Source organism: Pseudomonas sp. RL_15y_Pfl2_60 (assembly GCF_963970595.1).
Taxonomy (GTDB): domain Bacteria; phylum Pseudomonadota; class Gammaproteobacteria; order Pseudomonadales; family Pseudomonadaceae; genus Aquipseudomonas.
Window position 1 is genome coordinate 57,672 of the sequence record NZ_CAXAOE010000003.1, and the last position, 55,926, is coordinate 113,597.

Consider the following 55,926-nt stretch of genomic DNA (forward strand, 5'->3'; position numbering starts at 1 on the left):
GCAGGGACGAGCGCGCGGCGCTGCGGCGCTGCTCAAGCAGCAAGGGCTGGATGTGTACATGGGCGGGGTTGAGGCTTATTCGACATTGGGCTGGTTTGATGACCCGCTACTCAACACCATGCTGCGCTGGAGTGACGAGCGCTTGGTCTCGGTGATTTTTCACGAGCTGGCCCATCAACAGTTCTATGTCGCGGGCGACACTGAGTTTAATGAGTCCTTCGCCACCTTTGTCGAACAACAGGGGCTGCGCCAGTGGCGAGCCGAGCATGACCAGCCTGCAGCAGATCCGCCAGCCGACCAGCAACGCGAGCAGTTTACCCAGCTTGTGCTAAAGACTCGTGCGCGTCTGGAAACGCTGTACGCCAGTGGTAAATCGGCCGAGCAAATGCGCCAAGGCAAGCAGGCTGAATTTGAGCTCTTGCGCGCCGAGTATCACGACCTGCGCCAGCGCAGTTGGGGCGGTGTCGGCCGCTATGATGGCTGGATCAACTCACCGATCAATAACGCCAAGCTGCTGCCCTTCGGCCTCTACGATCAGTGGGTGCCTGCATTTGCCAAGCTGTTCGCCGAAGCCGGCGGCGACTGGCCAAGGTTCTATCAAAAGGTTGCTCAACTTGGAAAATTACCGACGGAGCAGCGCAAGGCAGCGCTTGAATTGCGGTTAATGGCAAATTAACAGTACAGGTGACGAACTAGTCTCAGCTGATTGCGTCTAAATTATTCCTACTCAAAGCGAATGCTCCCAAGGCGGTGCGTCATGTTAAGCACGATCAAACCCCACACAGTTGTTGCCCTCGTTGCGCTTGGCGCTGCTCTGGGTAGCCTAAGTGCGCAGGCAGCGGTTAAACCTTGCGAAGAGCTCAAGCAAGAGATTGAGGTCAAGATCCAGGCCTCGGGCGTGCAGAGCTACACCTTGGAAATCGTCCCCAACGCTGAGGTTGAAGATGAAAACATGGTGGTCGGCAGTTGCGATGGCGGCACCAAGAAGATCATCTACCAACGTAACGACGGCTAAACCCACACTTGCGTCGACTCAGCCCGCAAAGGCCTGATGCAGTTCGTGCAGCGTCTGGAAGTGATAACGTGGCTGCTCGTCGCTAAGCTCAGCGAAGCTACCAAACCCATAACCGACCGCTGCTGCGTCCAAACCATTGTCGCGCGCGCCAATCAGGTCGTGTTTGCGATCACCAATCATCAGGCAATCACCTGGCGCCAAGCCCTCCTGCTCAAGCAGGTGGGCAATGAGCTCGACCTTGTTGGTCCGCGTGCCGTCAAGCTCGCTGCCATAGATCACCTTGAACTGCCCGGCAAAACCGAAGTGCTGGGCGATTTTTGCGGCGAATACCTGTGGCTTGCTGGTCGCCACATACAGGCTGCGCTGCTGACCGTTGAGCAAGCTCAGCAACTGCGGAACCCCTGAAAACATCTGGTTTTCATACAAGCCGACATCGGCAAAGCGCTCACGATAAAAATTCACCGCCTGCCAAGCCGTCGCTTGGTCCAGTGCGTAGGTGCTCATAAAACACTGCAGCAGTGGCGGCCCGATAAAATGCTCAAGCGCTTGCAGGTCTGGCTCATCTATCCCCAATTTGCTTAGTGCGTACTGCACCGAGCGGGTGATGCCTTCACGCGGGTCGGTAAGCGTGCCATCAAGGTCAAACAAGATATTTTGATAATGCATCGCAACCGCCCGCCTAGCGCCATGAGAAGAGTGCGCCACCATACAAAAATCAAGGTTCCAAACAAAGCTTAAATACCTGCGGATCACCCCAGAAGTAACATCTGGACCGAAGCACAAGCTGCAACTGGTCGTTGCCCAAAGTGTTATATACGCTTACTGTCAAACGACAACTATGGCGTCCAAGGTCTTTTGCGGCGCCCCTGACAGTAAATGTTGGCAAGGAGAAGCCGAGTATGTCGAAAGACCAACGTGGCATTCATGAGTTGTATGCTGAAGACCCAATCAAGGCGGAAAAACTGCTTTGGGATCGTGAGGCTGAACCAAGCCGCCGTGGATTTCTCAAGCGCAGCAGTTTGCTTGCCATGGCCTCTGCCCTGGGCGCCAGCATTCCATACGCCCGATTCATGCCGCTGGGCATTATTCCCGCCGGGCTGGCCCATGCAGACGAACCCTTCAGCATTGAAGGTAAAGACGGTCTCAAGGTACTCAATGACCGGCCCTTGAATGCAGAGACTCCCGCCCATTTGCTCGACGATGAAGTCACGCCGGCGCGCCATATGTTCGTGCGCAACAACGGCATTCCACCAGCACTCGAAACGCTGGATGCGGCCAACTGGAAATTGGAAATCGCGGGCGAGTCCTGCGTCACGCCGATGACCTTCACCGTCGCCGAACTCAAGTCACGCTTCAAGCACCACACCTATCAACTGGTGGTCGAATGCGGCGGTAATGGCCGCAGTGAATTCGTCCCGGCGGCAAGCGGCAACCAATGGACGGTAGGCGCCGTTGCCTGTCCGACCTTCACCGGGGTGCGCCTGCGCGATGTGCTCGAAGCCTGCGGAATTAAAAAGGATGCCGTCTACATCGGCTATTACGGCACGGATAAACACCCAAGTGGCGATCCAAGCAAACATGCGATCTCACGTGGTGTGCCCATGGACAAAGCCCTGGAAGACCAGACGCTGATCGCCTGGGCCATGAATGATCAACCAATTCCTTACCTCAACGGCCAGCCACTGCGCCTGGTTTGCGGCGGTTGGCCAGCTTCGACTTCGGGCAAATGGCTGAGCAAGATCGTGGTGCGCAACAAGGTGCATGACGGCAACAAGATGGCGCCGCCGTCTTACAGCGTACCCAAGTATCCGGTCGCGCCGGGCAGCGAAGTCCCACTCGAAGACATGCAGATCATTGAATCGATGCCGGTCAAGTCACTGATCACCTTCCCTAAATCCGGTGTCAGCCTGCCACTTGCGCAAAGCGTGCAGGTGCGCGGCCATGCATGGGCGGGCGATCTTGAGGTCAGTGAAGTACATGTTTCAACCGACTTCGGCGTGACCTGGCAACCGGCCAAGCTGAAGGCGCCGGTTAATCGCCTGGCATGGCAACACTGGAGCGCAGAACTGGATTTTAGCGAGAAGGGCTATTACGAGGTGTGGGCGCGGGCGGTGGATAATCAGGGTAAATCACAGCCCATGCTGGTGCCGGGCTGGAACCCCAAGGGTTATCTGAACAACGCCTGCCATCGCATCGCGATTCAAATAGTCTAGGAGGACCCATGGCCCACTCAACTGCCCTGAGTCTGTTGCTGCTCGGACTAGTATCAGTCTCGACCCAAGCCGCGCAAACCGCTACCCAAACCGACCCTGCCAGCGGTTTCATCATCGCGCCCGGCTGGGAAACCGTTCGCAATAACTGCATGGCCTGTCACTCGGCCAAACTGGTCACGCAAAACAGTGGCAGCCGCGAACACTGGCTGTCATTGATCCGCTGGATGCAGGACAAGCAAGGTTTATGGCCCTTTGATGCAAAAACCGAAGACACCATACTTACCTACTTGAGCAGCAACTACGGCGCCAAACTCGAAACCAGGCGCCCGGCGTTACTGGCTGAACAATTACCGGAAAACCCGCTCCGCAAACCCAAGCAGGCACCGTCCAAAGCAGATTGACGGCTTAGTGTCCGTAGCCCTCCATCAGGTGCTGATCCTTGAGATTCACGTAGTTTTTCGAGCTGTAGCAGAAATAACTGCGTTCCTTGTCGCTCAAGGGGCGCACCTGCTTGGCCGGGCTGCCGACATAGAGAAAACCGCTTTGCAGTCGCTTGCCCGGCGGCACCAGGCTGCCAGCGCCTAGCACCACTTCATCCTCGATCACAGCGCCGTCCATGACGATGCTGCCCATGCCAACCAGCACCCGGTTCCCAATGCTGCAACCATGCAAGGTAACCTTGTGCGCGATGGTTACATCGTCGCCAATATTCAGCGGATAACCGGCAGGATTGAATGGCCCGGCGTGGGTGATGTGCAAAACGCAGCCATCCTGGATGCTAGTGCGCTGGCCAATACGAATGCTGTGCATGTCTGCGCGAATCACGGTCAACGGCCAGACTGAGCTGTCGTCGCCAATCTCGACGTCACCCAGCACCACGGCGGAACTGTCGACAAATGCGCGCTCGCCCAGTTGCGGAGTGAATTGTTGGTAAGTTCGAATCGACACGATAGATTCCTCTTGGCTGTTAATGCTCAGAATTCTAATTAAGATACCAAGCCTATGGGTTGTTAATTGGCCTGTGTGACCCAATAACTGAATCAATAGTTTTTAATTTTTGCCTTCAAACGACAGGTGCCTGCCCGTGACCGATAGCAATCCGCTGCTCCAGAACTTCGATCTGCCGCCTTATTCCAGCATTCGCCCTGAGCATGTTGAGCCCGCGGTAGACACCATTCTTGCTGAGAACCGCGCAGCCATCGCCAAGTTGCTTGAGCAACATGCTGACGCTCCGAGCTGGGCCGGATTGGTGCTCGCGCTTGATGAGCTCAACGGGCGCCTGGAAAGGGCCTGGGGCCCGGTGAGTCACCTCAACGCCGTGCGTAACAACGCCGAATTGCGCCAGGTGTACGAAGCCTGTTTGCCGAAACTGTCCGAATACTTCACCGAGATCGGCCAGAACCGTCGCTTATTCGACGCCTACAAGGCTTTGTCGAGCAGCCCTGAGTCGGCTGGCTACGATGTGGCGCAACAGACCATTTTGCAGCACACCCTGCGTGATTTCCGCTTGTCCGGTATCGACCTGCCAGAAGCCGAGCAACAGCGCTATGGCGCGATTCAAATGCGCCTCTCCGAGCTGGCCAGCCACTTTTCCAACCAACTGCTCGATGCCACCCAGGCGTGGAGCAAGCACGTCACTGACGAAGCGCAGTTGCAAGGCATTACCGACTCGGCCAAGCAGCAAATGGCTGAAGCGGCCAAGGCCAAGGGCCTGGAAGGCTGGTTGATCACATTGGAATTCCCCAGCTACTACGCGGTGATCACCTATGCCGACAACCGCGCGCTGCGTGAAGAAATCTATGCCGCCTACTGCACCCGCGCCTCGGATCAAGGCCCGAACGCCGGGCAAAATGACAACACCCCGGTGATGCAGGAAATTCTCGACCTGCGCCAGGAGCTGGCCACGCTGCTGGGCTTTGCCAACTACTCGGAACTCAGCCTGTCGAGCAAGATGGCCGAGAACAACGAGCAAGTGCTGAGCTTCCTGCGTGACCTGGCCGTGCGCAGCAAGCCCTTTGCCGCGCAAGACCTCAAGGAACTGCAGGCCTTTGCCCGCGAGCAAGGCTGCGCTGACCTGCAAAGCTGGGACGCCGCCTACTACGGCGAGAAGCTTCGCGAGCAGCGCTACAGCATCTCGCAGGAGATCCTGCGCCCGTACTTCCCGGTCGATAAAGTGCTGACCGGCTTGTTCGCCATTGTCAAAAAACTCTATGGGATTCAAATCAAGGAACTCAGCGGCTTCGACACCTGGCACCCGGATGTGCGCCTGTTTGAGATCAGCGAGAAAGGCGAGCATGTCGGCCGCTTCTTCTTTGATCTCTATGCCCGGGCCAATAAGCGTGGCGGCGCATGGATGGACGGCGCCCGTGACAAACGCCGCAACGCAGCAGGCGAGCTGATCAGCCCAGTGGCCAATCTGGTGTGCAACTTCACCCCGGCGGTTGGCGACAAGCCTGCCCTGCTGACCCATGATGAAGTCACCACCCTGTTCCACGAATTCGGCCATGGCTTGCATCACCTGCTGACCCAGGTTGAGCACGCCGGCGCCTCAGGCATCAATGGTGTGGCCTGGGATGCGGTCGAGTTGCCGAGCCAATTCATGGAAAACTGGTGCTGGGAGCCCGATGGCCTCGCGTTGATTTCAGGTCACTACCAGAGCGGCGAAGCACTGCCGCAAGACCTGCTGGACAAGATGCTCGCCGCGAAGAACTTCCAGTCGGGGCTGATGATGGTGCGCCAGTTGGAGTTCTCCCTGTTCGACTTCGAACTGCACGCCACCCATGGCGACGGGCGCAGCGTGCTGGAAGTACTCGAAAGCATCCGCGCCGAAGTCTCGGTGATGCGTCCTCCGCAGTACAACCGCTTCCCTAACGGCTTCGCGCATATCTTTGCTGGCGGCTATGCAGCGGGTTACTACAGCTATAAGTGGGCAGAAGTACTGTCTGCCGATGCCTTCTCCAAGTTTGAGGAAGAAGGGGTGTTTAACAGTGACACCGGTCGCGCCTTCCGCCAGGCCATACTGGCACGCGGTGGCTCACAGGAGCCGATGGTACTCTTTGTCGATTTCCGTGGCCGCGAGCCGAGCATTGATGCACTGCTGCGGCATCTGGGCTTGAGTCAGGAGGCCGCATGACCGGCAGCAACACCCCCAAGAAGCGCTTTATCGCCGGTGCCGTGTGCCCGGCGTGCAGCGCGACCGATACGGTCAAAATGTGGGACGAAGACGGCGTGCCGCACCGCGAGTGCGTGGCCTGCGGCTTTAGCGATTTGCTTAACGCCCAAGGCCAGTCCGTGCCGCGCGAACTCGGTACGCGGGTTAACAAAGTCGAGGTCAAACCGGCTGAGACAAAAGTGCAAACCGTGCAGTTTTTCCCCAATCCCAAGCTGAAGAAACCCGAGAAATAGCCGATGTGGCATCTGGTATGCGGTGACAACGCCGTGGCGGGCGTGGCTCACTGCATCGGTGCCGAGACGGCCAAACAGTCGCTGCGAGTAATGCGCGATGACCTGGCTGTCGGCCCCCTGGCTGATATCGATACCCCGCCCTGCCAGATGCGCAGCGACTTCTGGCAACAGCTGTGGCCCGCCTCGGTGCAGTCGCAACCTGATTTCGGCCCCGAGTTGAGCAGCGACGCGCTGTGGCTCAAAGACTTGGCGCAACAGACCCAAGCGGTGACGGTTTGGGACGGTGACAGCGCATCGGAACAACTGCTGCTGGCCCGGGTGGCAGCCGCCCTCGAAAGCTCCAGCGTGGAATTATGGCGAGTGGCTTGCGGCACCGGCGACAGCCGCGTAGTCAGCCGTAAAGCCGTGGCCATGCATGCACCCGATACACTCGCGGCCTTGCATCAGCCCAGGTTGCTCAGCGCCGCACAGCGCCAGCAGCTAGCCGCGCAATGGCACGCAGCCGTAGCGGAAAATGCCGCTATCCGTCGCTGGCGTGACGGCGCATTCCACGGTGTAAGCCATAAGCATATCCGCCAGCACCTGCTGCACTTTTGCACAGACCAATGGCAACCACTTAACCGCGTCATGGCCAGCGTCATGGTGGAGTGCGACGGTTTTTTCGCCACCGACTTCTTTCTCTGGTGGTGCGCCCGTGAACTGGTCGCCAGCGGGCAACTGGTTTTTTCAGCGCCCTTGGACACCGCCTATGCTGAACAAACTGTTAAATGCAGCTAGCGAAAGAACTCGCCGGGCGTGGCGCCAAAGTGCTGCCTGAAGGCGGCAATAAAGGCTGAAATCGAATCATAGCCGCAGGCCAACGCGACATCAGTCACCCGCTCACCCTGCTCCAACGGTGCCAACGCGCCAAGCAGGCGTAAGCGTTGACGCCAGGCGCGAAACGTCAGGCCAGTGTCCTGCAAAAACAAGCGACTCAGGGTGCGCTCCGATAGGTTCAGGTGCGTGCTCCACTGCGCCAGCGTGGCATGCTGTTCAGGGTTCTCCTGCAGGCTCATGCACAGCTTTTGCAAGCGTACGTCATGGGGCATTGGCAGCACCAGATCGACCTCTGCCGCAACCCGTAACTGATCAAGCAATACATTCGCCAAGCGCCCATCCGCACCGGCTTCGTCGTACTCGACGGGCACATCACTGAAGCGATTGATCAACTCACGCAGCAAGGGGCTGACCGCTAGCACCCGACAGCTTTGCGGGGCCCAGGCCACGGCTGAACACTCGATATACAGGCTACGCATTTCCGTATGCGATGAACTGGAAACCTGGTGCTCCAGCCCCGCAGGCAGCCAGACCGCGCGCTGCGGTGGCGCGACATAGCGTGCGTTATCGGTTTGCACCTCAAGCACCCCGGCAATGGCGTAGGACAACTGCACCCAAGGATGGCTGTGACGAAAGGTCAACGCCCGGTTCGGCAGCGACTCGACCCGGCCATAGAGCGGGCGCGGCAAGGCCGGAAGCTCGGGCAGTGAGCGATGGATAATCTGCCCTTGTCTGTTTGGCGACATTCACTGGCTCTTTGGCGTTAGTCGGAAAGCTGCGAACAGGGTAGTGTTTGCCTCAACCTGTCTGCAAGTACGAGATTCGAACATGTCACTCAAGCGCTTCATGCCCGATAACTTCACCTGCGCCCTGATTGCAGTCGTCGCCATCGCCAGCCTGTTACCCGCGAGCGGGCAGACGGCGGTTGCCTTCGGCTGGATTACCAACCTGGCCATTGCCCTGCTGTTCTTCCTGCATGGTGCCAAGCTGTCCCGCCAGGCGATAGTGGCTGGCGCCAGCCATTGGCGCTTGCACCTGCTGGTGTTCGCTTGCACCTTTATCATGTTCCCGCTGCTGGGCCTGGCGCTCAAACCCCTGCTCTCGCCCCTGGTCGGCAATGAGTTGTACCTGGGCATGCTTTATCTCTGTGCCTTACCGGCCACGGTGCAGTCGGCCATTGCCTTCACTTCCCTGGCGCGCGGCAACATTCCCGCCGCGATCTGCAGCGCTGCGGCATCAAGCCTGTTTGGTATTTTCCTCACCCCGTTGTTGGTCGCGCTACTGATGAACGTCCACGGTGACGGCGGCTCGACCGTTGATGCGATTGGCAAGATTACCTTGCAGTTGTTGGTGCCGTTCGTGGCCGGTCAAATTGCCAGACGCTGGATTGGTGACTGGGTGGGGCGCAATAAAAACTGGCTCAAGTTTGTCGATCAAGGCTCGATTCTGCTGGTGGTCTACACCGCATTCGGCGCGGCGGTCATCGAAGGCTTGTGGCACCAGGTGCCGCTGGTTGAGCTTGCCTGGCTGGTATTTGCCTGCTGCGTACTGCTCACCTTCTCGCTGCTCGGCACGCACTTGTTGGGCAAATGGTTTGGCTTCAACCAGGAAGACCGCATCACTATTGTGTTCTGCGGCTCGAAGAAAAGCCTGGCCACCGGCGTGCCAATGGCCCAGGTGTTGTTTGCCGGCAGCACCATTGGCTTGCTGATCCTGCCGCTGATGATTTTCCACCAGATCCAGCTCATGGTCTGCGCCGTGCTTGCACAGCGCTATGCGCAGCGCCCAGAGGAGGTCGATAGCCTGAAAGGGGAACCCCCTTTGGTGCGCTAGTCGCAGGTTCTGGCCGACCAGCTGCCCAGGCACCGCTGATCAGCGGCGCGTAAAGAGACTTGGCTTGACTGCATTTTTAACTGTATAAATATACAGCTATCAATGCAGTCACCTTACTCTTGCGCATGGAACCTTACGATGTCAGCCTCTCTACCTCCGCGCGGTCGTGGTACGGCCAGCAACCCGTTCAACCGCTTTGCACCGACGCAAGTCATCGCGACTGACGACGGTTGGTTTCAAGAAGTACCGCCCAGCGCTGCAACCGAAGTGCGCCTGGAAACTGCCAAGAGCATCATCACCCGCAACCAGTCGCCCGACTTGCCCTTCGATCGCTCAATCAACCCCTATCGCGGCTGTGAGCATGGCTGCATTTATTGCTACGCCAGGCCCAGCCATGCCTATTGGGATATGTCGCCGGGCATCGACTTTGAAACCAAATTAATCGCCAAGACCAATGCCGTGGCATTGCTTGAACAACAGCTGAGCAAACCTGGGTATCGCTGTGCGCCAATCAACCTTGGCGCCAATACCGATCCCTACCAGCCGATCGAGCGCCAGCATATGCTCACGCGCAAAACCCTCGAAGTGCTGCTGCGCTATCGCCACCCGGTGACCATAGTCACCAAGGGCTCGATGATCCTGCGCGACCTGGACATTCTCACCGAGTTGGCCAAGCAACGCCTGGTCGCCGTGATGATCAGCCTGACCACCCTGGATAACCAGTTGAAGTGCATCATGGAACCCCGTGCAGCCTCTCCGGCGGCGCGCTTGCGGGCCATAGGCGTCTTGCGTGATCAGGGTATCAAGGTCGGCGTGTTGTGCTCGCCAATGATCCCGATGACCAATGACATGGAGTTGGAAAGCCTGCTCGAAAAAGCCAAGCAGGCGGGCGCGCAAAGCGCATCCTATATGTTTCTGCGCTTGCCGCGCGAAGTCGCACCGCTGTTTGAAGAGTGGCTGCACGCACATTACCCGCAGCGCGCTGAGCACGTACTGAGCTTGATCCGGCAAAGCCGCGACGGCGAACTGTACGACAGTCGCTTTGGCCACCGCTTCCGTGGCGAAGGCGCCTTTGCCGAGCTGATAGCCAAGCGCTTTGCCTTGGCCATAAAACGCTTTGGCCTGAACCCTCGAGGCGATTTTAAGCTGGACTGTTCACAGTTTTGCCCTCCCGGCGGGCAACTGGCGCTGTTGTAAAAACTGTTGGGGGCAAACGCGGTCATACAGACTGTGCTACAAAAAGACCTACAACCCACCAGGCCAGAGCCGGATAATCCAAGCCACCATGACTCGAATTGCCCGTGTTACAGACCCTTCCTATGAGCTGATGGACGACCATGGCGGCCATTCGCTGATCTACCGCCAGCATGGTTTTCCCAGCCCACTGGTGCGCTGGCACTTCCATAAAGAGTTCGAACTGCACCTGATTACCGCCAGCTCCGGCAAGGTATTCATCGGCGACTATATCGGTAACTTTGCCCCCAACAGTTTATTCCTGACCGGTCCCAACCTGCCGCATAACTGGATCAGCCAGCTCGACGAAACCGAACAAGAGGTGCAGGACCGCGACATGCTGGTTAACTTCACCCATGAAGTGCTCGGCAGTGGAACCAGTGTATTTTCCGAGCTGAAAACCCTGATGCCATTATTGGCGCGGGCCGAATATGGCATTGAGTTCCATCATCCGCAGGTTATTGCCCAAGCCAGGCAACTGATGGGCTGCATTGCCCAATCACAAGGCATCAAGCGGCTCGGCCACTTTTTGATTTTGCTTGAGCTGCTGGCTGAGACCGAGGATTACCAGTTGCTCTCCGGGGTTACCGCTTCGCAACTGGCTGATGAAAGCCATGTTGACCGGATCAGCCTTGCCGTGGATTACATCTTCAGCCATTACGCTCAAGAGATTAGTCAGGACGATGTAGCGGCGTCTCTCGGCATGACCCCGACTTACTTCTCGCGCTTCTTCAAACAGGCAACCGGTCGCGGCTTTGTTGAGTTCGTTAATCGTCTGCGAGTCAGCAAGTCGTGCGAATTGCTGACTCGCAGTGACAAGCCCATCACCGATGTGTGCTTTGAGTCAGGCTTTAACAACATCTCCAACTTCAACCGCCGCTTCCAGCAGCTTAAAGGCATGACGCCTTCACGCTACAGGAAGCTGGTTGTTCAGCGTTTTTCCGAACAAAACCTGTACTGATTTATACCTCCTCAAAACAGTAAACCAGACACAACCCCCTTTACCTGCTGGCTTTCATGGACTTTTCCTTATTGAGCCCATACCCAGCAAGTGCAAAAAAGTATCAGTAACTGTGCAGACAAGGATTTGTTATACCGCCCCCGCAACGGTGTAATCGGGATGAGCACGACAAAAATAATAGCGATCTTCTGCGGCCAGGACGGGTGCAGAAGCGGAGTCGATAAATGAATAAGTTATCTCTGGCATTTGCTGCCACTGCCTGTTTTTCACTGTCTGGTTTAAGCCAGGCGGCTGAAACACTGACCATTGCCACGGTCAACAACAGCGACATGATCCGAATGCAGCGCCTGTCAAAAACCTTTGAGGCAGAGCACCCCGACATCAAGCTGAAGTGGGTCGTGCTGGAAGAGAACGTTTTGCGCCAACGCCTGACCACTGATATCGCCACCCAAGGCGGCCAGTTTGATGTGTTGACCATCGGCATGTATGAAGCGTCATTGTGGGGCGCCAAAGGCTGGCTCGAACCCATGACCAATCTCAGCGCCGAATACGACGTTGACGATGTATTCCCTTCGGTTCGCGATGGCCTTTCAGTCAAGGGCCAGCTGTACGCCTTGCCGTTCTACGCTGAAAGCTCAATCACCTATTACCGCACAGACCTGTTCAAGGATGCGGGTTTGAAAATGCCTGAACACCCGACCTGGACGCAAATGGCAAATTTCGCGGCCAAGCTGCATGCCCCGGACAAAGATCAATACGGCATCTGCCTGCGCGGCAAAGCGGGTTGGGGTGAAAACATGGCGCTGATCAGCACAGTGGCCAACGCCTTTGGTGCGCGCTGGTTTGATGAGGACTGGAAGCCAGAATTCACCGGCAGCGAGTGGAAAAATGCACTGAATTTTTACGTCGACACCCTAGGCAAATACGGCCCTCCAGGCGCATCGAGCAATGGCTTCAACGAGAACCTTGCACTGTTCAACAGCGGCAAGTGCGCGATGTGGGTAGACGCCAGCGTGGCCGGCTCATTTGTTACCGACAAGAGCCAGAGCAAAGTGGCCGACGATGTGGGCTTTACCTTTGCGCCGATTCAAGCAACCAGCAAAGGTTCGTCTTGGTTGTATTCCTGGGCGTTGGCCATCCCGACCAGCTCCAAAGAAAAAGACGCAGCTAAAACCTTCAGCATGTGGGCAACGTCAAAAGCCTACTCCGAACTGGTTGCCAAGACCGACGGTATTGCCAATGTGCCGCCAGGCACGCGCGCATCAACCTACACAGATGCGTACATGGCCGCTGCACCCTTTGCCAAGGTCACGCTTGAATCCTTGAAGTCGATTGACCCCAACAAGCCAACACTCAAGCCCGTGCCTTATGTTGGCGTGCAACTGGTGACCATCCCCGAGTTCCAGGCCATTGGTACCCAGGTAGGCAAGCAGTTTGCCGCCGCATTGACTGGCAGCATGAGCGTCGAACAGGCCCTTCAAGCCGCGCAAACCGCGACTGAACGGCAGATGAAGCGCGCCGGCTACCTGAAGTAATTCCTCCTCGGCAGTACCCGTTTCGGCGCTTGTATAGCGCCGGGCCGGGCGTTGTTCACCCTGCTCACCCCTGGAGTTGCCATGACTAGTTCGGCTCTCGATACGTCCCCGCCAGCGACACAAGCGAAGCCCCGCAAGCGCGGCTTGAAAGTTGGCTGGTTCCTGGTCAGCCCATCGGTGCTGCTGTTGCTGCTTTGGATGGTCGTGCCGCTGGCCATGACCTTCTACTTCTCGACCATCCGCTACAACCTGTTGTACCCGGGTGAAGAGAGCTTTGTCGGGCTGGAAAATTTTGAATACTTCCTGACCGACCCGGGCTTTATGCCGGGCGCCTTGAACACCCTGACGCTGGTCGGCAGCGTATTGCTGATTAGCGTGGTGTTTGGCGTATTGATTTCAGCACTGCTTGAGGCATGCGAATTCTGGGGCCGCGGCATAGTGCGGGTGATGCTGATTTCACCCTTTTTCATCATGCCGACGGTGAGCGCGCTGCTGTGGAAGAACCTGATTTTCCATCCTGTCTCGGGGATTCTCGCGGCGGTGTGGAAGTTCTTCGGCGCCCAGCCGGTGGACTGGCTGGCGCAACACCCCTTGTTCTCGATCATCATGATTGTCTCGTGGCAATGGTTGCCCTTCGCGATCCTGCTGCTGATGACCGCCATGCAGTCGTTGGATCAGGAACAGAAAGAGGCCGCACGCCTCGAAGGCGCCGGTCCAATTGCGATTTTCTGGCACCTGACACTGCCCCATCTGGCGCGTCCGATTGCGGTGGTGGTGATGATTGAAACCATCTTCCTGCTGTCGATCTTCGCTGAAATTTTCACCACGACCAGCGGTGGCCCGGGCTATGAATCGACCAACCTGGCGTACCTGATCTACAACCAGGCGTTGTTGCAATTCGATGTCGGCATGGCATCGGCGGGCGGCTTGATCGCGGTTGTGATTGCCAATATTGCGGCGCTAGTGCTGATCAGATTGATCGGCAAAAGCCTCACCGACAAACAGTGAGGAGCAGACCATGCTGACCCTAAAACAAAAGCGTAGCCTGCAAAGCCTGTTGGTTGGCTGCGCCGCCTGGCTGATTGCCGCGCTGATCTTCTTCCCGATCTTCTGGATGGTGCTGACCAGCTTTAAAACCGAGCTGGCCGCGTTTGCCACGCCGCCGCAGTTGATCTTCACCCCGACCCTGGAAAACTACCTGCACATCAATGATCGCAGCGACTATTTCAGCTATGCCTGGAACTCGGTGCTGATCTCGTTCGCCGCCACCGCCTTGTGCATGCTGATTGCGGTGCCAGCGGCGTACTCGATGGCCTTCTTCGAAACCAAGCGCACCAAGGGCACATTGCTGTGGATGCTGTCGACCAAAATGCTCCCGCCGGTGGGCGTGCTGATGCCTATCTACTTGATCTGCAAAAGCCTGGGCATGCTGGATTCGCGCCTGGCACTGATTGTGATCTACACCCTGATCAACCTGCCGATCGTGATCTGGATGGTTTACACCTACTTCAAGGATATCCCGGTCGACATCCTTGAAGCCGCGCGCCTGGATGGCGCAACCACGCTGCAGGAAATCAGCCGCGTATTGCTGCCAATCTCCCGTGGCGGGCTGGCCTCGACCATGTTGCTGTCACTGATCCTGTGCTGGAACGAGGCATTCTGGTCACTCAACCTGACCTCCTCCGCCGCCGCGCCACTGACCGCTTTGGTCGCCTCTTACTCAAGCCCCGAAGGCTTGTTCTGGGCCAAGCTTTCAGCCGTTTCGACCCTGGCCTGTGCGCCGATTCTGATACTTGGCTGGATCAGCCAGAAGCAACTGGTTCGCGGTCTGTCCTTCGGCGCCGTCAAATAACAAAAGGATTCTGTAATGGCTGATCTAAAAGTACGCAATCTGAAAAAAGCGTTTGAAGGGTTTTCGATCATCAAGGGCATTGACCTGGATATCCATGACCGCGAGTTCGTGGTGTTTGTCGGGCCGTCTGGCTGCGGTAAATCGACCCTGCTGCGCCTGATCGCCGGGCTGGAAGATGTCAGCAGCGGTAGCATTGAGCTGGACGGCAAGGACATTACCGAAGTCGCCCCGGCCAAGCGCGACCTGGCCATGGTGTTTCAGACCTACGCCCTGTACCCGCACATGACCGTGCGCAAGAACTTGTCCTTTGGTCTCGATCTGTCGGGTGCGCCCAAGCAGGAAGTGAAAGAGAAAGTTGAAAACGCTGCGCGCATCCTCGAACTCGACCCGCTGCTGGAGCGCAAACCCAAGCAGTTATCGGGCGGACAGCGCCAGCGCGTAGCCATTGGCCGTGCCATTGTGCGCAACCCAAAGATTTTCCTCTTCGATGAACCGTTGTCCAACCTTGATGCGGCGCTACGCGTGCAAATGCGCCTGGAACTGGCGCGCCTGCACCAAGACTTGCAAGCAACAATGATCTACGTCACCCACGACCAAGTCGAGGCCATGACCCTGGCAACCAAAGTGGTGGTGCTAAACAGCGGACGCGTCGAGCAAGTCGGCTCACCACTTGAGCTGTATCACCATCCGGCCAACCTGTTCGTTGCCGGCTTCCTTGGCACGCCGACCATGGGTTTTCTCACCGGAAATCTGGGCCAGGCCACAGCCAATGCGTGCGAGATCAAGCTTGAAGCAATGGCCAACATCAGCCTGCCGCTGACAGCATCACTGGCCCCTGGCAGCAAGGTGACGCTGGGAATTCGCCCTGAACACATAAATATCGTACCAGCCGGTGAAGGCCTGCTCAGCGTCACCGCCGATGTCAGCGAACGCCTCGGTAGCGACACCTACTGCCACGTCCGCAGCCAGTCAGGCGAAATGCTTACCGTACGAGTGCGTGGCGACTTCGCACCTAAATTCGGCGAAACCCTGGATTTGAGCTTCGATCCCGCGCATTGCCATCTATTTGACGACAGCGGCAAGGCCGTCGATAAACGCATTCAATCTGCAGCTTAAGCGGCTTGCTAAGGAACCCCGATGAAACTCAATCGCCAGAATTTATCCAGGCTTGCCGCTGATATTGGCCGTCCTAGCGAAGAATATTCGATTGCCGCTGAAGGCATCGTCCACATTGGTGTCGGCGGCTTTCATCGGGCCCATCAAGCGGTCTACACCGACGCCCTGATTAACCAGGGCGAAGCTGCCCAGTGGGGAATCTGTGGCGTCGGCTTGCGCGCCGAAGACCGTGCAATGCGTGACGCTTTGGCCGCACAAGATCACCTCTACACCTTGGTCCAGCTGGCGGATGAACCTGGCGCCGAGATCCGTGTGATTGGTTCGATCCGCAACATGCTCTTGGCCGAGGACTCACCCCAGGCCTTGATCGAAAAGCTCAGTGATCCGCAGGTCAAGATTGTTTCGCTGACGATCACCGAAGGTGGCTATTGCATGGATGACAGCACGGGCGAATTCATGTCCGAACTGGCGGAAATCCAGCATGACCTTGCCCATCCGCAATCACCACGCAGCGTCTTTGGCTTTCTCTGCGCGGCGCTGGCCAAGCGGCGCGCCGCCAATATTCCAGCGTTCACCCTGATGTCGTGCGATAACCTGCCACATAACGGCTCGGTTTCGCGCAAGGCGCTGCTCAGTTTTGCTCACCTGCTCGATCACGATCTGGCCAACTGGATTGATACCCACGTCAGTTTCCCCAACGCCATGGTCGACCGCATTACCCCAATGACCAAGCCCAGCCACCGCCAACAACTCGCCGCTGAACAGAACATTGAAGATGCCTGGCCAGTGGTCTGCGAGCCTTTTGTGCAATGGGTGCTGGAAGATAAGTTCTGCAACGGTCGGCCAGCTTGGGACAAGGTCGGCGTGCAATTCACCGACGATGTCACGCCTTATGAAGACATGAAGATCAAGCTGCTCAACGGCAGCCACCTGGCGCTGACCTATCTGGGCTTCCTCAAGGGCTATCGCTTCGTCCACCAAACCATGGACGACAGTTTGATGCGCGACTACATTCGGCGCTTTATGGATGTCGATGTAACGCCGCAGTTGGCGCCGGTACCGGGCATCGACTTGAGCCTCTACAAAGACACCTTGATTGAACGTTTCTCCAACCAGGCGATTGCCGACCAGCTTGAGCGTGTGTGCTCGGATGGCTCGTCAAAATTCTCGAAATTTATCGTGCCCACACTTAACCAGCTGATCGCAGAAGACAAGCCACTGGACTCTGTCGCGCTGGTCGTGGCGGCGTGGGCGCTGTACTTGAAAGAGGTTGATGAACAGGGGGCGGGCTACCGCATTATCGACCCGCGCGCTGATTATTGCCGCAGCCTGGTTAGCGATGATGCGCGCTTGACCGAACGCGTTTTAGGCGCCGAAAGCATCTTCGGTAAAGCGCTTGCAACCTCGCCGGCATTTGTCCAGGCCTTTGAACGCAACCTGCACCGCCTGCGCACCCAGGGCGTGAGCGGTACTTTGCAAGCATTGCTTGAGGACGCTCGCTAGCCGAGGCGAAGGCTTATGCCAAATAGGCTCGGACAACTGGCTGAGTAAACCAGGCGACAGTAACCAGAGAAAGACAGCCATGTATTTAGGTATCGATTGTGGCACGCAGGGCACCAAGGCACTGATCCTCAACCCTGAAACGGGCGAGGTGATGGGCCAGGGCAGTGCTGTACATCAGCTAATCAGTGGCGCCAACGGACGCCGCGAGCAAGAAGTTGATCAATGGCTGTCGGCGCTTGAGCAGGCAACCCATGGCGCATTGCAGCAAGCTGGTATCTCAGGCCAAGCCATCAAGGGCATGGCGGTTTCGGGCCAGCAGCATGGCTTGGTCTTGCTTGATGAGCTCGGTGCAGTGCTACGCCCGGCCAAGCTCTGGTGCGACACCGAGTCAACCGCCGAAAACCAGGAGCTGCTCGATATCCTGGGCGGCGAGGTCGGCTCCATCGAACGCTTGGGCGTAGCGATTGCGCCCGGTTACACCCTGTCCAAATTACTTTGGACACAACGCAATTACCCGGAACTCTTTGCCCGGATTGCTCACATTCTGTTGCCCCACGATTACCTCAATTATTGGCTGACCGGGCGCTGTTGCAGTGAATATGGCGATGCCTCGGGCACCGGCTACTTCAACATCCGCACGCGAACATGGGACACCGCACTGCTGGAACATATGGATCCGTCTGGACGCTTGATCAATGCATTGCCCGAACTGATTGAGCCCAACCAGCCCATCGGCAGCTTGCGTGCAGAGGCAGCCAAGCGCCTGGGGTTGAATCCCGGTGTCGTGGTTGCCAGTGGCGGCGGTGACAATATGATGGGGGCCATTGGCACCGGCAATATCCGCCCCGGCTTGATCACCATGAGCCTCGGCACCTCGGGCACTTTATATGCCTATGACGACCAACCGGTGATCAGCCCTCATCCACAGGTCGCGGCTTTCTGTTCGTCATCCGGCGGCTGGCTGCCGCTGATCTGCACCATGAACCTCACCAGCGCCAGCGGCCTGATTCAAGACCTTCTAGCGCTCAGCCTGGATGAATTTTCCAAGCTGGTCGAGGCCGCCCCAATTGGTGCTCAGGGCCTACGGATGATGCCGTTTTTCAACGGTGAGCGTGTGCCCGCCCTGCCCCATGCAACAGCCAGCCTGAGCGGCATGACCGGCGAAAACCTCAATCGCGCCAACCTCTGTCGCGCTGTGGTCGAGGGCACATTGTTCAGCTTGCGTTATGGCCTTGACCTGCTGCGCGACAGCGGTATTCAGAGCCAGGATATCCGCTTGATTGGCGGCGCAGCGAAAAGCCCCATGTGGCGCCAGGCCGTAGCCGACATCATGGCGACACCCCTGGTCTGCCCTGAACACACTGAAGCCGCAGCGCTCGGTGCGGCGATTCAAGCAGCCTGGTGCGTGGGTGGCGAAGCGGTTTCCCTAGAGCAATTATGCAATGCCTGCGTACGCCTTGATGATCGCACCCGCACGCTCCCGGACCCACTGCGCAGTGCCCAATATGAAAAAGCCTATCGGGATTACTATGCACAGCTTGGAAGCCTCTGAGAAGCAACGGCGCCGGACGATTCGATAATTGTTTGCGTAACCCATTCAACCTTGTCGCCTGGTCGCGAAAATCCTCCGGCCGAGCGTTTTATCTGCGTGTGGCACTGAGGGAGTCGTTTATGTATCTGGTATGTGGCGAAGCTTTATTCGATTTCTTCAGTGTCGAGCCCAGCCCGCGCAATGGCGAGGTTGCGTTCAAGGCAGTGGCTGGCGGCTCACCCTTCAATGTGGCGATTGGCTTGCGCCGCCTGGGAGCTGACTCAGCATTGTTCACAGGCATCTCGACGGACTACTTTGGCCAGCGTTTACGCCGCGTGCTGGCTGAAGAAGGTGTTGTCGCTGACTATCTGGTTGGTTCAGACGCACCCACTACATTGGCTATGGTCGGGCTTGATCAACAGGGCTCGCCACAGTATTCGTTTCGCGGCGAAGGCTGTGCCGACCGGCAACTGCATAGCGAAAACCTACCGTCGCTTGACTCACGGATACGCGGCATTCATATCGGTTCCTATTCATTGGTGGTGTTGCCAGTCGCTGACACCCTGCTTGCGTTGATCAAAGCCCAACCTCAGCAGCGCTTGATCAGTTACGACCCCAATGTGCGGCTTAACCCACAACCCGATATCGCGCTGTGGCGGCTCAGCGTTGAAACTTTGGTTAACTACGCCCACATGATCAAGGTCAGCGATGAAGACCTCGACTTGCTCTACCCCGGCCAGGATCCTCAAGCACTGGTCAACAGTTGGCTCAGCGAACGCTGCCAGTTGGTCTTTTTAACCCGCGGGCAGCAGGGTGCAAGCGTATTCAGTTATCAGCATGGCCACTGGAGCGTGCCGGCAGCCTCAGTCACCATCCGCGATACGGTGGGCGCCGGCGATACGTTTCAGGCCGTGCTGCTCGCTTACCTGCAGCGTAACCAACTGGACTCACCAAACGCCTTAGCCAGCATCAGCCGCGAGCAGATTGACGCAATGCTCAAGCTGGCCGTGCGCGCTGCCGCAATTACCTGCTCGCGTAGAGGCCCGGATCTGCCCTTGCTGGCCGAAGTCAAAGGCCTCTAAGGAACCTCTGAAAAACTACTGCGCTCGATATTACTGCGTTAAAAAACTGCTCACAGCCTTCAGGCTGAACGAACTTTAGTTCGGCCCCGAAGGGGTGAGCAACGCGAATCAAATGCTCATTTAGGCCAACTAAACTCCACTTTTTCGCATTTTTTTGCCTTGTACTCTCGTCGCTCGCTACCTTTTTCAGCGGTTCCCTAAATACTCAACTTGACCATTTCAGAAGCGCTAAGAAGGTTACAAAAAAGCATTTTTCTTGATGCAGTAGACCGCTAGACTCAGCTGTCAGAACATTCACCTGAAAGTTGTGACTTGAAGTCTTTTTGGGCAGTCCAGTATTGGCCTGATAAACCGGCGGATGATTAACCTGAGCCGGCAGGCTTCGATATTCCTGTGGTTTTCGAGGTTGGTAGCATGGATAAAAAACAAGTAGACGCCGCGCATACAGAAAGTGCTGATGAGGCGTTGCAGTATATTGTTGAAGGCTTCCGGCGCTTTCGTAAGGAAGTTTTTCCTCAACAAGAGGAACTGTTCAAGAAGCTTGCGCATGAGCAAACCCCACGCGCCATGTTTATCACCTGCGCTGACTCGCGCATCGTTCCAGAACTGATCACCCAGACCAACCCGGGCGACTTGTTCGTCACCCGTAACGTTGGCAACGTCGTACCGCCTTATGGGCAGATGATGGGCGGTGTTTCAACGGCGATCGAGTTCGCGGTCATGGCGCTCAATGTGCACCACATCATTGTTTGCGGCCATTCCGACTGCGGCGCAATGAAGGCGGTTCTCAACCCCGAGTCGCTGGAGCGCATGCCAACGGTCAAGGCTTGGCTACGTCATGCTGAAGTGGCAAAAACAGTGGTCGCAGAAAATTGCGGCTGCGTTGATCACGACACCACGCTGGGCTTGCTGACCAAGGAAAACGTGCTGGCGCAACTCGATCACTTGCGCACTCACCCTTCAGTGGCAGCCAAAATCGCCAGCGGCCAACTCTTTGTGCATGGCTGGGTCTACGATATCGAAACGAGTGAAATCGTCGCCTATGATGCCGAGCTGGGTGAATTCCGCTCAATCGATGAGGGTCCGATGCCCTTGGCTACACCGCGTGCTCGCTACCGCCAAGACTGATCGACAGGCCTTGCCCTACATGGCCAAAGAACGGCGATAACCCTTTAAGCAAAGGTTATCGCCGACGTTCTATTGGCTGACGCGCTGCCCGTCAAGCACCAACTCGACCCCTAACTGCTCCGAGAAACACGGCCAGCGCTTCCACGCAGCCTCGGTTGTCGGTGCACTCAAGCGCTCGCGATAAGCCACGACAGAGTCCTGCTTGAAGCTGTCTTTATCGAGCATGTTAATGACCGTGTGATGCACCGCCTCATCCAGTTGATTGGCAAATGGTTCGCCGATCAGTTGGTGGGCAACCAGGTTGGCAACTGTGGTATCCAATGGAATCAGCGGCTGACCAAGGTGTGCGATATACAGGTCGTTCACTTCCTCAACCAGGCGATGGGCCAAGTAAGCCTCGTCGAGCAAACCATCAAGCCCTTCATGTCCAGACATTAGTTCGGGCGGCTGCAGGAAAAACTGTTCGGCAACCTTGAGTACCGGCTTTATCCGGTCCTCTATCCCGGCCTCACGCGCGACCTGTGTCGCAGCGTCAATGACTTGCGGTACTTCTTCGATATAAGCCGTCACAAAGCCGATAAGAATCGCCAGGGGTTTGGCTTCAGGTAAGCGGATCGAGGGGTGGATATCTTCGAGCTTTGCCTCCAACTGCTTAGCCAGTTGGCCGGTGTTCGCCTCATGTTCCAGCGCTTTGTTGATAAGTTCGCGTAAAGCAGGGGTGTTCATGGCAGCTCCTTCTAGCGAGGGCCTTAGTGCTTAATTGGCAGCGTGCAGGCCGATAACTATCTGGCACAGCATTCAACTGCTGATGAGTAGTCACTCCATAGACAAGGACAAATCCAAAGGATTACAGATGCTTCGACGTTCGCCGATTCCCGGGACAAACAGACCCATGCAACCCTAGTTGCTGTCTGCTTAAGTCTAAGACGCGATCGTCATAACTCAAATAACATCTATACCAGCCAGCTATAACGATTGCCTGATAGCTTTTGCAAAGCCGCGCCATCCGTGGGGTTTACGCCGTGCCTTGTAATGTCTCAACCATTTCAGCTTTCACATTGCGGGCTGCAAGTCGCCGACTATACTCCAGAGCGATAGGCACTGCTTGATGGAACCGGACGGGCTTCGGCACGGAGAGGGCTTGACAGTTGTTGCTAGAGACCCAGGCCGTTGACACGCGCCCGGGCTTGGCAGTTGATCCCTTTGCCGCAGGCTTCGCCGGCGGGATAACAAGAATCATAAGGGGAACCCGCAATGTCGCGACATCCACGTGTTTGGATGGGGCTGCTGCTGTGTTTGGCGTTCAGCGCCGCTGAGGCGAGCTGGACGGTCAACATGACGCCAGGAGCTACCGAGGTAAGCCGCACCGTTTTCGACCTGCACATGACCATCTTCTGGATCTGCGTGGTCATCGGCGTCATCGTGTTTGGCGCGATGTTCTGGTCGATGTTTATCCACCGCCGCTCCACCGGCCAAGTGCCCGCCAACTTCCATGAGAGCACCACGGTCGAGATTCTCTGGACCGTGGTGCCCCTAGTGATTCTGGTATTGATGGCGATCCCAGCCACAAAGACCCTGATCGATATCTACGACACCTCCGAGTCCGACGTTGATATTCAGGTCACCGGCTATCAGTGGAAGTGGCACTACAAGTATCTTGGACAGGATGTTGAGTTCTTCAGCAACCTGGCGACACCTTCCGAGCAAATCCACAACCAGGCCGACAAAGGCGAGCATTACCTGCTTGAAGTCGACCAGCCACTGGTGGTGCCCGTGGGTGCAAAAATTCGCTTCCTGATTACCTCCGCCGACGTTATCCACGCCTGGTGGGTGCCTGCACTGGCGGTGAAAAAGGATGCGATCCCCGGCTTTATCAACGAATCCTGGACACGTATTGAGCAGCCTGGAATCTACCGCGGTCAGTGCGCCGAACTGTGCGGTAAAGACCACGGATTCATGCCGATCGTGGTCGAGGCCAAGTCAAAATCTGACTATGAGGCGTGGCTGGCTGAACAAAAAGCCGAAACCGCAAAACTTAAAGAGCTGACCGAGAAAGACTGGACGCTTGAAGAGCTGGTTGCCCGCGGCGACAAGGTTTATCACACCACTTGCGCCTCATGTCACCAAGCCGAAGGCCAGGGTTTGCCGCCTATGTTCCCGGCGCTGGATGGCTCGAAAATCGCCACAGGGCCAAAAGAGGATCACCTGAGCATTGTCTTCCATGGCAAGCCGGGCACGGCGATGGCTGCCTTCGGCAAACAACTGTCTGAAGTCGATATCGCGGCGGTCGTTACCTACGAGCGCAATGCCTGGGGCAACAAGGTAGGCGATATGGTCACCCCAAAAGAAGTGCTAGAGCTCAAGCAAGCCGAGGAGCAATGACATGAGTGCAGTGATCGACCACGGTCATGCAGGGCATGACCATCACCACGGCCCAGCTAAAGGCCTGATGCGTTGGGTATTGACCACCAACCACAAAGATATTGGCACCATGTACCTATGGTTCAGCTTCGCCATGTTCCTGCTTGGCGGCAGCTTTGCCATGGTCATTCGTGCTGAGCTGTTCCAGCCCGGCCTGCAAATCGTGCAGCCCGAATTCTTCAATCAAATGACCACCATGCACGGCCTGATCATGGTCTTCGGTGCAGTAATGCCTGCATTTGTCGGGCTGGCCAACTGGATGGTGCCGCTGATGATCGGCGCCCCAGACATGGCCCTGCCGCGCATGAACAACTTCAGCTTCTGGTTACTGCCAGCAGCCTTTGCCTTGTTGGTCAGCACCTTGTTTATGCCCGGTGGCGGGCCAAACTTTGGCTGGACCTTCTATGCCCCGCTGTCGACAACCTACGCACCTGAAAGCGTGACGTTTTTCATCTTCGCCATTCACTTGATGGGCGTGAGCTCGATCATGGGCGCGATCAATGTAATCGCCACCATCCTCAACCTGCGTGCGCCAGGCATGACATTGATGAAAATGCCGCTGTTCGTCTGGACGTGGCTGATCACCGCCTTCCTGCTGATCGCGGTAATGCCGGTATTGGCAGGTGTGGTGACCATGATGCTGATGGACATTCACTTCGGCACCAGCTTCTTCAGCGCCGCGGGCGGCGGTGACCCGGTATTGTTCCAGCACGTGTTCTGGTTCTTTGGCCACCCCGAGGTGTACATCATGATTCTGCCGGCGTTTGGCGCCGTCAGCTCAATCATCCCGGCCTTCGCACGGAAGCCGTTATTCGGCTACACCTCGATGGTTTACGCGACAGCCTCGATCGCCTTCCTGTCTTTTATCGTCTGGGCGCACCACATGTTCACCGTCGGTATTCCACTGACCGGTGAGCTGTTCTTCATGTATGCCACCCTGATGATTGCCGTGCCAACCGGGGTCAAGGTGTTCAACTGGGCGAGCACCATGTGGCAGGGCTCGATGACCTTCGAGACGCCGATGCTGTTCGCCGTGGCCTTCGTCATTCTGTTCACCATTGGTGGTTTTTCCGGACTGATGCTGGCTATTGCACCCGCTGACTTCCAGTACCACGACACCTACTTTGTGGTGGCGCACTTCCACTATGTGCTGGTGCCCGGCGCGATCTTCGGCATCTTCGCCTCAGCCTACTTCTGGCTGCCGAAGTGGACTGGGCACATGTACGACGAAACGCTCGGCAAACTGCATTTCTGGATGAGCTTCATCGGCATGAACATGGCGTTCTTCCCGATGCACTTCGTCGGTCTTGCTGGCATGCCAAGACGGATTCCGGACTACAACCTGATGTTCGCCAACTTCAACATGGTTTCCTCGATTGGGGCATTCATGTTCGGCGCCACGCAGCTGTTGTTCCTGTTCATCGTCATCAAGTGCATTCGTGGCGGCAAACCTGCGCCAGCCAAGCCTTGGGATGGCGCGGATGGGCTGGAGTGGACCATTCCTTCGCCTGCGCCTTACCACACGTTCAGCACGCCACCTGAAGTCAAATAAGGAGCCCACATGAACAGCCCAATGCCCAACCGCCGTTTAGTGTTACGCCTTTTAGGCGTGGTGGTGGGCATGTTCGCCTTCGGTTTTGCCTTGGTGCCGATCTATGACGTGATGTGCCAGGCATTCGGCATCAATGGCAAAACCAGCGGCGCAGCTTACGAAGGTGCGCAAGCTGCGAACACCGCGCGTGAAGTGCGGGTGCAGTTTCTGGCGACCAACAACATCGACATGCCTTGGGTGTTCAAGCCAATGGCGGATGACATTGTGGTGCACCCCGGCGGCACCAACCAGATGGTGTTTGTGGCCAGTAACCCAACGGATAAACCAATGACGGCTCAAGCCATTCCAAGTATTGCGCCGTCCAAAGCTGCTGCCTATTTCCATAAGACCGAGTGCTTCTGCTTCAGCCAGCAAATACTCCAACCCGGCGAGCGAATCGAAATGCCGGTGCGATTTATCGTTGATAAAGACCTACCCGCCGACGTGCATCACCTGACGCTGGCGTACACCTTGTTTGATGTAACTGCGCGCATCCCACCGGTCGCGCAGGTTAGCCATAAGTAATGAGCGTAGTTTCGCCTTAATAAGGAGAACAAAGATGGCGTCTCACGAAACCTATTATGTACCCTCACAAAGCAAGTGGCCGATCATTGCTACGCTGGGCATGCTGATCAGCGTCTTCGGGGTTGGCACCTGGTTCAATGACATGTCCGCCGAGCGCCCTGACTCCCACGGCCCACTGATTTTCTTTATTGGCGGCTTGTTCCTCGCCTACATGCTGTTTGGCTGGTTCGGCAGCGTGATCAAGGAAAGTCACCAAGGGCTCTACAGCCCTCAGATGGACCGCTCGTTCCGCTGGGGCATGAGCTGGTTTATCTTCTCCGAGGTGATGTTCTTTGCCGCCTTCTTCGGCGCACTCTTCTATGTTCGCAACCTTGCTGGCCCCTGGCTTGGCGGTGAAGGTGCAAAAGGCGTTGCCAATATGCTGTGGCCGAACTTCCAGTTCAGCTGGCCGCTGCTGCACACCCCCGATCCAAAACTGTTCCCACCGCCAAGCGGCGTGATTGATCCTTGGCACCTGCCATTGATCAACACCATCTTGCTGGTCAGCTCCAGTTTCACCGTGACCTTCGCTCACCATGCCCTGAAAAAAGACAAGCGCGGCGCGCTAAAAGCCTGGCTGGCACTGACCGTAGTGCTTGGCGTGGCCTTCCTGTTCTTGCAAGCCTACGAATACTACGAAGCCTACAACCACCTCGGCCTGACTTTGGGCTCGGGGATCTATGGCGCCACATTTTTTATGCTCACAGGCTTCCACGGTGCGCACGTCACCATGGGCGCACTGATTCTGTTCGTGATGTTGATGCGAATCATGAAAGGGCATTTCAACCCGGAGAAACACTTCGGATTTGAAGCCGCAAGCTGGTACTGGCACTTCGTGGATGTGGTCTGGCTGGGCTTGTTTATCTTCGTCTACGTGCTTTGACCAAGCGCTGGGCACTTGGTGGTGCAAGGCCCATGAATGCGGGAATCACCAGGTGACATGACTGACCAACTGGCCGCTGTAAAAACCCCAGGCGATAAGCGCTACGGTTGCAGCGGTCAAACTAACTCGGACGGTCAGCGAGTTGACCACTCGCGAACCATGGCCTTCATCTTTAACCAGAAAGAACAGGCCACTGAACAAGCTGACCAAGGTCGCAAGCAACAGAAGGATTATCGCGGCTTTGAGCATGCGTGACTCCTTTAAGACTCCGGGGGGAGATAAATGCGCTCAACCAGCAGTATAGCCAGCTCCGCCAGGTTACTTGGGCAGATGTCATGAGTGGCTTTCGTCCGGGCGCTATTCCCAGCATAGCAGTGCTTATCTTGCTGCCCGTGCTGGTTGCCCTGGGCTTCTGGCAGCTTGATCGTGCCGAACAAAAACAGCAAATGCTCACCGCCCATCAACTTCAGGAAGTCGCAGCACCAATCAGCCTTAACCAACTTGAAGGCCTGACTGACACCGCCTACGTGCGGGTCAAATTGCAGGGCTCATTCGACAGCAACCACAGCCTGTTACTGGACAACCGCATTCGCGACGGCCATGCAGGCGTTGAAGTGCTGCAACCCTTTTACGACCAGATCAGCGGCTTATGGGTGCTGCTCAATCGCGGTTGGCTACCATGGCCCGACAGGCGCATCCCCCCCCAATTCAACACGCCAGATTCACAGCAACAACTCAATGCATCGGTCTATCTGTCCTTGGGCGATGGCCTGCAACTACAGGATGTCGCCGCCAGCAGCGCCTGGCCAAAACTGATCACCAAGGTCGACGCCAAGGCCCTGTGGCAACAACTCGGGCGTGCCGGATTGGCTGCTGAGTTGCGTATCGAACCCGGCCCAGCTGCGTTTGAAACCCAATGGCCAGTGGTCTCGATGAGCCCAGACAAGCATCTTGGCTACGCCGTTCAATGGTTTGCGATGGCCCTGACCCTGCTCGGATTATTCATTTACCTAGGTGTGCACAACGCACGGGAGCCGCACAATGAACCCAAGCATCACCATGCCTGATACCACACCGAAAAGTCGCGTCACCGGACGCCTGCAATTGCTCCTGATACTGGCCATAGTGATTGGCCCTATGGTGCTGGCAACGGCCATGTATTACGGCAATTTCTGGGTACCAGAAAGCCGCAATTACCACGGCGAGCTACTGGGTAACGGGGAAAATCTCCAGAGCCTCGGTATCAGCGACGCTGCAGACAAGCGCTGGCAGTTACTGGTAACTGCGCCAAACGCTTGCGCGGATGATTGCAAAAAACTGGTGTTCCTGGCCCGCCAAATCAACATTGGCCTTAACCGCGAGGCCACGCGTGCAACCCATACGCTCGCCACCAGCCAGCCGGTTAGCAACGATTACGACAATCAACTCAAACGCGAATACCCACAACTCACTCAGCATTCGCTGGATCTCTCCGCCTATCAGAAAACCTTGCGCCAGACCGATGCCAAAGCCGGCGCAGCACAGCTATGGATTGTCGATCCACACGGCAATCTGGTGCTGCGTTATGACAGCAGCAACAACGGTAAAGAAACACTGAAAGACCTGCAGCACTTGCTCAAACTGTCGCGCATTGGCTGAAAGCAGATTTGCACTTAGGAGTGTGCTTGATGACTAAACCGGGCTATCGCTTTGCATTGTTCGCCACCTTGCTTGCAGCCGTTGTGGTGATGCTTGGCGCCTACACGCGCCTTAGTCATTCAGGTCTGGGCTGCCCGGACTGGCCCGGTTGCTACGGGTTTATCGGCGTACCCATGAGCGAACACGCGCAAGGATTGGCAGAGTCACGATTCCCAGCAGCGCCGGTCGAAGTCGCCAAGGGCTGGGCAGAAATGATTCACCGCTACTTTGCCGGCACCCTCGGCCTGGTGATTCTAGGTTTGGCGGTACACGCCTTGAGGCAGCACGGGCAGCATGCTCAACCGTTGAAACTGCCGCTACTGCTGCTTGGGCTGGTGATAGTGCAAGCGGCGTTTGGCATGTGGACGGTCACCCTCAAGCTGTGGCCACAAGTGGTAACCCTGCATTTGCTCGGCGGCTTCGCCACCTTGAGCCTGTTGTTTTTATTAACCTTGCGCCTATCGGGTAAGGCGCCAGCTATTCCCTCGGTCCCGCCTCGCTTGAGGATGTTCGCTGGCGCAGCATTGGCATTGGTTATCGGCCAGATTGCACTGGGCGGTTGGGTCAGCAGTAATTACGCCGCAGTTGCCTGCGTCGACTTGCCCCGCTGCCACGGTGATTGGTGGCCGGCAATGGATTTCGCCAATGGCTTTCATCTCAGCCAGCACATCGGCCCGAACTACCTTGGTGGCCAACTCGACAGTGATGCGCGCACCGCTATTCACATGACTCACCGGATCGGCGCCCTGCTCGTCACCTGCATGCTTTTGCTTTTGGCCTGGCAACTCCGCGCTGCGGGCCTGCGACGCCTGGCCGGCGGGGTTTTAGTCGCTCTGGCCATGCAGGTTAGCCTGGGCATCAGCAATGTCATCTTCCATCTGCCACTTCTGGTCGCGGTAGCGCACAACGCTGGCGGCGCGGTGCTGCTGATGAGCATGGTCCAGGTTAATTACCGCGTGCGCGCACCGGCAACCGCGGGCAAGCGAGTCGCATCATTGAAGAAAGCTTCGCTAAGCAAATCAGGCGGCATACAGCCGTCTAACGCATAAGAATAAGTAGAAGGAGTCACCCCATGGCAACTCTATTACGCGAACACGCTAGACACCTTAGCTGGAGAGATTTCCTCGAGTTGACCAAACCCCGTGTCGTGGTGCTGATGCTGATCACCTCGCTGGTCGGTATGTTTCTCGCGACGCGCGCGGGCGTGACCTGGCAGGTGTTGATTTTCGGCAACCTGGGCATTGGTTTATGCGCAGGCGCTGCCGCCGCAGTGAACCATGTGGTCGACCGGCGAATCGACTCGATCATGGCCCGCACCCACAAACGCCCAGTCACCTCCGGACGCATGTCGCCGCTATTGGCGCTGAGCTTTGCATTAGTGTTGGCCGTTAGCGGAATGCTGCTGTTGCTGGCATTTACCAACGAGCTGGCCGCCTGGCTGACGCTGGCCTCGCTGCTCGGTTATGCGGTGCTCTATACCGGCTTTCTCAAGCGTGCGACGCCGCAAAATATCGTCATCGGTGGTTTGGCTGGCGCAGCACCACCGCTGCTTGGCTGGGTTGCAGTCACCGGGCATATCAGTGCCGAGCCGTTACTGCTGGTGTTGATTATCTTTGCCTGGACCCCACCGCACTTCTGGGCGCTGGCCATCCACCGCAAGGAGGAATACGCCAAAGCCGATATCCCGATGCTGCCGGTCACTCACGGCGAACACTACACAAAGATTCACATCATTCTTTACACCTGCATGATGTTCGCCGTTACGCTGCTGCCTTACGCTATCCACATGAGCGGTCTGCTGTATCTGGTCTGCGCAGTCATTCTGGGCGCACGCTTTCTCCAATGGTCGGTGGTGTTGTACCGTGACAGCAAACCGCACGCGGCGATCAACACCTTCAAGTACAGTATCTGGTACCTGTTCCTGTTGTTTATCGCCTTGCTGGTGGATCACTACTTGTTCTTCAACCTATAGATTTTGGTGCCATGACCCGTACTCAGACTACCGTTTTTGTTCTTGTCGCTGTCATCGCCCTGGTATTGGGGCTCACTGTAAACAAAGTGCTTAACAGCAAGGCTCAAGCTGACCCAACCAAGCTGCTCGATGCGGGTATCGTCTTACTGCCTCAAGGTCGTGACGTGCCGAATCTCGACTTGATTGACCAGGACGGCAAGCCATTCAAGACCGAACAGCTCAAAGACAAATGGAGCCTGCTGTTTTTCGGCTACACCTTTTGCCCGGACATTTGCCCGGCAACACTGGCAGAACTGCGCGAACTGAAAAAAATGCTGCCCAAGGAGGCTGTGGATAACTTGCGCGTAGTGCTGGTCAGCGTTGACCCACATCGCGATACGCCGGAGCAGCTGAAGAAATACCTTGGTTACTTTGACCCCGGTTTTATCGGCTTGACCGGTGAAGAAAAGACCATCGAAAAACTGGCCAATGGCGTAAGCATCCCGTTTATTCCAGCCGACACCAGCAAGCCCAATTACACCGTTGATCACAGCGGCAATCTGGTGATTGTTGGCCCGGATGGCAGGCAGCGCGGCTTTATCCGTGCACCGCTGAATAACCAGAAGCTCGCGGCGCAACTGCCCGAACTGCTGAGACAGAAAGACTAAAAGCCGCCAGGTGCGAACTGCATGCAGTCTGCACCTGGGCGTTCAGCTGTTTATTACTTGGCAAACATCTGCGACAGGTCCTTGAAGGCCTTGAATTCAAGCGCATTACCGCAAGGATCAAACAGGAACATGGTTGCCTGTTCACCCACCTGGCCCTTGAAGCGCACATAAGGCTCAATCACAAATTCGGTCTGCCGATCGCGCAACCGCTGCGCCAGCTGCTCCCAATCCTGCCAGCCCAATACCACGCCAAAATGCGGCACCGGCACGTCATGGCCATCGACAGGATTACTCTGCGCGTTGCTTTGCGAGTCAGTCTTCGGGCTTTCGTGGATGACCAGCTGGTGGCCAAAGAAGTCGAAATCAACCCAGTGATCACTGCTGCGACCTTCTGGGCAGCCAAAGACCTCGCCGTAGAAGTGCCGGGCAGCCTTTAAGTCATAAACCGGAATAGCCAGGTGAAACGGAGCGAGAGCCATAGGGATGTCCTGTTGAGAGAAGCCAATCGCCTTAGTTTAGCTACAGTAAAAGTGATTAAAAGCGAATATTATTGCGCCCAACCTCAAATTAAATTGATCAATCGAGACAGTCATGCTCCGCGAGCTAAAAACCTTTTTGCTGGTTGCAAAGTACGGCACCTTCGCGGCGGCAGGTCAGCACGCGGGCCTGACTCAATCAGCGGTGAGCGCGCAAATGCGTGTACTTGAACAGGGGCTGGGCCTGCGTTTGTTCGACCGCAGCGGCCGCGCGGCTGTGCTTAATGCCGCGGGTCGGCATGCGCTGCCACTGGCGGAGCAAATGCTCGGGCTTTATGCACAAATGGCGCTGCCAACAGCCTTGGCGGAATGGCGCGGCGAGTTGAAAGTCGGGGCTATTGCCAGCGTGCAAACCGGCTTACTGCCCGATGCCTTGCCGAGCTTTCGTGCTCAGGCGGCGCAGGTCGAGGTCAAGATCATACCCGGGGTTTCCTTGAACCTGCTTGGCCAGATCGACGCAGGCGAAATTGATTTGGCATTACTGATCAAACCGCCATTCGAGCTGCCCAAAGAACTGCTCGAAGTCAGCTTGGTGCGCGAACCCTTTGTACTGATAACACCCTGGTCTGTCGAAGCCGATGAGCCGCTGAAAATACTCGCCGAGCAGCCTTTCGTTCGCTATGAACGGCGCTCGTTTGGCGGCAGGTTGGTGAGCAGGTTCTTGCGTGAGCAACGGATTGATACCCGCGACACCCTTGAACTGGACGAACTGGAAGCCATAGTGCGGATGGTTGAGAATGGCATGGGAGTATCACTGATTCCACGTGCAGGCTTGTGGCTGCAACGGCCTACGCAGTTGCGCGTGATTGAGTTGGGCCCCCTGACATTTCACCGCGAACTGATTGCCTTGTTACGTCGCGCCCAGCGCCAGCCTGCGCTCGATTGCTTGCTTGAATGCTTGCTCCAGACATCCGCCAACACTTGAGTGTCGCTGTGCCTGTGAATCTCGCCAACAAAAAAGCCGCTCTTAAAGAGCGGCTTTTTCATCGAGCGTTGGTTGCAGCAAGCATTTAGAACGCTGGAACGATTGCACCTTTATATTTTTCAACAATGAAGGCTTTGACGTCTGGGCTGTTCAGTGCCTTGGCCAGTTTCTGCATGGCTGGGCTGTCTTTGTTGTCTTCGCGGGCAACCAGATTGTTCACGTATGGCGAATTGCTGTCTTCGATCACCAGCGCGTCTTTGGTTGGGTTGAGCTTGGCTTCCAACGCGTAGTTGGTGTTGATCAACGCAAGGTCAACCTGAGTCAGAACACGGGCCAGAGTGGCAGCCTCAAGAGCACGGAACTTGATGTTCTTCGGGTTCTCAACCACATCCTTGGGCGTCGCCAGGATGTTGCTTGAGTCCTTGAGCTTGATCAGACCGGCTTTCTCCAGCAGCAACAGCGCGCGGCCGCCGTTGGTTGCATCGTTCGGGATAACCACGGTGGCGCCTTGCGGCAATTCGTCGAGGCTCTTGTACTTGGTCGAATAAGCACCAAAGGGTTCAACATGAACGCCGACAACACTTACCAACTTGGTGCCACGGCTTTTGTTGAACTCATCAAGATAAGGCTGGTGCTGGAAGAAGTTGGCATCCAGACGCTTTTCAGCAACCTGCACGTTTGGCTGGACGTAGTCAGTGAATACCTTGATATCCAGATCTACGCCTTCTTTAGCCAGGGCTGGCTTCACAAATTCGAGGATTTCGGCGTGCGGTACAGCAGTGGCCGCCACGCTCAGGGTTTCAGCCTGGGCGGCAAAGGCAGCGACGGTTGCGAAAGCAGCAACGAGCAACTTTTTCATCATATATCTCCTTGTGGGATGTTAAGCGGCGGCTGATAACCGCACTGTTCTGTTGGTTCTTGGCAAACCGCTTGAGTTTGCTGCAATTATTTACGTGAGAAATGCACCACCAGCTTGTCGCCAACGCTTTGCAGAATCTGCACAAGCACCAGCAATAGCACCACGGTGACCATCATTACGTCGGGCTGATAACGCTGGTAACCGTAACGCACAGCAAGGTCACCAAGACCACCGCCGCCAATCAGGCCGGACATTGCGGTATAAGAAACCAGGGTAATTGCAGTCACGGTGATCGCGGCAAAGATGCCGGGCAGGGCTTCAGGCAGCAGCGCATTGATCACAATCTGTTTAGTGGTTGCGCCCATCGCCTGGGTCGCCTCGATAATGCCTTTATCGACTTCGCGCAATGCGGTCTCGACCAGCCTGGCGAAGAACGGCGTCGCGCCAACCACCAGCGGCGGAATGGCACCGGCAACACCGAGTGAAGTACCAGTGATCACCACGGTTACCGGGATCATCACAATCAGCAAGATCACAAAGGGCACCGAGCGCAGTACGTTAACCAGCAACGAGAGCAGGCCGTAAAAGGCTTTTTGCTCGAACATCTGCCGTGGGCTGGTGAGAAACAGCAGCACACCAAGCGGCAAACCCAGCAATACGGTAAACAGCAGCGAGCCGCCGAGCATGCTCAGGGTGTCGAGGCTGGCCTGCCAGATTTCGACCCAGTCGACGTTGGGAAATAGGCTTTCCATTAGCGCAGCACCTCCAGGTGAACGTCGGCCTCGGCAAAGCAGGCAATCGCCGCTTCCAGGTCGCCGCCGGTCAGGGCCAAGGTCAACTGGCCGTACGGCGTGTCTTTGATGCGGTCGATACGACCGGCAAGAATGCTGTAATCAACCCCGGTCTGGCGGGCAACAGTGCCCAGCAAAGGCGCATATGTAGCTTCGCCCTGGAAGGTCAGGCGCAAGATGCGGCCTTCAACATGGGCAAAGTCATCGTGCTGTTCTTGTTCATCGACATGCTCGGACTCCTGCACGAAGCGCTTGGTGGTGCTGTGCTGCGGATGCAGGAACACGTCCGCCACCGGGCCTTGCTCGACAATAATCCCGGCATCCATCACTGCAACGCGATCGCATACCCGGCGGATGACATCCATTTCATGGGTAATCAGCACAATGGTCAGGTTCAGCTCGCGGTTGATCTCAGCCAGCAATTGCAGGACCGACGCGGTTGTTTGCGGGTCTAGTGCGCTGGTGGCTTCATCGCAGAGCAGGATTTTGGGCTCGGTGGCCAATGCCCGGGCAATACCGACACGCTGCTTTTGGCCGCCCGACAGTTGCGCAGGGTATTTCTTGGCGTGGTCGCTCAAGCCAACACGGGCGAGCAATTGCGCGACTCGCTTGTCGAGATCGACGCGTGACAACTTGCCAGCCAATTTCAGCGGCAGCGCAACGTTGTCGGCCACGGTTTTCGATGACAACAGGTTGAAGTGCTGGAAAATCATTCCGACCTGCTGGCGGAAACCACGCAAGCCATTGGCGTCCAGCGCGGTGACTTCTTCACCGTCAATGTCGATGCGCCCACCGGAAGGCTCTTCCAGGCGGTTGATCAAGCGCAGCAGGGTACTTTTACCGGCACCGGAGTGGCCGATAATGCCGAATACTTCGCCACGGGCGATGTTCAAGTCGGTCGGCTGTAGCGCCGTTATCGCTTGGCCATTGACGTGATACGCCTTATGGACCTGTTGAAAATTGATCACGCGGGAAACCTTTTGGGTCTTCAAACTGCGGGGTAAGCGCAAAAAGGTTGCGTAGTTTACCCGCTGCTCTATAGGTCTCAAAAATCTTTGTAGACCTATGGTTATAACTAAATCGAAATAACGATCGTGGTTTTTAGCGCCGTGTAGCCAGCTGCCCAGTACATCTTGGGCAAGCCAGAAACTCACGCGGGTACTTGGCCTGGCCCGCAGCAGGTAGTTGCCGGACCGATTAGAACTTCGGTCGCGGGCTGAGCACCAGGCGCGGCACCGAATCCGCCTTGATGGTATAGCTCAAGCTCGCCTTGTAATTCGGCTCAATGCGTTTGATGCGTGCATTGAGCAACGCAGCAACCCACGGGTAATCCTTACTTTCACGAACCTGGATATGCACGGCGCAATTGAAGTGCACGACATCTGACGCCGCTTTATCGAGCAGACGGCGCAAGCTGTCGTTGTCGTGGTTATCCAGCATTGGCAGCAATACCTGGCTGTTCGCCTCGGATGGATTGATCACTTGCGCCTTGGGCTTGCCCGGCGTCCTGACCCCCACTTGAGGTTCGGCCAAACGCGCGATGCCAAGTACCGCCGCCTGGGTTTCAGCCGCTTGGCGCAGTAGCTGCGCTTGCTCAAGGCGTGCAGCTTCAGCCTTGGCGCCGGCGGCGCGCTGTTCTTGGGCGGCATTCATTTCGGTCTCACGGGCTTTGGCAATCGCCCCGTCCAGGCCGGTGGTCAAAGCAGGCGCTTGCGGCATCATGCTGCGGGCACGTCCAAGGGCTGTGGTGGCGGTATCAAGATCGCCACTTTGCAAGGCTTGCTGGCCTTGGTGCAGGTAGGCTTCGGCCAGTTGCCGTTGATAGGCCTCAAGGCGCGTATCGCCTGCTGCACTGAGTTTCAAGGCATCGAGTTGTTGCTCGGCAGCTGCCAAGTCACCGGCGCGCAGGCTTTGGTCGATCTGGTTGAAGCCGCTGACCACAGCATCAGTCGGCAGATTTGCCTCTTGAGGCACTTGCTGCTGGCAGGCCGCCAACACCAGTAAAGTCGCAACGATAAACAGGCGACGCAACGCTAAAGACATCATTCTGTTAGTCTCGAATTGAACAAAAAACACGCAAGTTTACACCAGCAAGGCGACAGACCACGAATCTGCCGCCCAAGTGTTAAGCATGACGTTTGGGCAATGCAAAACTAAGCAAGAACAAACTGGCGGCAGAAACCACAATCGAAGGCCCGGCGGGCGTGTCTTGAAACCAGGAAAGGCTGAGCCCGCAGCACACGGCAACCATACCCAGCAGGCTCGCACCGAACGCCATTTGCTCAGGCGTTCGCGCATGACGCTGGGCGGCTGCGGCTGGAATAATCAGCAACGAGGTAATCAGCAACACCCCGACGATTTTCATCGCCACCGCAATCACCACAGCAATCAAAAGCATCAAGCTCAGACGAATCGCCGCGACCGGCAGCCCTTCAACCTTGGCCAGTTCCTCGTGCACGGTAATTGCCAGCAAGGGCCGCCAAAGAATCGCCAATAACACCAGCACCAGCGCGCTGCCGCCGAGAATCCAGGCCAGATCAGTGGGGCCGACAGCCAGCAGATCACCAAACAGATAGCCCATCAAATCAATACGCACGTCATGCATGAAGCTCAGTACCACCAAACCCAGGGACAGGGTGCTGTGCGCGAGAATCCCGAGCAGGGTGTCGGAGGCCAGCGGCTGCCGGGTTTGCAGTGTCACCAAGAGCGCCGCAATCAATACGCAGCCAACGGTAACGGCGAACATTGGGCTGACATCCAGCATCAAGCCCAGTGCCACGCCAAGCAGGGCCGCGTGCGACAGCGTATCGCCAAAATAAGCCATGCGACGCCAAACCACGAACGAACCCAGCGGGCCGGCAACCAGCGCCAATGCCAGACCGGCAACCAGCGCATTAATCAGAAAATCAGCCATTATTTTTCCGCGCTCCCCGGCGCGTGCCCGCAGTTCGGGCCATGTACATGAGGTTGCTCGCTGATGACGCCGCCATGCAGGTCGTGGGCGTGGTCGTGATGGTGGTGATAGACCGCGAGGCTTTTCGCATCCTGACCGAACAGCTCGACAAACGCGGGGTCGCCGCTGACTTGCTCCGGGTGCCCGGAACAACATACATGGCGATTGAGGCACACCACTTTGTCAGTGGTACTCATCACCAAGTGCAAGTCATGGGAAACCATCAGCACGCCACACTGGTGACGGTCACGCAGACGGGTAATCAGCCGATATAACTCCGCCTGCCCGGCGACATCAACACCCTGGACCGGCTCATCAAGCACAAGCAACTCAGGTTCGCGCAACAGCGCCCGCGCCAGCAATACCCGTTGCATCTCGCCGCCGGAGACTGTTTGCAAAGGGCTGTCGATAACATGCTCGGCGCCAACTTCAGCCAAGGCTGACAACGCCTTGCGTCGATCCACACCCGGTACCAAGCGCAAAAAGCGCAGCACGGTGAGCGGTAAGGTGGCGTCGACATGCAGCTTTTGCGGCATATAGCCGATGCGCAGCTTGTGCTTGCGCCAGACATCGCCAGTATCGATTTTCAGCAAACCGAGCACTGCCCGTACCAGGGTTGTCTTGCCAGCACCGTTGGGGCCGATCAGGGTAACGATTTCACCCGGTCTGACGCTAAGTTGCACGTTCTCAAGCACGGCCTGACCAGAAAAGTGAACGCCGACATCTTCAAGCCGTATCAGCGCATCAGTCATTTGGGCTCCCGGCAGGCTGCGCATAATCCAACCACTTCGACGGTCTGGCTTTCGACTGCAAAGCCAATGCTCTTGGCGCTATTGAGAATGGCTTGGTTAATTTTCTCGTGCTCAAGCTCAACTGCGACGTGGCAATCGCGGCAGATCAGGAACTGGCCCTGATGCGCATGCTCTGGCTGGTTACAGCCGACAAAGGCATTGAGTGAAGCAATGCGGTGCACCAAGCCGTTTTCCAGCAGGAAATCCAAGGCGCGGTAGACCGTAGGCGGCGCGGCGCGGCGACCATCTTCATCGCTCAGTACACCGAGGATGTCATAGGCGCCCAATGGCTTATGGCTCTGCCACACCAATTCCAGCACCCGTTTGCGCAACGCGGTCAGGCGCGTGCCTTGGCGCAGGCAGATATGTTCGGCTTCAGCCAAGGCATGGCTGACGCAATGCGAATGATCGTGTGGGCGGGATGCAAGCGGTGTCTGAGTCATGGGCGGCGACGTTTTGGTTAAGAGACGTTATTATATAACCTCTTTTGTCCTTATCGAGTATTTATCGTGTCACGTGTCTTCTCTGTCGCTTGTTTATTGCTGAGCACCTTGCTGTGCAGCACCGTTGCCCAGGCTGAGGTGCAGGTGCTAACGAGTATCAAACCCCTGCAGCTGATTGCCGCCGCCGTGCAGGATGGCGTTGGCGAGCCTGATGTACTGCTGCCGCCTGGCGCATCGCCGCACCATTACGCACTGCGACCTTCGGACATTCGCCGGGTGCGTGATGCCCAGTTGATGTATTGGGTTGGCCCTGAACTGGAAAACTTTCTGCCACGGGTAATGGCCCAGCGCACACAACCCAGTGTCGCGATACAAACCCTGAAAGGGCTGCAACTGCAGCATTTCGGCGAAACGGAGGAACATGAGGCACACAACCATGGCGCCGATGATCACGATCACGACCACCAACCGGGTAGCCTGGATGTGCACCTGTGGCTGAACCCAGTCAATGCCCAGGTCATTGCCGAACGCATGGCTGCTGACTTGAGCAGTGCGGACCCAAGCAACGCCGCGCGCTATCAAGCCAATCTGGCAGCTTTCGACGAGCGCCTGAAAACCCTCGACGCACGCTTGAAGACCCGCTTGCAGGCTGCCGAAGGCAAACCCTATTTCGTCTTCCACGAAGCCTATAACTACTTCGAACACGCCTATGGCCTTGAACACGCTGGCGTATTCAGCGTCTTGGGAGAAGTGCAGCCAGGCGCCAAGCATGTCGATGCGATGCGCGAGCGCTTGCAAGAAGCGGGACCGGCCTGCGTATTCAGCGAGCCACCCTTTGTACCGCGCCTGGCGAAAACCCTTACCGCAGGCTTGCCGGTCAACCTGGCGGTACTCGACCCAATGGGAGCTGAGCTGAGCGCCAACGCAACAGGCTACGAGACGTTGATGGATAACTTGGCCAACGACCTGACTCAATGCTTGGGCAATTTACCTGCGGCCCAACAGCAACAGCCCTAAACCAGTGTTTGCCTGCAATCCAGGCAAACACCAATTACAGGGCAAATGGCAGGTGTAAATCGACTTGCTGACGATGACTCAGGCGCTGGCGAAACTCGTCTGGGTCATGAATCAGCACTTCCTGACCGGCGAATGACTCTGCGGCGATCAGGCGTGACAGCCAAAAACGCACACATGCTACCCGCAGCAGGGTTGGCCAAAGTTCAGCCTCAGCTGCTGTGAACGGACGCAACGCAGCATAGGCGCCAAGCAAGGCGCGGGCCCGGTGCAGATCAAGCTGGCCGTCTGCTCCTGAGCACCAATCATTAAGCGTGATCGCCAGGTCATACAGCATCGGCCCCGAGCAGGCGTTGTAGAAATCGATCACCCCAGCCAGATGCAGGCCATCAAACAACACATTGTCACGGAACAGGTCAGCGTGCAGATTAGCTTGGGGCAATGCTTGGATTTGCGTCTTGTGCTGGTTAATTTCAGCCAGCACCGCATTAAGCAACTCAGCAGACTTGGCTGGCAATTGCTCGGCCAGATGCGGGCCTTGTTGCAACATCCAGTCGAGGCCACGATCACTTTTGCGCGTGATCGGTTGCTCACGGGTTGCCACATGAATACGCGCCAGCAGTTGCCCAACCTCCTGGCAGTGATGGGCATTGGCCTCGCTCACATGCTTGCCACTCAAGCGCGGCTGCAGCAAGGCAGGCTTATCAGCCAAGCTGCGCAAGGCTTGATCATCGGTGGTGCGCAACGCATAAGGCACTGGCAAGCCAGCCTCATGCAACACATCGAGCAGCTCGATAAAGAACGGCAGGTCAGCGCTTGGACCACGCTCGATCAGGGTCAGGACGAATTCGCCCTGCTCCAGGCTGATAAAAAAATTGGTGTTCTCACTGCCCGCAGCAATACCTTGGAAGTCGCGCAGGCGACCTAATCCATAGGGAGCAAGAAAGACTTCTAACTCTGGACGTTCCAGAGGGGTAAACACGGACATGTCAAAACTGCCTTAGCGCCTAAAACGTTATCTGTATTGCTCGATTACCAGCTGAAGATTTCCCATGCAGGAATCAACATGTCAGGGTCGTCGGAACGGATGAAATTGCCGTCACTGCCATCAGAGCGCACCAAAAAGTAAGGTTTGCCATTCTTTGGAATGACTTTGATCGCATACAGAAAACCGTTGACCCGGTACTCCTGCACCTTGCGATCGCCTTCTTGACGTATGGTTACGTCCGGTTCCGCAGTGACCGGATCCTCGGCATGCGCCACGGTTGCGCCAACGCCAAGCAAGCCAGCCAGTAACAGGCAGTTAAGTGTGCGCATGGTAACCTTGCCCTTTTGTAGTCAACGATGCAGTCATTCTAGTGGTTAGTCAGTCTATAGGGTTAATTGTTGTTCGTCGGCTTTAGAAAAGCTGCGCACAATTGGGCTACCCTGTTTACGCTCGAACACCATTAAGACTGCCCCCGTCAAAAGGTTAAACCTGCTCATGAGTCAAACCCCTCTGGTTCTGGTCGACGGTTCTTCGTACCTGTACCGCGCCTTTCATGCATTGCCGCCACTGACCACCTCAAAGGGTCTGCCCACAGGTGCGGTCAAGGGCGTGTTGAACATGCTCAAGAGTTTGCGCAAGCAATATCCAGACAGCCCTTTTGCCGTAGTTTTCGATGCAAAAGGCGGCACCTTCCGCGATGAAATGTTTGCCGAATACAAAGCCAACCGCCCTTCCATGCCGGATGAACTGCGCGTGCAGATCGAACCGCTGCATGCCAGCGTGCGCGCACAAGGCTTGCCATTGCTCTGCGTTGAAGGCGTTGAGGCCGATGACGTAATAGGCACGTTGGCGCGCAAAGCTGCAGGTGAAGGCCGCGATGTGGTGATATCCACAGGCGACAAGGACATGGCGCAGCTGGTCTGCAAGCACGTTACCCTGGTCAACACCATGACCGGTAGCGTCTACGACATCGAAGGCGTGAAAGAGAAATTCGGGGTCGGTCCTGAGCTGATCATCGACTACCTCGCACTGATGGGCGACAAGGTCGACAACATTCCGGGCGTGCCCGGAGTCGGTGAAAAAACCGCGCTGGGCTTGTTAGTTGGTGTCGGTGGCGGCCTTGATGTGATCTACGCCAATCTCGACAAAGTCCCTGAGCTGCCAATTCGTGGCGCCAAAGGCTTGCCTGCCAAGCTCGAAGAACATCGCGACATGGCTTACCTGTCCTATCAGTTGGCAACCATCAAGCTCGACGTCGAACTGAACGTCGAGATTGAAGCGCTGCACCCGGGCACCCCCGACGTAGAGCAGTTGCTTGAATTATATGAAGAGCTGGAATTCAAGACTTGGCGCGACGAGCTGCAGCGCAAACACAAAGCGGTGGCAGCCAAGGTTGCAGCGACGCCGTCCAATGACCTGTTTGCCCTGCCAGCAGATGTCGCCGACGCACCGGCGGATGCCAGCGATGCAGTAACCGCAGCAGGCGGTTACCAGACCGTACTTGAGCAAGCTGAATTTGACGCCTGGCTTGAGAAGCTAGATAAAGCCGAGCTCATCGCCTTTGATACCGAAACCACCAGCGTAGATGCCCAGCAGGCGCAACTAGTCGGTGTTTCATTTGCCGTCAGCGCCGGTGAAGCCGCGTACGTGCCCTTGGCCCACTCTTATATGGGCGTGCCGACACAACTTGATCGCGACGCCGTGCTCAAGGCGCTGAAGCCAATCCTCGAAAACCCGAATAAAGCCAAAGTCGGCCAGAACGCCAAGTACGACATCAACATACTGGCCAATGCCTCGACGCCCGTCCATGTCCAGGGTGTGAAGTTCGACACCATGCTGGAATCCTACGTGTACGACTCCACCGCAACGCGCCACGATATGGACAGCCTTGCGCTCAAGTACCTCGGCCACAGCACCATCCGCTTTGAAGATATTGCTGGCAAAGGCGCCAAGCAGCTGACCTTCGATCAGATTTCTCTCGAACAAGCCGGCCCCTATGCTGCTGAAGATGCAGATATAACCCTGCGTCTGCACCAGGCGCTGTGGGAGAAGCTTTCGGCCACGCCGAGCCTGCTCAGCGTGCTCGGCGATATTGAAATTCCGCTGGTACCGGTGCTGGCGCGTATTGAACGCCAGGGCGCACTGGTCGATGCCAAGCTTCTCGGCGAACAGAGCCGCGAGCTGGGTGAAAAGCTGATTGCGCTGGAGCGACAAGCATTCGACATCGCGGGCGAAGAGTTCAACCTGGCCTCGCCCAAGCAGCTCGGGGTGATTCTCTACGAGAAACTCGGCCTGCCAATCATCAGCAAGACAGCCAAGGGCCAAGCATCTACCGCTGAAGCGGTGCTGGCCGAACTGGCTGAGCAGGATTTCGAACTGCCCAAAGTGCTGATGCAATACCGCAGCCTGAGCAAACTCAAGAGCACCTATACCGATCGCTTGCCAGAGCAAATCAACCCGCGCACGGGGCGAATCCACACCAGCTATCATCAGGCGGTTGCCGCCACAGGCCGCCTGTCTTCCAGTGACCCGAACCTGCAGAACATTCCGATCCGCACTGCCGAAGGCCGACGCATTCGCCAAGCCTTTGTCGCGCCTAAAGGCTACAAGCTGCTGGCGGCGGACTACTCGCAGATCGAACTACGGATCATGGCGCACCTGGCGCAAGATGCCGGCCTGCTTGATGCTTTCCGCCACGATCTTGATGTGCACAAGGCCACGGCTGCCGAAGTATTCGGCGTAGAACTTGATGAGGTCAGCAGCGACCAGCGCCGCAGCGCCAAAGCCATCAACTTCGGCCTGATCTACGGCATGAGCGCGTTCGGCCTGGCCAAGCAGATTGGGGTCGACCGCAAGCAGTCGCAAGCTTATATCGACCGCTACTTCGCGCGTTATCCGGGGGTTCTGGCCTATATGGAAAGCACCCGGGCAAAGGCCGCAGAGCAAGGCTTCGTCGAGACCATCTTCGGGCGCCGCCTGTATTTGCCTGAGATCAACGCGAAAAACCCGGCGCTGCGCAAAGGCGCCGAACGCACGGCAATCAACGCCCCAATGCAAGGCACTGCAGCCGATATCATCAAACGCGCAATGATTGCTGTGGATAAATGGCTGACCGAATCAAAGCTCGATGCCAAGGTTATCCTGCAGGTTCACGATGAATTGGTGCTTGAGGTACGCGAGGACCAGGTCGATACGGTTCGCGAGCAGATAAAACTGCAAATGAGCGGCGCCGCCAAGCTGGATGTGCCGCTACTGGTCGAGGTCGGGGTAGGCAACAACTGGGACGAAGCCCACTGATCTCGGGCCCTGTAGCATGGACAGCGCATGCTGTCCGTGCTACAGATCGCAAAGTTATTAAAAGCCTTTGCTTATGACTAAAATATTTTTTAAAACGGCTGAACTTTCTTTTCCAGCAACCAGTCAGAGGTTATGAATGGCCCGCAAAGCCATTCATGCTCCTTTGTTGTGTTAAGTGTTGGCAGACATCTGAACCCCGCCCTAGCGGTTCAGACCCTTAAACTCCGAACTTCTCCCTCCCCATATGAAGCTCGGAGTTTTTTTTGCCTGAAGAAAAGTTCAGCCCGCCCCGCAGGCCTCGTAATCGCTGAGGTTCAGCATATCTAAACAGCGCAATTTAGCAGCCGAGCCTAGTCTTCGATTTCGTCCTGCGCGACTTCTGCATCGGGCTCATTGAGCATCAGCCACTCGGCCAAAACCGCCTGCGCATCTTCAACACCAAGGCGCTTGGGCGCGGAAAACAGCTGGATGCTGATCTGCTTGCCCCAGTTCCTGTGAATTTCTTGCTGCACTTTCAACAGGACATTCTTGGCGGCGCCAAAGGTCAACTTGTCGGCTTTGGTCAGCAGAATATGCAGCGGCATGCCGCTGGCTTTCGACCAATCGAGCAATAATTGGTCGAACTCGGTGAGCGGATGACGGATATCCATCATCAATATCAGCCCGCGCAGGCTTTCGCGACTGCCCAAATAGGCTTCCAGGTGCTTTTGCCAATGCAACTTGAGAGGAATTGGCACCTTGGCGTAGCCATAGCCTGGCAGGTCGACAAGACGCCGTTCGTCGTCCAGGCGGAAGAAGTTAAGCAATTGCGTGCGCCCCGGCGTTTTCGAGGTGCGGGCCAGGCTCGCGTGGGTGATGGTGTTCAGCGCGCTCGACTTACCCGCGTTAGAACGCCCGGCAAATGCCACTTCATGGCCGTGATCAGACGGGCATTGATCAACCTTTGCGGCGCTGATCTGAAAGGTGGCTTTTTGGCAAAGGCCGATGATTGGGTTCTTTAATTGCATGTAATTGCCTGGGTATCCGGTAAGAGCGTGGGCGAGAGCGGCGCATATTTTGCGCCACGAATGAGTGTGGCCCTTGCGACATTTGCGCGCATCCTGCCTGTGATAGCTACATCGGGCAAGTCGCGTCGTTTCCGTTTCAGTCCTGCCAGTATATAATGCCGCAGATTTTGTGTGCGCTTTGCCCTTTACTTGGGGTATGTGTACACGGGGACGAATAAGATTATCTGCGCATAGAATGCAGAACGCCCCTCCCTGATGAGGTTGATCTCGTGAAAAAAATATTGCTAGCTGCAGGTGTATTGACACTGTCACTAAACACCCAGGCTGCCCAAGACCCAGAAGCTGTATACGCTAAAGCGTGTGCCGCTTGTCATAACGGTCAACTGCCTATGGCGCCTAAAAAAGGCGACAAGGCTGCGTGGGAGCCGCGTTTGGCCAAAGGTACAGATGCTCTGGTTGCGAGCGTCACCAATGGTTTGAATGCCATGCCGCCACGCGGTTTGTGCATGGATTGCACGGCCGAGGATTACAAAGCGGTCATCAAATTGATGACTGAATAAACTCGGTCTATTACTCTTTCTCTCTTAGCCGTTATTGGATTAGCTGATGAACAAAGTACTCGTGAGTCTGCTGTTGACCCTTGGTATCACTGGTTTGGCGCATGCCGCCGGCGACGCTACTGCTGGTCAGAGCAAAGCCGCTGTATGTGGCGCCTGTCATGGTCCTGACGGCAATAGCCCAGCCCCAAACTTCCCTAAACTGGCAGGTCAAGGCGAGCGCTACTTGCTCAAACAGATCCACGACATCAAGAACGGTGACCGTACCGTTGTCGAGATGACGGGTATTCTGGATAACCTCTCCGAGCAGGATATTGCTGATATCGCTGCCTACTTCTCCAGCCAGAAGATGAGCGTCGGCGCAGCTGACCCGGAACTGGTCAAGCGCGGCGAAGCACTGTTCCGCGGTGGCAAGCTTGAAGAAGGCATGCCAGCTTGCACCGGCTGTCATTCACCTAATGGCGCGGGTATCGCTGCTGCCGGTTTCCCACACTTGGGCGGTCAACACGCAACCTACGTTGCCAAGCAGCTGACCGACTTCCGTGAAGGCAACCGCACCAACGATGGCGACGCAATGATCATGCGCTCTATCGCTGCAAAGTTGAGCAATAAAGACATCGCTGCCATTTCGAGCTATGTCCAAGGCCTGCACTGAGTTGTGCACGCTGTGACATGAAGTGTTAAAAAAGGGTGGCAATGGCCACCCTTTTCTATTTGTTGCGCCGTTACAATGGCTTGAACCTCGCAAAAGACTACAGGTCGAACCGTCAAACCTGTGATCTAAGGCCAGACATCGCTTATTTTTTTAAAGGAGTTCTGCATGCGTAACCTGATTCTTAGCGCCGCCCTGGTCACTGCCAGCCTGTTTGGTGTTGCGGCGCACGCCGAACCAATCGAAGCGGGCAAACAGTATGTTGAGTTGTCGAATCCTGTACCGGTATCCAAGCCCGGCAAAATCGAAGTGGTTGAGCTGTTCTGGTATGGCTGCCCGCATTGCTATCAGTTTGAGTCGACCATCAACCCGTGGATCAAGCAACTGCCTGATGACGTCAATTTCGTTCGCGTACCGGCAATGTTCGGCGGTGTCTGGAATGTCCATGGTCAATTGTTCATCACCCTCGAAAGCATGGGCGTAGAGCACCAGGTTCATTCGTCAGTATTCGATGCGATCCACAACCAGGGCAAAAAACTGGCCACTCCAGAAGAGATGGCTGACTACCTGGCTGGCCTGGGTGTTGACCGTGAAGAGTTCCTCAAGACCTACAACTCCTTTGGCGTGAAGAGCCAGATGGAGAAAGATAAGAAACTGGCGATGGCCTATCAAATCAGCGGCGTCCCAACCCTGATCGTCAACGGCAAATACCGTTTTGACATCAGCAGCTCCGGTGGCCCACAGCAGGCACTGGAAGTTGCCGACCACCTCATCGCCAAGGAGCGGGCTGCGCAGTAAGCGCGCCTGCCCGAGGCGTTAGCCGTGCTACGCCGTTGGCAAAAAACACGACAGGTTAATCTGTGCGACCCACAAATCAACCTGTCGTGCGAGCCGGTAGCTGACTGGCCTGAAAATAACTGCCTGCGCCTGCTCAGCTTTAATATCCAGGTAGGCATCAGCACCGAGCGCTATCACCACTACCTGACCCGCGGCTGGCAACATATCCTGCCCCACGCAGGCCGCTCACTGAACCTGCAACGCATTGGCGCGCTACTGGCCGATTACGATGTGGTTGCCCTGCAAGAAGCCGATGGCGGCAGCTTGCGCTCGGGCAATATCAATCAGGTCGAACACCTTGCGCACCTCGGCGCATTTCCTTTCTGGTACCAACAGCTCAACCGCAACCTCGGCCGTTTTGCCCAGCACAGCAATGGCCTGTTGAGCCGTATTCGCCCGACGTTGATCGAAGACCACCCGCTGCCCGGGCCACCCGGTCGCGGAGCCATATTGCTGCGCATTGGCGAAGGCGAGGATGCAATTGCGGTGGTCATGATGCACTTGTCGTTGGGCGCACGTACGCGTTCACGGCAACTGGCCTATATCCGCGAGCTGCTCGGCAGCTATCGTCACCACATATTGATGGGTGACATGAATACCCACGCCAACGACTTGTTGCTCAACTCGCCGTTGCGCGACCTGGGCTTGCTGGCGCCGCAGGTTGATGCCACATTCCCGAGCTGGCGGCCCCAGCGCTGTCTTGATCATATTTTGCTCAGCCCGACACTTGAACTGAGACGCGTGGAAGTCCTGGCTCAGCCGATCTCTGATCATTTACCCGTTGCAGTTGAGATTGGCCTACCCAACATGCCAAACGCCGCAAAGCCGCCTATGTTAAATACATCATCCGCGCGGAAGCCTTGAATGAGCACTGATGCTGAACATTGGAAAGACAAATATCTGTCCAGCCTCGAACAACAGGACAAGCTCGAACAACGTTGGGATATGCGTCTTGATCTGCTGCGCCGTGGCCTGGTGCGTAGCAGCCTTGCTGCAGAAGGTGCCGACAAGGCCGTCGACCAGTGCATGCAGGATTTGCGGGCCGTGCTGCGCAAAAATGATATCGACGCTGGCCTGTCCAATCTGATTCCACACCTGGAACGCACCGTTCTCGACTCTGAAAAACAGCGCAAAAAGCGCGCGGAACGTATTACCGAAGCCCTGACGGCACTGGTTGATCAACTGTTTCGCCTTGAGCCGCCACGTGAAATAACCAAGCCACTCAAAGCCTTTGCCAAAAAACTGGAGCGCTCATATGAACACTCCAGCGAACTACCAGCGCTGCTCACCGAACTCAGCACACTGCAACGACAAACACTGGCGGCACTAGAAAACCAAGAAACCAAACGCCCCGGTTTGCTGCAGCGCCTGCTTGGAGGTAATCACCCCGCACCCGCCCAGGCTCCAGCCGCTGAATCGCTGCAGCCACAAGCAACAGGCGTTACGGCGAACACGTCCTATCTGGCGCCAATGCCTGAGACTGAGCAAGAAACCGAGCCGCAAAGCGCCGTTGAACCACAGGACGAATACTCACTTGAGCCTGCGGCCAACGAACCGCTGCCTGAAACCGAACCGCTGGCAGACCAGCAGCCCCCAAGCGATCCACTCCTTGTAGAGGCTGAAAAGCAGTCGGTAATAGAGACCGTTGTAGCCGTCCAAGCGAACACCATTGAAACGGATGATCAAGCTCAAGAACCCGTCATTGCCGAAGTTGCAACGACTGAAACGCATCACGACCTGGCTTCGCCAGAGACCGCGACTGAGCCTACCGAGGAAGTGGTCCAGGCCGATCCCGAGCTAGAACCAGAGCCGGTCTACAGCGCAATTGCCGATCACGTTGAGGCAACCCTGCTCGAGTTGCTTGCCGAACTGCCCCTGCCCGAACACCATCAGTCGCAAGCCGAGGCATTAAGCAAGCGCATCCGCGCGGGCTTGAACATGTATGAGCTAGTCCCGGTGCTCGATGATCTCGCGGTACTGATGCGCGTAATTGCAGATGTCGGGCAACGCGAGTTTGAGGGCTACCTAAAGCAACTCAACGAGCGCCTTGCCCACTTCCAAGGGTCACTCAAGGATACGCATGAAGGCTACGTTGAAGCGGTCAACTCTGAGCGAGCGTTGGATACCGAGCTTCGCGAACAGGTTGATGGCCTCAATGCCAGCGTGCAAGAGGCCACGGACCTGAGCAACCTCAAAGACCTGGTTGAAAACCGCCTGAGCGGCTTGCTTGGCACCATGGCGCAATACCAATCGCAGCGTGATGAACGCGAGCAACAAGTCACCAGCCGCCTGCAAACGCTGGTTGAGCGCGTTGCGAGCATGGAGCAGGAAGCAACAGGGTTTCGCCAGCACATTGAGGAGCAGCGGCAAAAGGCCCTGATCGACCCGCTCACCGGGCTACCCAATCGCGCGGCCTGGAGCGAGCGCCTTGAAATCGAACTGGCCCGCTGGCAACGCTACAATGGCCACCTGCTGCTGGCGATTATCGATATCGACCACTTCAAGCGGATCAACGATGCCTACGGCCATCTGGCGGGTGACAAGGTGCTGAAGATCATTGCCGGCGAGCTGCAAAAGCGGATGCGCAAAACCGATTTTATCGCCCGCTTCGGTGGCGAGGAGTTTGTTGTGCTGCTGCCATCAACCCCACTGGAAGGTGGCCAGCAGTTAATAGAAACCCTGCGCAGCGCCATTGAGAAGTGTCCGTTTCACTTCAAGGGCGAGCCTGTCACCATCACCTTGTCGGCGGGCATCAGTGCCTTTGCTGAAGGTGAACGCAGCGATGAGGTGTTCGAGCGCGCCGACCAGGCGCTCTACCGCGCTAAAAAGCAGGGCCGCAACCGTGTAGAGCAGGGCTAGCTCTGAACCATCGCTGCACTCACAGGAACCAACGGAACCACGGCGACCCGACTGAAGTATTTGCATGCCAGGGCTCGATACAGCCCTGCCCGCAAAGACTGTTGCGCCCAACGCAGCTAAACTAGCATCAGGATGATGGAGTGATGCATGGATATCTTAAGCATCGCGGTATTGATATTTCTGGTGACTGACCCGTTCGGTAACATCGCGATCTACATTGCTGCGTTAAAAAACGTCAGCCCCGAGCGGCGCTTGTGGGTGGCTGGGCGCGAGCTGCTCTTCGCCCTGGCGCTGTTGCTGCTGTTCCTAACATTTGGCGACAAAATCCTCAGCAGCCTGGGCCTGTCACGAGAGGCCACGGCGATTGCTGGGGCTATAATTCTGTTTGTCGTCGCCATGCGCCTGATTTTTCCCAGTCCACAAGGCTTGTTGGGCGATTTGCCAGACGGTGAACCCATGCTGGTTCCACTGGCAACACCTGCAGTTGCCGGGCCCTCAGCGCTTGCCGTGTTGATGACCCTGCGTAATACCCATGCCGGTCCACTTTGGGAGCTGTATCTGGCGGTGATCATCGCGTGGACGGCTACCGCATTTATCTTGCTGCAGGCATCGTTACTGCAGCGTTTTTTAGGTCCCCGAGGGTTAACTGCAATTGAACGACTTATGGGCATGTTATTGATCATGCTCAGTGTCGACATGCTGCTGGATAACCTGCAAAGCGTGCTGCATATCAAACCATGAAATTATTCTGTATTACCCTGATGTTGGTCTTGCTGGCCGGTTGCGCCAGCGGCCCAAGCATCGACAAGAGCTACACCGCAACCGGCCAAGGCAGCCGGGTGCAATATGTGGTCCTGCATTACACCTCGACCAATTTGCAACGCTCCCTGGAGCTGCTGACAACCACGGATGTCAGCAGCCATTACCTGATCGACTCAAACCCTGCGACCGTCTACCAGCTCGTGGATGAAAACCGTCGTGCGTGGCATGCAGGGGTCAGTTCATGGAAGGGCCGCACATGGCTCAACAGCACCACCATTGGCATTGAAATGGTCAACAAAGGCTACACCGACACGCCTTCCGGGCGGGTGTGGCAGCCCTATACCGAAGCGCAGATCCAGGCGCTGATCAGCTTGCTCAAAGACATTGTCAAACGCCACGACCTGCCGCTCGGCAGTATTATCGGCCACAGCGATGTAGCACCTCAGCGCAAGGTTGACCCGGGCCCCTACTTTCCATGGAAACGCTTGGCCGATGAAGGGCTGGTGCCATGGCCGGATGCCAACGAAGTCGCCCGCAAGCAGGCGCAACTGGCGGTCAACCTGCCCAATATCGGCTGGTTCCAGCATCAATTGGCGCGTCAGGGCTACGAGATCATCGAGAGTGGTCAACTCGATAAACAAACCCGCAAAGTACTTGCCGCATTTCAAATGAAATATCGACCCAGCAACTATTCCGGCGAAGCCGATGCACAAACCGCCGCGATGCTGCTGGTGCTCAACAGCAAGCTCTAAGCGACAACGCCACCTTGCCCATGCAAATCACGGAGCCAAAGTCTGTTTGGACCCACCGCCCCGAAACCCTGAAGCTAAGGAGTTACGACCGTTGTACCAATCAGCCGCGAATCCGCCAGCGCTGCAGTGCGATGCACGGTCACGGCTTGATAGGCAGGGTCGCTGATCATGCTCAGGAACGCTTGCTTGGAGGGATAGCGCACCAACAGCATCTGGTCCCACTGCTCATCACTGGGTGCAATCAACGCGACATGGCCCGCGGCCAGCAATTCCACATTGCCGCCCACGCCCTGCACTTTACCCAGGGCCGTCTTGCTGTAGGTCGCATAGGCTTGCTGGCCGCTGCATGGCGCGTGGCTGCTGCCCTCGGGATAGGCGGCTTGTGCATTGAAACGCAGCAGGTTGAGCATCAGGATTGGCACATTGTCGGGCATACGCTCGGCAAACTCGGCCAGTTGTTCAGGACTCGGATTCAAGCTGGGCATGTCAGTCTTCCACTAGGTAGCAGACTCAACAGTGCCTGAGCCTTGGTCAGGGTCAAGGCTCATTGACCGGGTTTATGAGATGTAATGAGTCAAGCTGGGCGCGCGCCCTCTTCAATCAGGCAAGCATGGCCTGCAGGGTGCTGCGCAACTGGTCGAGCTGGAAGGGTTTTCTGATCGTGGCGACTGCACCATTGACCACAATATCCTGCATTTCTTGATGCTGGGCGTCATAGCCGCTTGCCAGCAGTACCGCGATATCAGGCCGCAGTGTCTGCGCTTGCTGGGCCAATTCAAGCCCGCTTATATCCGGCAAGCCAATATCTGTCATTAACAGGCTTAGCGCCTGTTCGCTACGCAAGATGCCCAGGGCCGTATCGCCATCCTCTGCACCGAATACTTGATAGCCAAAGGCTTCAAGCACTTCGAGGGTCAAGGTTCTGACCACCGCATCATCTTCGACCACCAAAATGGTGTGCAGGTTGACGCCGAGGATGCCAGTCTCATCTTGCATGTGCGGGCCTTTCGTTAGAGCCAGGTGGCTAGGTATTTAGGTGCGCCAGAATCCGCCTGTAAGGCTTCGACGGATCAGCGAGAAATCCCCTGACTGCCCGCTCGTCCAGCGTCGTATTGTTTAAATCTGCAGCGGCTGATCAATTGAAAACCTATAACCGCGACTAGAGTATGTTCTCACTAGTCACTGTTCTTAAGTATGATTATCTGTGCATATTCATGCAAAATCTTGATTTTTCAGCCTAGGGCCGACCATGACCAACCCAGCATCCAACAGTGAGCAGAGTTTTCGTCAGCTCGTGCGCCGCAATATCGCGCTGCCGTTAGGTATAGGTTTAGTCACCGCCTTATTTTTTATCGGTTTGATCTTTTTCCTGATCAACGCGCAAAAAGGCGTTGAATTTACCGATCAGGTGATTAGCAGCGCCAGCCAGTCAATCAAGCTGACAATCGATCTGGAAACCTCCCTGCGCGGCTACCTGATTACCGGCGAAGAAAGCTTCTTGCAGCCTTACGAGGAAGCCCGGCCGCTGATCAAGACGGAGCTGGAAACCCTCAAGGCAATGGTCAAGGACAACCCGGACCAGAACGCCCGCCTAAGGCGTATTCAAGCCCTGCACCAAGAGTGGGACAACTACGCCAAAGGCATGATCAACCTGCGCCGGAACAACGCAGACATCAGCGGCGCTGTCGCCTCGGGACGTGGCAAGCGAATTACCGACAGCACCCGCGACGAGTACGACAATTTCATCCAGATCGAGCAGCAACGCCGCCAGGCGCGCAACCAGAAAGCCAATGATTCAGTGGTCTTGTATGTGCTGCTTTATGTGCTCGGTAGCCTGACACTGAGCTGCTTACTGGCCTATTTTGGCCGTCGGGACCTGCTTGGATTGGCGGCGCAACACGCGCAAATCCTCGAGCAACAGCGCCAGAGCACTGAGCTTATCGAGCAAAAAGCCTGGTTGAGTAATGGCCAAAGCCTGTTGGCAGAGCAAGTTCTCGGCCTGGCGAGCTTGCAGACGCTAGGGCGCAATGTACTGAACTGCCTGGCTTCGTACCTGGACGTTGCGGTGGGCGCCTTCTATGTACGCTCGGAGCAAGGCGACATAAGCCGGATCGCCAGTTACGGCTTCAGTCGGGAGCTGGAGAATGCCGCGCAGGACTTCAACAGCAATGAGTCATTGGTTGGCCAGACCGCCAGCGAAAACAAATTCCTGCAATTGGATAACCTGCCCAACGGCTACCTGAAAGTCAGCTCCGGGCTGGGCAATACGTCGCCGGTCAGCATTGTGCTGCTGCCGATCAGCAACGGCTATTCGGTCAATGGCGTGCTCGAACTGGGTTTTTTAAAGCCGATTAATCCGCGCGTAAGCGAATTTCTCAAGCTGATCGCCGAGCCAGTTGGCACCTCAATCGACTCGGTACGCAACCGCCAGCGCCTGCAAGAAATGCTCTCGGAAACCCAGCAACTGAACGAAGAACTGCAGGTGCAACAAGAAGAGCTGCGCACAGCCAACGAGGAGTTGGAGGAGCAGTCACGGGTGCTCAAGGAGTCGCAGGCGCACCTTGAAACCCAACAGGCTGAACTTGAGCAAACCAACGAGCAGTTGGCGGAACAAACCCAGACCCTGGCCGATCAGCGCGATGCACTCGACGAACGCAATACCGCACTGGGCCGGGTTCAGGTCCTGTTGGAGGAACGCGCCCAAGAGCTGCAACGTGCCAGCCTGTATAAGTCCGAGTTCCTCGCCAATATGTCCCATGAGCTGCGCACACCACTCAATAGCTCGCTGATCCTGGCCAAGCTGCTGGCGGACAACCCGCAAGGTAACCTCAGCGACGAACAGATCAAGTTTGCCGAATCCATCTATTCGGCTGGTAACGACCTGCTCAACCTGATCAATGACATCCTCGACATCTCCAAGGTCGAAGCCGGCAAGCTTGAGGTTCACCTGCATGAGCTGAAGATCGAGCGCGTCATTGAAAGCATGCGCAACGTCTTTGAGCCACTGGCCAACGACAAGAACCTCGAGTTCGACATTCAGTTACTGGCGGGCGTGCCAGACGAAATGGTCAGTGACCAGCAGCGCATTGAGCAGATCCTCAAGAACCTGTTGTCCAATGCAATCAAATTCACTGAGAAAGGCCGTGTAGTGCTAACCGTAAGCCGCCAGCCCGGCGCCGGTATTGCGTTCGCCGTACAGGACACCGGCATTGGTATTCGCCAAGAGCAGCAAGAAAGCATTTTCGAAGCATTTCGCCAGGCCGATGGCGCAATCAACCGGCGTTACGGCGGTACCGGTTTGGGCCTTTCCATTTCTCGTGACCTGGCAACATTGCTTGGCGGCTCGATCAGCATCACCAGCGAGCCGGGCGCTGGCAGCACCTTTACCTTACTGCTGCCAGAGACCTATGACGAAACTGCGGCCAGTGCAAACACCGGCCCACGTCTCGAGGTTGCGGTGCAACAGCCCATCACCGTCGCGCAGGCTTCTGTGCCTGTACCCGCAGTGACCGCGCCGATACAGCTACCGAGCTTCGCCGATGACCGCGACCAACTGCCAGCGGCTGGACGTTGCGTGCTGGTGATTGAGGATGAACCCAAGTTCGCGCAGATTCTTTATGACCTGGCCCACGAGCTTGAATACAACTGCCTGGTCGCCCATGGCGCTGACGAAGGGGTTGAGCTGGCCTCGACCATGTTGCCACGAGGCATCTTGCTCGACATGCGCCTGCCCGATGCATCCGGCCTTACCGTTTTGCAACGCCTGAAAAACAACCCGCTGACCCGGCATATCCCCGTGCATGTGATCTCGGTTGAAGACCGCATGGAAGCCGCGCTGCAACTGGGCGCCATTGGCTATGCAGTAAAACCCACCACCCGCGAACATCTCAAGGATGTATTTGCCAAGCTTGAGGCCAAGCTTTCCCAGCAGGTCAAGCGGGTACTGCTGGTCGAAGACGATGCCTTGCAGCGTGAGAGCATCGCCCATTTGATTGGTGATGAAGATATCGAGATCACCGCAGTCGAGTTTGGCGAGCAAGCGCTCGAGCTGCTGCGCACGACAATTTTCGACTGCATGATCATCGACCTCAAACTGCCAGACATGCAGGGCAACCAGCTGCTCAAGCGTATGTCTAACGAACAGATCTGCGCTTTTCCTCCGGTGATCGTCTACACCGGTCGCAACCTGACCCGTGATGAAGAAGCGGACCTGATGAAGTATTCCAAGTCGATCATCATCAAGGGTGCCCGTTCACCGGAACGCCTGCTCGATGAAGTGACGCTGTTCTTGCACAAGGTCGAGTCACAGTTGTCCACAGAGCGCCAGAGCATGCTCAAGACGGCGCGCAACCGGGACAAGGTTTTCGAAGGGCGGCGCATCCTGCTGGTCGATGATGACGTACGCAATATCTTTGCCCTGACCAGCGCTCTTGAGCAAAAAGGTGCGGTGGTCGAGGTCGGTTGTAACGGTCGCGAGGCGATTGAAAAGCTTAATCAGTTTGAAGATATCGACTTGGTGTTGATGGACATCATGATGCCGGAAATGGATGGCTATGAAGCCACCGAAATTATTCGCAAGGACCCGCGCTGGCGCAAACTACCGATTATTGCGGTAACCGCCAAAGCCATGAAGGACGACCAGGATCGCTGCTTGCGAGCCGGTGCCAACGACTACCTGGCCAAGCCCATTGATCTTGACCGGTTGTTCTCTCTGATCAGGGTATGGATGCCCAAACTGGAACGAATTTAATGGCGCCTGAGCGAACCCGCGATATTGAGTTGCGCCTGCTGGTCGAGGCCATCTACCTCAAGTACAACTACGATTTTCGCGACTACTCTGGGGCTTCGCTCAAACGTCGCGTGCGCCATGCGCTGGTCCAGCTCAAATGCCAGAGCATTTCGGCGTTGCAAGAAAAAGTGCTGCA

Annotated in this window: 57 protein-coding genes (2 of these 57 running past the window's edge); 39 read left to right on the forward strand and 18 right to left on the reverse strand. The window is 56.6% G+C overall.

Going from position 1 to position 55,926, the window contains the following annotated elements; genetic code table 11:
• Together AACY26_RS09195 and AACY26_RS09200 are read left to right on the forward strand one after the other, a co-directional pair.
• Nucleotides 1-676 carry the 3' portion of an aminopeptidase gene (locus tag AACY26_RS09195; RefSeq protein ID WP_339513221.1) on the forward strand. It extends 398 nt beyond the left edge of the window, so only the last 676 of its 1,074 coding nucleotides appear in the window; its start codon lies off the left edge, out of view; the stop codon is at nt 674-676.
• 81 nt (nt 677-757) lie between these two features.
• On the forward strand, nt 758-1,015 hold the full coding sequence (locus AACY26_RS09200; protein WP_339513223.1) for a DUF1161 domain-containing protein: 258 nt from the start codon (nt 758-760) through the stop codon (nt 1,013-1,015).
• A gap of 18 nt (nt 1,016-1,033) precedes the next feature.
• Here the strand turns inward: AACY26_RS09200 and AACY26_RS09205 are convergent, their stop codons facing one another.
• Nucleotides 1,034-1,681, reverse strand: a complete 648-nt coding sequence (locus AACY26_RS09205; protein WP_339513225.1) for an HAD family hydrolase — start codon at nt 1,679-1,681, stop codon at nt 1,034-1,036.
• Between the two features lie 233 nt (nt 1,682-1,914).
• Here AACY26_RS09205 and AACY26_RS09210 point away from each other — a divergent pair, with 233 nt between their 5' ends.
• Both AACY26_RS09210 and AACY26_RS09215 read left to right on the forward strand, forming a co-directional pair.
• Nucleotides 1,915-3,228, forward strand: coding sequence for a sulfite oxidase (locus tag AACY26_RS09210; RefSeq protein WP_339513227.1), 1,314 nt, complete (start codon nt 1,915-1,917; stop codon nt 3,226-3,228).
• Nucleotides 3,229-3,236: 8 nt separating this feature from the next.
• Nucleotides 3,237-3,629: a hypothetical protein gene (locus AACY26_RS09215; RefSeq protein WP_339513229.1), complete on the forward strand. Its 393-nt coding sequence runs from the start codon at nt 3,237-3,239 to the stop codon at nt 3,627-3,629.
• A 4-nt stretch (nt 3,630-3,633) separates the two neighbouring features.
• Here the strand turns inward: AACY26_RS09215 and AACY26_RS09220 are convergent, their stop codons facing one another.
• Nucleotides 3,634-4,176 carry a gamma carbonic anhydrase family protein gene (locus tag AACY26_RS09220; RefSeq protein WP_339513231.1) on the reverse strand — a complete coding sequence of 181 codons (543 nt, stop codon included), beginning with the start codon at nt 4,174-4,176 and terminating at the stop codon, nt 3,634-3,636.
• A 136-nt stretch (nt 4,177-4,312) separates the two neighbouring features.
• On the opposite strand from AACY26_RS09220, the gene prlC reads away from it, so the two are divergent.
• The 3 genes from prlC to AACY26_RS09235 are packed head-to-tail and all read left to right on the forward strand — an operon-like array spanning nt 4,313 to nt 7,410.
• Nucleotides 4,313-6,361, forward strand: a complete 2,049-nt coding sequence (gene prlC, locus AACY26_RS09225) for an oligopeptidase A (protein WP_339513233.1) — start codon at nt 4,313-4,315, stop codon at nt 6,359-6,361.
• Entirely contained in the window at nt 6,358-6,633 is a 276-nt protein-coding gene (locus tag AACY26_RS09230; protein WP_339513235.1) for a YheV family putative zinc ribbon protein, read from the forward strand. Before prlC ends, AACY26_RS09230 begins: the two co-directional genes overlap by 4 nt.
• Before the next feature lie 3 nt (nt 6,634-6,636).
• Nucleotides 6,637-7,410, forward strand: coding sequence for a DUF3658 domain-containing protein (locus tag AACY26_RS09235; protein ID WP_339513237.1), 774 nt, complete (start codon nt 6,637-6,639; stop codon nt 7,408-7,410).
• On the opposite strand, the gene AACY26_RS09240 is transcribed toward AACY26_RS09235, so the two are convergent.
• Entirely contained in the window at nt 7,407-8,195 is a 789-nt protein-coding gene (locus AACY26_RS09240; RefSeq protein WP_339513239.1) for an AraC family transcriptional regulator, read from the reverse strand. The genes AACY26_RS09235 and AACY26_RS09240 overlap by 4 nt on opposite strands.
• Nucleotides 8,196-8,277: 82 nt before the next feature.
• On the opposite strand from AACY26_RS09240, the gene AACY26_RS09245 reads away from it, so the two are divergent.
• The 11 genes from AACY26_RS09245 (at nt 8,278) to AACY26_RS09295 (ending at nt 21,223) form a co-directional block, all read left to right on the forward strand.
• Complete coding sequence (locus tag AACY26_RS09245; RefSeq protein WP_339513241.1) at nt 8,278-9,282, forward strand: bile acid:sodium symporter family protein; 1,005 nt, start codon at nt 8,278-8,280, stop codon at nt 9,280-9,282.
• 138 nt (nt 9,283-9,420) lie between these two features.
• The gene (locus AACY26_RS09250; RefSeq protein WP_339513243.1) at nt 9,421-10,479 is read left to right on the forward strand and encodes a PA0069 family radical SAM protein; all 1,059 of its coding nucleotides are present in this window, start codon (nt 9,421-9,423) and stop codon (nt 10,477-10,479) included.
• An 88-nt stretch (nt 10,480-10,567) separates the two neighbouring features.
• The gene (locus AACY26_RS09255) at nt 10,568-11,476 is read left to right on the forward strand and encodes an AraC family transcriptional regulator (protein WP_339513245.1); all 909 of its coding nucleotides are present in this window, start codon (nt 10,568-10,570) and stop codon (nt 11,474-11,476) included.
• A gap of 224 nt (nt 11,477-11,700) precedes the next feature.
• On the forward strand, nt 11,701-13,011 hold the full coding sequence (locus tag AACY26_RS09260) for an ABC transporter substrate-binding protein (RefSeq protein WP_339513247.1): 1,311 nt from the start codon (nt 11,701-11,703) through the stop codon (nt 13,009-13,011).
• A gap of 81 nt (nt 13,012-13,092) precedes the next feature.
• On the forward strand, nt 13,093-14,019 hold the full coding sequence (locus AACY26_RS09265) for a carbohydrate ABC transporter permease (protein WP_339513249.1): 927 nt from the start codon (nt 13,093-13,095) through the stop codon (nt 14,017-14,019).
• 10 nt (nt 14,020-14,029) lie between these two features.
• Entirely contained in the window at nt 14,030-14,863 is an 834-nt protein-coding gene (locus AACY26_RS09270; RefSeq protein WP_339513251.1) for a carbohydrate ABC transporter permease, read from the forward strand.
• A 15-nt stretch (nt 14,864-14,878) separates the two neighbouring features.
• Nucleotides 14,879-15,979, forward strand: a complete 1,101-nt coding sequence (locus tag AACY26_RS09275) for an ABC transporter ATP-binding protein (protein ID WP_339513253.1) — start codon at nt 14,879-14,881, stop codon at nt 15,977-15,979.
• 21 nt (nt 15,980-16,000) lie between these two features.
• Complete coding sequence (locus AACY26_RS09280; protein ID WP_339513255.1) at nt 16,001-17,482, forward strand: mannitol dehydrogenase family protein; 1,482 nt, start codon at nt 16,001-16,003, stop codon at nt 17,480-17,482.
• 79 nt (nt 17,483-17,561) lie between these two features.
• Entirely contained in the window at nt 17,562-19,034 is a 1,473-nt protein-coding gene (gene xylB / locus AACY26_RS09285) for a xylulokinase (RefSeq protein ID WP_339513256.1), read from the forward strand.
• A 119-nt stretch (nt 19,035-19,153) separates the two neighbouring features.
• Nucleotides 19,154-20,095 (forward strand): carbohydrate kinase family protein, encoded by a 942-nt coding sequence (locus AACY26_RS09290; RefSeq protein ID WP_339513258.1) that lies wholly within the window; start codon nt 19,154-19,156, stop codon nt 20,093-20,095.
• Nucleotides 20,096-20,509: 414 nt separating this feature from the next.
• On the forward strand, nt 20,510-21,223 hold the full coding sequence (locus AACY26_RS09295; RefSeq protein ID WP_339513259.1) for a carbonic anhydrase: 714 nt from the start codon (nt 20,510-20,512) through the stop codon (nt 21,221-21,223).
• Nucleotides 21,224-21,292: 69 nt separating this feature from the next.
• Here the strand turns inward: AACY26_RS09295 and AACY26_RS09300 are convergent, their stop codons facing one another.
• Complete coding sequence (locus tag AACY26_RS09300) at nt 21,293-21,949, reverse strand: hypothetical protein (protein WP_339513261.1); 657 nt, start codon at nt 21,947-21,949, stop codon at nt 21,293-21,295.
• 528 nt (nt 21,950-22,477) lie between these two features.
• Between AACY26_RS09300 and coxB the strand changes: the two genes are divergently transcribed.
• Genes coxB through AACY26_RS09320 form a run of 4 tightly spaced genes read left to right on the forward strand, consistent with a single transcriptional unit; the run spans nt 22,478 to nt 26,682 of the window.
• The gene (coxB, locus tag AACY26_RS09305; RefSeq protein ID WP_339513263.1) at nt 22,478-23,605 is read left to right on the forward strand and encodes a cytochrome c oxidase subunit II; all 1,128 of its coding nucleotides are present in this window, start codon (nt 22,478-22,480) and stop codon (nt 23,603-23,605) included.
• Nucleotide 23,606: 1 nt separating this feature from the next.
• Nucleotides 23,607-25,196 (forward strand): cytochrome c oxidase subunit I, encoded by a 1,590-nt coding sequence (ctaD, locus tag AACY26_RS09310; protein WP_339513265.1) that lies wholly within the window; start codon nt 23,607-23,609, stop codon nt 25,194-25,196.
• Between the two features lie 9 nt (nt 25,197-25,205).
• A complete protein-coding gene (locus tag AACY26_RS09315) occupies nt 25,206-25,760 on the forward strand; it encodes a cytochrome c oxidase assembly protein (protein ID WP_339513267.1) in 555 nt (184 codons plus the stop codon).
• Between the two features lie 34 nt (nt 25,761-25,794).
• Nucleotides 25,795-26,682, forward strand: coding sequence for a cytochrome c oxidase subunit 3 (locus AACY26_RS09320; protein WP_339513269.1), 888 nt, complete (start codon nt 25,795-25,797; stop codon nt 26,680-26,682).
• 45 nt (nt 26,683-26,727) lie between these two features.
• On the opposite strand, the gene AACY26_RS09325 is transcribed toward AACY26_RS09320, so the two are convergent.
• Complete coding sequence (locus AACY26_RS09325) at nt 26,728-26,931, reverse strand: twin transmembrane helix small protein (protein WP_089360040.1); 204 nt, start codon at nt 26,929-26,931, stop codon at nt 26,728-26,730.
• Between the two features lie 86 nt (nt 26,932-27,017).
• On the opposite strand from AACY26_RS09325, the gene AACY26_RS09330 reads away from it, so the two are divergent.
• From AACY26_RS09330 to AACY26_RS09350, 5 genes are read left to right on the forward strand one after another with little or no spacing between them, the layout of a single operon-like run.
• Complete coding sequence (locus AACY26_RS09330) at nt 27,018-27,749, forward strand: SURF1 family protein (protein WP_339513272.1); 732 nt, start codon at nt 27,018-27,020, stop codon at nt 27,747-27,749.
• Entirely contained in the window at nt 27,724-28,320 is a 597-nt protein-coding gene (locus AACY26_RS09335; protein ID WP_339513274.1) for a hypothetical protein, read from the forward strand. Before AACY26_RS09330 ends, AACY26_RS09335 begins: the two co-directional genes overlap by 26 nt.
• Before the next feature lie 29 nt (nt 28,321-28,349).
• Nucleotides 28,350-29,408, forward strand: coding sequence for a COX15/CtaA family protein (locus AACY26_RS09340; RefSeq protein WP_339513276.1), 1,059 nt, complete (start codon nt 28,350-28,352; stop codon nt 29,406-29,408).
• 23 nt (nt 29,409-29,431) lie between these two features.
• Nucleotides 29,432-30,331 carry a heme o synthase gene (gene cyoE, locus AACY26_RS09345; RefSeq protein ID WP_339513278.1) on the forward strand — a complete coding sequence of 300 codons (900 nt, stop codon included), beginning with the start codon at nt 29,432-29,434 and terminating at the stop codon, nt 30,329-30,331.
• An 11-nt stretch (nt 30,332-30,342) separates the two neighbouring features.
• Nucleotides 30,343-30,978 (forward strand): SCO family protein, encoded by a 636-nt coding sequence (locus AACY26_RS09350; RefSeq protein WP_339513280.1) that lies wholly within the window; start codon nt 30,343-30,345, stop codon nt 30,976-30,978.
• A gap of 53 nt (nt 30,979-31,031) precedes the next feature.
• On the opposite strand, the gene AACY26_RS09355 is transcribed toward AACY26_RS09350, so the two are convergent.
• Nucleotides 31,032-31,457, reverse strand: a complete 426-nt coding sequence (locus AACY26_RS09355) for a VOC family protein (protein WP_339513282.1) — start codon at nt 31,455-31,457, stop codon at nt 31,032-31,034.
• 112 nt (nt 31,458-31,569) lie between these two features.
• Between AACY26_RS09355 and AACY26_RS09360 the strand changes: the two genes are divergently transcribed.
• Nucleotides 31,570-32,439 carry a LysR family transcriptional regulator gene (locus AACY26_RS09360; RefSeq protein ID WP_339513284.1) on the forward strand — a complete coding sequence of 290 codons (870 nt, stop codon included), beginning with the start codon at nt 31,570-31,572 and terminating at the stop codon, nt 32,437-32,439.
• Between the two features lie 85 nt (nt 32,440-32,524).
• On the opposite strand, the gene AACY26_RS09365 is transcribed toward AACY26_RS09360, so the two are convergent.
• From AACY26_RS09365 to AACY26_RS09395, 7 genes are all read right to left on the reverse strand, one after another.
• The gene (locus tag AACY26_RS09365) at nt 32,525-33,298 is read right to left on the reverse strand and encodes a MetQ/NlpA family ABC transporter substrate-binding protein (protein WP_339513286.1); all 774 of its coding nucleotides are present in this window, start codon (nt 33,296-33,298) and stop codon (nt 32,525-32,527) included.
• Between the two features lie 86 nt (nt 33,299-33,384).
• Nucleotides 33,385-34,050, reverse strand: a complete 666-nt coding sequence (locus tag AACY26_RS09370) for a methionine ABC transporter permease (RefSeq protein WP_339513288.1) — start codon at nt 34,048-34,050, stop codon at nt 33,385-33,387.
• Complete coding sequence (locus tag AACY26_RS09375) at nt 34,050-35,057, reverse strand: methionine ABC transporter ATP-binding protein (RefSeq protein ID WP_339513290.1); 1,008 nt, start codon at nt 35,055-35,057, stop codon at nt 34,050-34,052. The genes AACY26_RS09370 and AACY26_RS09375 overlap by 1 nt, the downstream gene beginning before the upstream one ends.
• Before the next feature lie 229 nt (nt 35,058-35,286).
• The gene (locus AACY26_RS09380) at nt 35,287-36,135 is read right to left on the reverse strand and encodes a hypothetical protein (RefSeq protein ID WP_339513292.1); all 849 of its coding nucleotides are present in this window, start codon (nt 36,133-36,135) and stop codon (nt 35,287-35,289) included.
• Nucleotides 36,136-36,214: 79 nt separating this feature from the next.
• The gene (gene znuB, locus AACY26_RS09385; RefSeq protein ID WP_339513294.1) at nt 36,215-37,003 is read right to left on the reverse strand and encodes a zinc ABC transporter permease subunit ZnuB; all 789 of its coding nucleotides are present in this window, start codon (nt 37,001-37,003) and stop codon (nt 36,215-36,217) included.
• A complete protein-coding gene (gene znuC / locus AACY26_RS09390) occupies nt 37,003-37,794 on the reverse strand; it encodes a zinc ABC transporter ATP-binding protein ZnuC (RefSeq protein WP_339513296.1) in 792 nt (263 codons plus the stop codon). Before znuC ends, znuB begins: the two co-directional genes overlap by 1 nt.
• Entirely contained in the window at nt 37,791-38,276 is a 486-nt protein-coding gene (locus AACY26_RS09395; protein WP_339513298.1) for a Fur family transcriptional regulator, read from the reverse strand. Before AACY26_RS09395 ends, znuC begins: the two co-directional genes overlap by 4 nt.
• 66 nt (nt 38,277-38,342) lie before the next feature.
• On the opposite strand from AACY26_RS09395, the gene znuA reads away from it, so the two are divergent.
• Nucleotides 38,343-39,293, forward strand: coding sequence for a zinc ABC transporter substrate-binding protein ZnuA (znuA, locus tag AACY26_RS09400; protein ID WP_339513300.1), 951 nt, complete (start codon nt 38,343-38,345; stop codon nt 39,291-39,293).
• A gap of 34 nt (nt 39,294-39,327) precedes the next feature.
• Here znuA and AACY26_RS09405 read toward each other — a convergent pair whose 3' ends face one another.
• Together AACY26_RS09405 and AACY26_RS09410 are read right to left on the reverse strand one after the other, a co-directional pair.
• A complete protein-coding gene (locus AACY26_RS09405) occupies nt 39,328-40,278 on the reverse strand; it encodes a homoserine kinase (RefSeq protein WP_339513302.1) in 951 nt (316 codons plus the stop codon).
• A gap of 44 nt (nt 40,279-40,322) precedes the next feature.
• Nucleotides 40,323-40,607, reverse strand: coding sequence for a DUF2782 domain-containing protein (locus AACY26_RS09410; RefSeq protein WP_339513304.1), 285 nt, complete (start codon nt 40,605-40,607; stop codon nt 40,323-40,325).
• A 166-nt stretch (nt 40,608-40,773) separates the two neighbouring features.
• Here AACY26_RS09410 and polA point away from each other — a divergent pair, with 166 nt between their 5' ends.
• The gene (polA, locus tag AACY26_RS09415; protein ID WP_339513306.1) at nt 40,774-43,575 is read left to right on the forward strand and encodes a DNA polymerase I; all 2,802 of its coding nucleotides are present in this window, start codon (nt 40,774-40,776) and stop codon (nt 43,573-43,575) included.
• A gap of 350 nt (nt 43,576-43,925) precedes the next feature.
• On the opposite strand, the gene yihA is transcribed toward polA, so the two are convergent.
• The gene (yihA, locus tag AACY26_RS09420; RefSeq protein WP_339513308.1) at nt 43,926-44,582 is read right to left on the reverse strand and encodes a ribosome biogenesis GTP-binding protein YihA/YsxC; all 657 of its coding nucleotides are present in this window, start codon (nt 44,580-44,582) and stop codon (nt 43,926-43,928) included.
• Between the two features lie 269 nt (nt 44,583-44,851).
• Here yihA and AACY26_RS09425 point away from each other — a divergent pair, with 269 nt between their 5' ends.
• From AACY26_RS09425 to AACY26_RS09455, 7 genes are all read left to right on the forward strand, one after another.
• The gene (locus tag AACY26_RS09425) at nt 44,852-45,142 is read left to right on the forward strand and encodes a c-type cytochrome (RefSeq protein WP_339513310.1); all 291 of its coding nucleotides are present in this window, start codon (nt 44,852-44,854) and stop codon (nt 45,140-45,142) included.
• Nucleotides 45,143-45,188: 46 nt separating this feature from the next.
• The gene (locus tag AACY26_RS09430; RefSeq protein ID WP_010488028.1) at nt 45,189-45,794 is read left to right on the forward strand and encodes a c-type cytochrome; all 606 of its coding nucleotides are present in this window, start codon (nt 45,189-45,191) and stop codon (nt 45,792-45,794) included.
• A gap of 165 nt (nt 45,795-45,959) precedes the next feature.
• Nucleotides 45,960-46,589, forward strand: a complete 630-nt coding sequence (locus AACY26_RS09435) for a thiol:disulfide interchange protein DsbA/DsbL (protein WP_339513313.1) — start codon at nt 45,960-45,962, stop codon at nt 46,587-46,589.
• 24 nt (nt 46,590-46,613) lie between these two features.
• Nucleotides 46,614-47,492, forward strand: a complete 879-nt coding sequence (locus AACY26_RS09440) for an endonuclease/exonuclease/phosphatase family protein (RefSeq protein ID WP_339513314.1) — start codon at nt 46,614-46,616, stop codon at nt 47,490-47,492.
• Nucleotides 47,493-49,487, forward strand: a complete 1,995-nt coding sequence (locus AACY26_RS09445) for a GGDEF domain-containing protein (protein WP_339513316.1) — start codon at nt 47,493-47,495, stop codon at nt 49,485-49,487.
• A 147-nt stretch (nt 49,488-49,634) separates the two neighbouring features.
• Nucleotides 49,635-50,228 (forward strand): MarC family protein, encoded by a 594-nt coding sequence (locus tag AACY26_RS09450; protein ID WP_339513318.1) that lies wholly within the window; start codon nt 49,635-49,637, stop codon nt 50,226-50,228.
• Nucleotides 50,225-51,001 carry an N-acetylmuramoyl-L-alanine amidase gene (locus AACY26_RS09455; RefSeq protein ID WP_339513320.1) on the forward strand — a complete coding sequence of 259 codons (777 nt, stop codon included), beginning with the start codon at nt 50,225-50,227 and terminating at the stop codon, nt 50,999-51,001. The genes AACY26_RS09450 and AACY26_RS09455 overlap by 4 nt, the downstream gene beginning before the upstream one ends.
• A gap of 74 nt (nt 51,002-51,075) precedes the next feature.
• On the opposite strand, the gene AACY26_RS09460 is transcribed toward AACY26_RS09455, so the two are convergent.
• Nucleotides 51,076-51,486, reverse strand: a complete 411-nt coding sequence (locus AACY26_RS09460; protein ID WP_339513322.1) for a DUF1330 domain-containing protein — start codon at nt 51,484-51,486, stop codon at nt 51,076-51,078.
• 115 nt (nt 51,487-51,601) lie between these two features.
• On the reverse strand, nt 51,602-51,997 hold the full coding sequence (locus AACY26_RS09465) for a response regulator (RefSeq protein WP_339513324.1): 396 nt from the start codon (nt 51,995-51,997) through the stop codon (nt 51,602-51,604).
• Between the two features lie 253 nt (nt 51,998-52,250).
• Here AACY26_RS09465 and AACY26_RS09470 point away from each other — a divergent pair, with 253 nt between their 5' ends.
• Both AACY26_RS09470 and AACY26_RS09475 read left to right on the forward strand, forming a co-directional pair.
• Nucleotides 52,251-55,751, forward strand: coding sequence for a response regulator (locus AACY26_RS09470; RefSeq protein WP_339513325.1), 3,501 nt, complete (start codon nt 52,251-52,253; stop codon nt 55,749-55,751).
• A protein-coding gene (locus AACY26_RS09475) for a CheR family methyltransferase (protein WP_339513327.1) crosses the window boundary here: on the forward strand, nt 55,751-55,926 show its beginning. It continues 646 nt past the right edge of the window; 176 of the gene's 822 nt are visible here — the first part of the coding sequence; the start codon lies at nt 55,751-55,753; its stop codon lies beyond the right edge, outside the window. The genes AACY26_RS09470 and AACY26_RS09475 overlap by 1 nt, the downstream gene beginning before the upstream one ends.

What these genes read in the sequence shown, in the direction of transcription:
- AACY26_RS09200 (WP_339513223.1), top strand. Translation starts at nt 758, where the DNA reads ATGTTAAGCACGATCAAACCCCACACAGTTGTTGCCCTCGTTGCGCTT.
- AACY26_RS09205 (WP_339513225.1), bottom strand. Translation starts at nt 1,681, where the DNA reads ATGCATTATCAAAATATCTTGTTTGACCTTGATGGCACGCTTACCGAC.
- AACY26_RS09210 (WP_339513227.1), top strand. Translation starts at nt 1,915, where the DNA reads ATGTCGAAAGACCAACGTGGCATTCATGAGTTGTATGCTGAAGACCCA.
- AACY26_RS09215 (WP_339513229.1), top strand. Translation starts at nt 3,237, where the DNA reads ATGGCCCACTCAACTGCCCTGAGTCTGTTGCTGCTCGGACTAGTATCA.
- AACY26_RS09230 (WP_339513235.1), top strand. Translation starts at nt 6,358, where the DNA reads ATGACCGGCAGCAACACCCCCAAGAAGCGCTTTATCGCCGGTGCCGTG.
- AACY26_RS09235 (WP_339513237.1), top strand. Translation starts at nt 6,637, where the DNA reads ATGTGGCATCTGGTATGCGGTGACAACGCCGTGGCGGGCGTGGCTCAC.
- AACY26_RS09240 (WP_339513239.1), bottom strand. Translation starts at nt 8,195, where the DNA reads ATGTCGCCAAACAGACAAGGGCAGATTATCCATCGCTCACTGCCCGAG.
- AACY26_RS09245 (WP_339513241.1), top strand. Translation starts at nt 8,278, where the DNA reads ATGTCACTCAAGCGCTTCATGCCCGATAACTTCACCTGCGCCCTGATT.
- AACY26_RS09250 (WP_339513243.1), top strand. Translation starts at nt 9,421, where the DNA reads ATGTCAGCCTCTCTACCTCCGCGCGGTCGTGGTACGGCCAGCAACCCG.
- AACY26_RS09255 (WP_339513245.1), top strand. Translation starts at nt 10,568, where the DNA reads ATGACTCGAATTGCCCGTGTTACAGACCCTTCCTATGAGCTGATGGAC.
- AACY26_RS09260 (WP_339513247.1), top strand. Translation starts at nt 11,701, where the DNA reads ATGAATAAGTTATCTCTGGCATTTGCTGCCACTGCCTGTTTTTCACTG.
- AACY26_RS09265 (WP_339513249.1), top strand. Translation starts at nt 13,093, where the DNA reads ATGACTAGTTCGGCTCTCGATACGTCCCCGCCAGCGACACAAGCGAAG.
- AACY26_RS09270 (WP_339513251.1), top strand. Translation starts at nt 14,030, where the DNA reads ATGCTGACCCTAAAACAAAAGCGTAGCCTGCAAAGCCTGTTGGTTGGC.
- AACY26_RS09275 (WP_339513253.1), top strand. Translation starts at nt 14,879, where the DNA reads ATGGCTGATCTAAAAGTACGCAATCTGAAAAAAGCGTTTGAAGGGTTT.
- AACY26_RS09280 (WP_339513255.1), top strand. Translation starts at nt 16,001, where the DNA reads ATGAAACTCAATCGCCAGAATTTATCCAGGCTTGCCGCTGATATTGGC.
- xylB (WP_339513256.1), top strand. Translation starts at nt 17,562, where the DNA reads ATGTATTTAGGTATCGATTGTGGCACGCAGGGCACCAAGGCACTGATC.
- AACY26_RS09290 (WP_339513258.1), top strand. Translation starts at nt 19,154, where the DNA reads ATGTATCTGGTATGTGGCGAAGCTTTATTCGATTTCTTCAGTGTCGAG.
- AACY26_RS09295 (WP_339513259.1), top strand. Translation starts at nt 20,510, where the DNA reads ATGGATAAAAAACAAGTAGACGCCGCGCATACAGAAAGTGCTGATGAG.
- AACY26_RS09300 (WP_339513261.1), bottom strand. Translation starts at nt 21,949, where the DNA reads ATGAACACCCCTGCTTTACGCGAACTTATCAACAAAGCGCTGGAACAT.
- coxB (WP_339513263.1), top strand. Translation starts at nt 22,478, where the DNA reads ATGTCGCGACATCCACGTGTTTGGATGGGGCTGCTGCTGTGTTTGGCG.
- ctaD (WP_339513265.1), top strand. Translation starts at nt 23,607, where the DNA reads ATGAGTGCAGTGATCGACCACGGTCATGCAGGGCATGACCATCACCAC.
- AACY26_RS09315 (WP_339513267.1), top strand. Translation starts at nt 25,206, where the DNA reads ATGAACAGCCCAATGCCCAACCGCCGTTTAGTGTTACGCCTTTTAGGC.
- AACY26_RS09320 (WP_339513269.1), top strand. Translation starts at nt 25,795, where the DNA reads ATGGCGTCTCACGAAACCTATTATGTACCCTCACAAAGCAAGTGGCCG.
- AACY26_RS09325 (WP_089360040.1), bottom strand. Translation starts at nt 26,931, where the DNA reads ATGCTCAAAGCCGCGATAATCCTTCTGTTGCTTGCGACCTTGGTCAGC.
- AACY26_RS09330 (WP_339513272.1), top strand. Translation starts at nt 27,018, where the DNA reads ATGAGTGGCTTTCGTCCGGGCGCTATTCCCAGCATAGCAGTGCTTATC.
- AACY26_RS09335 (WP_339513274.1), top strand. Translation starts at nt 27,724, where the DNA reads ATGAACCCAAGCATCACCATGCCTGATACCACACCGAAAAGTCGCGTC.
- AACY26_RS09340 (WP_339513276.1), top strand. Translation starts at nt 28,350, where the DNA reads ATGACTAAACCGGGCTATCGCTTTGCATTGTTCGCCACCTTGCTTGCA.
- cyoE (WP_339513278.1), top strand. Translation starts at nt 29,432, where the DNA reads ATGGCAACTCTATTACGCGAACACGCTAGACACCTTAGCTGGAGAGAT.
- AACY26_RS09350 (WP_339513280.1), top strand. Translation starts at nt 30,343, where the DNA reads ATGACCCGTACTCAGACTACCGTTTTTGTTCTTGTCGCTGTCATCGCC.
- AACY26_RS09355 (WP_339513282.1), bottom strand. Translation starts at nt 31,457, where the DNA reads ATGGCTCTCGCTCCGTTTCACCTGGCTATTCCGGTTTATGACTTAAAG.
- AACY26_RS09360 (WP_339513284.1), top strand. Translation starts at nt 31,570, where the DNA reads ATGCTCCGCGAGCTAAAAACCTTTTTGCTGGTTGCAAAGTACGGCACC.
- AACY26_RS09365 (WP_339513286.1), bottom strand. Translation starts at nt 33,298, where the DNA reads ATGAAAAAGTTGCTCGTTGCTGCTTTCGCAACCGTCGCTGCCTTTGCC.
- AACY26_RS09370 (WP_339513288.1), bottom strand. Translation starts at nt 34,050, where the DNA reads ATGGAAAGCCTATTTCCCAACGTCGACTGGGTCGAAATCTGGCAGGCC.
- AACY26_RS09380 (WP_339513292.1), bottom strand. Translation starts at nt 36,135, where the DNA reads ATGATGTCTTTAGCGTTGCGTCGCCTGTTTATCGTTGCGACTTTACTG.
- znuB (WP_339513294.1), bottom strand. Translation starts at nt 37,003, where the DNA reads ATGGCTGATTTTCTGATTAATGCGCTGGTTGCCGGTCTGGCATTGGCG.
- znuC (WP_339513296.1), bottom strand. Translation starts at nt 37,794, where the DNA reads ATGACTGATGCGCTGATACGGCTTGAAGATGTCGGCGTTCACTTTTCT.
- AACY26_RS09395 (WP_339513298.1), bottom strand. Translation starts at nt 38,276, where the DNA reads ATGACTCAGACACCGCTTGCATCCCGCCCACACGATCATTCGCATTGC.
- AACY26_RS09405 (WP_339513302.1), bottom strand. Translation starts at nt 40,278, where the DNA reads ATGTCCGTGTTTACCCCTCTGGAACGTCCAGAGTTAGAAGTCTTTCTT.
- AACY26_RS09410 (WP_339513304.1), bottom strand. Translation starts at nt 40,607, where the DNA reads ATGCGCACACTTAACTGCCTGTTACTGGCTGGCTTGCTTGGCGTTGGC.
- polA (WP_339513306.1), top strand. Translation starts at nt 40,774, where the DNA reads ATGAGTCAAACCCCTCTGGTTCTGGTCGACGGTTCTTCGTACCTGTAC.
- yihA (WP_339513308.1), bottom strand. Translation starts at nt 44,582, where the DNA reads ATGCAATTAAAGAACCCAATCATCGGCCTTTGCCAAAAAGCCACCTTT.
- AACY26_RS09430 (WP_010488028.1), top strand. Translation starts at nt 45,189, where the DNA reads ATGAACAAAGTACTCGTGAGTCTGCTGTTGACCCTTGGTATCACTGGT.
- AACY26_RS09435 (WP_339513313.1), top strand. Translation starts at nt 45,960, where the DNA reads ATGCGTAACCTGATTCTTAGCGCCGCCCTGGTCACTGCCAGCCTGTTT.
- AACY26_RS09445 (WP_339513316.1), top strand. Translation starts at nt 47,493, where the DNA reads ATGAGCACTGATGCTGAACATTGGAAAGACAAATATCTGTCCAGCCTC.
- AACY26_RS09450 (WP_339513318.1), top strand. Translation starts at nt 49,635, where the DNA reads ATGGATATCTTAAGCATCGCGGTATTGATATTTCTGGTGACTGACCCG.
- AACY26_RS09455 (WP_339513320.1), top strand. Translation starts at nt 50,225, where the DNA reads ATGAAATTATTCTGTATTACCCTGATGTTGGTCTTGCTGGCCGGTTGC.
- AACY26_RS09460 (WP_339513322.1), bottom strand. Translation starts at nt 51,486, where the DNA reads ATGCCCAGCTTGAATCCGAGTCCTGAACAACTGGCCGAGTTTGCCGAG.
- AACY26_RS09465 (WP_339513324.1), bottom strand. Translation starts at nt 51,997, where the DNA reads ATGCAAGATGAGACTGGCATCCTCGGCGTCAACCTGCACACCATTTTG.
- AACY26_RS09470 (WP_339513325.1), top strand. Translation starts at nt 52,251, where the DNA reads ATGACCAACCCAGCATCCAACAGTGAGCAGAGTTTTCGTCAGCTCGTG.